Below are 54226 nucleotides of genomic sequence, written 5' to 3' on the forward strand. Positions count from 1 at the left end.
GGGCCACGGGCCACGGGCCACGGGCCACGGGCCTGCGGCCTGGCCCGGCCTCGGCCCGGGCCGCACCCTTGGCTCTACCTCGGTCGGGACCACAATCCCAGCCTGACCATGGCCGGCCCCTAATGGCGGCGGATGACGATGAGCAGTATCTCGCGGGTGGTCTGGTTCTGGTAGTCGGCGTAGCTCGGCGCGACGGCGATCACCCGGTCCCACAGGTCGGCGCGTTCCTGGCTGCGCAGGATCTCGGACGTCGCCGGGTAGGTGTCCGTGCCGATCTCCACCATGAGCCGGGGGTCGGCGACGAGGTTGTGGTATCAGGACGGGTTCGCGGGGGCGCCGCCCGCTGACGCGACCACGACGTGGCGGCCGTCCACCGAGACCCAGCCCACGGGGCTGGTGCGGCGCAGGCCGGTCCAGCCCACGGGGCTAATGCGGCGCCGGCCGGTGCGGGCTCCGGTGGTGGTGATCAGGGCCAGGGTCGCACCCTCGAACATGCCGCCGACCCGGCCGCCGTGGGCTCGGAACTCGTCGATGACGGGCTGGTTGAAGTCCGTCTCCGTGGCGTCGGTTTCCATGGGCATTCCTCTCCCGTTGAACGGTTGAACGGTTGAACGGCTGAAATGCCGAATGGGGCGCGCGAAGAGCCGGAATGCGGAAAAGCGCATGCCAAAAGAATCATTCGCGCAGTGAGAAAATGCGGATACGAAATCAGCGGACCGCACCCAGGCAGCCGGGTTTTCGCAGGAAGAAGCAGGCAGAAACAGGACCCAATCAGCGCATCGCGCGGCTGACGGTGAGACCTCTGGTCAGGTGATATCCATCTGATCGCCCCAGTGGTACGGCGCCTCCATGCCCACGGCGTTCTCCCTGCCGGGTACACGCGGCGCGCCAAAACAACAGCAGTTTCGCCATTAAATGGGCAGCGACGAGTCCGGGCCGGGTTGAGCGCGGCGGCGACTTGCGGGATCATGGCGGGCCGGTGACGACCGCGAGCGGTTGTCGAGATGATCGGGAGTGGCCGACGTGCGTACGGTGCCGGTGTTGTTCGGTGTGGTTCTGCTGGCCCTGGCAGCCGGGTGCACGTCGTCCGCGGATGAGGGTAAGCCGGATGCCAGGCCCGCGGTGACCGCCGGGTCGCCGCCGCCGTGGACCGAGCCGGCCAACTACACCTACACCGTCGAGCGGAAATGCGACGGCAAGGAGTCGCTCGGCGTCTACCGGGTGACGGTTGCCGGAGGCGAGGTGTCAAACATCGAGCGGACCGACGGCAGGACGGCCACCGGCGAGGAGGAGATCGAGCTGCCCACGCTCGGTGGCCTGGTCGACCTGGCCCAGACCGCGGCCGACGACGGCGGCAAGATGACCACCAGCTCCGACCCGGCCGACGGGCACCCGGTCGCGATCGCTTTCGACGTCTCGGACGCCGGCGACAACGAGGACAACACCTGCTTCGTCATCTCGGACTACAAACTCCAGTAGGCAGGGCCGCAGAGCGCGCGGGCCTCAGGGCTGCAGGGCGCGCAGGGCTGCAGGGCGCGCAGGGCTGCAGGGCGCGCAGGCCTCAGGGTTGCAGGGCGCGCAGGGCGGCGGCGATCGCCTGGGTGCGGATGGTGGTGTGCAGGTCGGGGTGGTCGACGAAGAGGATGACCGTGTCCTGGAGGCCACCTAGGGCGACGACGGCGCGCACCCGGTCGGCCGGTTCCGGGCCGGCGAGCAGGGTGTCGAGGCGGGTGCGCCAGCCGATGACGGCGTGGACCAGGTCGAGCTGGTTCATCACCTGGACGTCGCGGAGGAGCCCGAGGAACAGCCGGCGGTGGGTGTAGCAGAGGTCGAAGTAGGCCTCCAACGCACCGCGCGGCTCGGGTGGCAGCTCTTCCAGGAACGCGCCGACGTCTTTGAGCAACGGCTCTAGCAGCGCGTTGAGCAGGTCTTTCTTCGACGCGAAGTGGTAGTAGAGCGCGGCCTTGGTGATGCCGAGGCGCTCTGCGATCTCCCGCAGGCTGGTCTGTTCGAAGCCGTTGTCGGAGAACAGCTCCAGTGCCACCGCCTTGACCTCTTCGCGGGTGTCGGTGTTCAGACGTGGCATGCCCCGAAGCATAGTCGACCCTTGACTACTTACCGGGCGGTCAGTAAGTATCTTGAGTCATGACTACAGCGCTGATCTCCGGGGCGGGCGTCGCCGGCCCCGCCCTCGCCTACTGGCTGCACCGTTACGGCTTCGACGTGACGCTCGTCGAGAGCGCACGCGGCATCCGTACCGGCGGCTATCCGATCGACGTCCGCGGGCCGGCCGTGCAGGTCGCGGAGCGGATGGGAATCCTGCCCGAGCTGCGGGCCGCCCACATCGACACCCGCCGGATCTCGGTGGTCAACGGGACGGGCCGGATCGTCGCCTCACTCAGCCCGGGAGAGCTGGCCGCCGGCAACAAGAACGACATCGAGATCCCGCGCGGCCAGCTCGGCGAGATCCTCTACGGCCTGACCAGGAACCGCATCGAGTACGTCTTCGGCGACTCCGTAGCCACCCTGGAGCAGCACCCCGGCGGCGTGGACGTCACGTTCGAGCACGGCGCGCCGCGCACCTTCGACCACGTGATCGGCGCCGACGGACTGCACTCGACCACGCGCCGCCTCGCGTTCGGGCCGGAGCGCGACTACCACCACTATCTCGGCTACTGCTTCGCCGGCTTCGAGGTCCCGAACACCGGCGGCCTCTCCCACGAGGCCCTGCTGCAGAACACCCCGGGCCGGCTCGCCGCCCTCTACGCGGTGGGTGACGCTCCGGAGAAGATCCATGCCCTGCTGGCGTACGCGACACCGGAGCCCACGCCGCGCGAAAGCGTGACAGCTCGCGTGCGGGAGGTCTTCGCAGGTCTCGGCGGCGAGACACCTCGCCTGCTCGACGCCCTGGAGCAGGCGGACGACCTCTACAGCGACACCGTCAGCCAGATCCGCATGCCCGCGTGGACCACCGGCCGGGTGTCCCTCCTCGGCGACGCCGCCTACGCCCCGTCGTTCCTGACCGGCCAGGGCACCACCCTCGCCCTGGTCGGCGCGTACCTCCTGGCCCGGAACCTCGGCGACAGCAGCGCCTACGAGCAGGCGATGCGCGGCTACGTGACCCGGACCCAGACGCTCGGGCGGGGCGCTGCCATGATCCTGCCCCGCACCGGCACCGAGCTGTGGCTGCGCAACCAGGCCTTCCGCCTCATGCCGCTGCTCTCCCGCTTCAGCCGCCGGAGCACCCCACCCGCCGAAATCACCCTCCCGGAGCCGGTGAAGATGGACGCATGACGGAACTGCGAGCGGTGATCTTCGACTGGCGGGGCACTCTTGTCACCACGCTGACGCCGCAGGAGTGGGCAGGGGCCGCAATGGAGCGGCTGCGAAGGCCGGCCCGGCCCATTCCCGCGCTGGAGGAAGAGCCGCCCGGCGACGACACCGACGCCGAAAGGCACCGCGCCGCCTACTACCGGTACTTCGCCGCCGCCGGCCTGGATGACGATCTTGCCGACGCCCTGTACGCGGTGGAGTCCGACCCCGCCCACAACCTCTTCGCCGTCGACGCGGTGCCGGTGCTGCGAGCCATCGCCGCACACGGGACAAAGATCGCCGTGCTCAGCGACATCCACTTCGACATCCGGCCCGCGTTCACGGTCGCGGGGCTCGGTGATGTCGTGAACGCGTACACATTGTCGTTTGAGCATGGGGTGCAGAAGCCGGACCCGGCGATCTTCCGGCTGGCCCTCGATGCCCTCGGCACTGAGCCGGCGCAGACGCTGATGGTCGGTGACCGCGCGGGGTGGGACGGCGGCGCGCTCGACCTGGGCATTCCCACACTGCTGATCCCGCCGCTCACCGACCCCCGCCAGGAACGCCTCGACCTGGCCGCCCGAGTGCTCGACGTAAAACTCTAAAAAGCGACAACAAAGAGCCGGTCCGGGGTACGCCGCCCGACTCCCCCACCAACCGACACGTTCCGCAATCCGTTGTCCCGCAACAGCCCGGTCAACGACCCGACACTCCACGGCCGCATGGTGAACTGGTATTCCACGACGTCGCCGCCCATCGCATAGGTCTCCCGCACCCGCAGCAACCCGTTGTCCCACGTCGTGCGGCTGGTGAAACCGGACCGCGTCCGAGGCTCCCCATCGGCCCGTTCCCGGGAAGCCTCCGCCTCCCGCACGTCAAGGAACAGCTTCCCGCCCGCGCGCAACGACCGGGCCAGCGAAGCGATCGCCGCCGCCCGCTCACCGTCCGAAACCATGTCGTTGAGAACACCCCGGCACATCACCGCGTCATGATCCGCCGTCGGCAAAAGACAAATATCAATCAGTTGGGTACGCGCGGACGGGCACCTCGCCGCCGCCTGTGCCAGCAACCGCGGCGCGGCATCCGCGAGATCGACGACATGCCCTCGCGCGATCATCTCCGCGGCGTGCCGCCCCGTCCCACAGCCCGCGTCCAGGATGGACGACGAGCGTGCCAGCTGCGCATCAACCGCATCGCACCAGGGCTTGACGGGGTCGTTGATGATGAGGTCGTAGGCCTCGGCATGCAGGTCGTAGAAGGGCCGTTCCCCGCACACTCGCGCCGAGGACGAAGGTGTGTCCATACCAGACCGTACGTCACAGATTTTGGCATTGACGTGGAAAGCGGGCGCGGCGCACAGTCGATCAGGTAACAAGCCGTCATCGGGGGGTGCGTCTTGGACTTCGGAGCACTGACTTTTCCGTTCCATCAACCGGCCGACAATCCGACGCTGCAGCTGCACGAGGATCTGGCGCTGGTGGAACATCTCGACGCGCTGGGCTACGAGGAGTTCTGGTTCGGCGAGCATCATTCGGGCGGCTGGCCGGGCGGTCCGGGGCGGGCATGGTGTCGTTCGGGGCGTCGGCGGCGATCGGGCAGGGCACCGACAATCCGTTGCGTACGGCGGCCGGGATCGCCGAGACCGAGGCGCGGCGGGCCGGTTCGGTTTCGACCGGCGTCGGTGGTCCGCCGGCTGGCCGAACGGCGGGCGTCATGACCAGCAGCGTGCTGTCGCAGGTCCTGCTGAGCCTCGGGCTGATCGTGCTGCTCGAGCGTCGCCGCGGGGTCCGTACCGATATCAAGGAGAACTCATGGACATCCGTGTCGAGGTGACCGTCCTCGGGAGCGGCATCGGTGGCAGCACCGTCGCGGCGATCCTGGCCCGGCAGGGCGTGTCGGTCGCGCTCGTGGACGGCGCGAAACATCCGCGGTTCGCGCTGGGCGAGTCGACGATCGGGGAGACGTCGTTCCTCATGCGGCTGCTTGCTGCCCGCTACGACGTGCCCGAGCTCGCCCAGGTGTCGACGTCCGGGGGAATCCGGCAGCACGCCAGCCACCGGTGCGGCATCAAGACCAACTTCGGCTTCGTCTACCACCGGCCGGAGCAGGAGCACGACCCGTACGAGGTGACGCAGTGCAGTGTCTCCGAGGGCCCGTTCGGCCCGGAGTCGCACCTGATGCGCGCCGACATCGACCAGTACCTGTTCAACGCCGCGGTGAGGTACGGCGCGGTGGCCCGCGAGGGCGTGCGGGTCGCGAACGTCGACATCACCGCCGAGCAGGCGATCGTCGAGCTGGCCAACGGCGAGACCGTGCACAGCGACTACGTCATCGACGCTACCGGGCGCACCTCGGTGCTGGCCGACGCGTACGGCCTGCGCGAGGAGCCGTCCCGCTTCCTGACCGACTCGCGCACGATCTTCACGCACATGCGTGGGGTCCGCCCCTACGACAGCGTCGAGGAGTCGAGCGGGCAGCCCAACCTGTGGCACCAGGGCACCCTGCACCACCTGTTCGACGGCGGCTGGATGTGGGTCATCCCGTTCGACAACACCGATTCCAGCGAGTCCGACCTGGTAAGCGTCGGGCTCAACCTGGACACGAGCCGCTTCCCGAAACGCGACGGGGTCACGCCCGACCAGGAATGGGCCGAGTTCCTCGAGCGCTTCCCGGCGATCGGGCGGCAGTTCGCCGACGCGACCACGGCGTTCCCGTGGATCTCGACGGGCCGCACACAGTTCTCGTCCTCGCGTACGGTCGGGGATCGCTGGGTTCTGATGAGCCACGCAGCCGGGGCGATCGACGCGCTCTTCAGCCGTGGCATGGCCAACACGATGGCGGTCATCGAGGCGTTCGTGCCGACGTTCCTCGCCGCCCGCACCGACGGCGATTTCTCCGCGGCCCGCTTCGAGTATCTCGACGTGCTCAACCAGAGCATCCTTGACAACAACGACAAGCTGATCGCCGGCTCGTACATCGCGTTCCAGGATTTCGACCTGTGGCGGGCCTGGTCGAAGATGTGGTACCTCGCCTGGAACCTGGGCGTCATCCGCGTCGCCGGCTCGTACTACCAGTACCTCGAGAACAGCGACCCAGCCGTGTTCGACCGGCTGCACCAGGGGCCGGTCCCGGGCTCGTTCTGCCCCGAGCTGCCCAGCGCCCAGGTCCAGTTCACCGCGTGCTTCGAGGTGATGCGCCGGGTCCAGCGCGGCGAGCTGACCCCGGCCGACGCGGTGCCGGAGCTGGCCTGGCTGCTCGGCGACGGCGAGGCCTCCCCGTCCCCGCTCAACCTGCACGACGTCCTGCGCCGCTGGCACGACGGCTCGATGGAAGCCCAGAAACTCCTCTACGACTGGGGCCGCACCGCCGCCCCGCTCCCCCTGCGCCCCTACTTCGACTACGACCGCGCCACGATCGCCAAGGCCGCTGCCGAAGTGCTCGCCGCCTGATGATGTAGGGGTTCTGTGCAGGTTGTGTGTGCGGGGCGTTCTCCGGGGCGCCCCGCCCGTACGGTGCGATCATGAGAGCGATCCGGGCCTGGCTGGCCGTCTTCATCATCGGGCTGGTACTCAGCGGGGTGACGGCGTTCCCGCTCGTTGCCGAGGTCAGGCTGCTGGCGTGGCTGCTCGGGCCGACCGGGTTCATCGACCACGTTCGCGACGGCCTCGTGACGACCTCCGAGCAATTTCCCTTCATCGCGTACGGAACGGACTGGCTCGCCTTTGCGCATCTGGTCATCGCGATCGCGTTCGTCGGGCCGTGGCGGGATCCCGTGCGCAACGTCTGGGTGATCGAGTGGGGCATGATCTGCTGCGTGGCGATCGTGCCGCTGGCGCTGATCGCCGGGCCGGTGCGGGAGCTGCCGTTCTGGTGGACGCTGATCGACATCTCGTTCGGGGTCTTCGGGATCGTGCCGCTGCTGTATGTGCGGCGATTGATCAGGCGCCTGCCCACGGAAGTTTGTCCGCCAGTGGCGGCTCGGTGAAGATCAGCACCGATTCGTCGAGCCGGACGAATTTCCAGCCCGCCTCCTCGTCGTAGACCTCGCCGGCGAGCAGGAGCAGCGGCGTGCCGTCGACGGTCAGGTCGACCCGCGCGACCACCCCGGCCTCCACGAACGCCGCGACGTGCTCGATCGGGCCGACCGGGAGCTCCCGCAGCGCGCGGCGGCGGTAGATGCCATTCCAGTTGCCGGTGCCCTCGCGGTGCTCCGGCTCGAGCTCGAGACCCCACACGACGCCGTCCTGGTACGTGGCGATGACGAGGCGCGCGTCGTCCTCGAACGTCAGCTCGACCATCAGCAGTTGCAGGCAGGGCACCGCCGGATCGGTGAACTGCGGTCCGTCGCTGTTCCGCAACGCCATCTCGACACCGGACCAGGCGACAACCCGCCTGCCCTGCAAACCACCGAATTCGAGCACTTTGTCCTGGGCTGACTGCTGTTCGCTCACGCCGCATTATTCCATCGCGCGCGGCCGGAGATTCATTTATGGTCCTCGGCAGCGGTGGGCGGCTCCCCGCGGTGCTTCCTTCTCCACTCTCACTGGCATCTAGCGTCGCGACTCTCCGCCCACCGCTTCGTATGTCTCATGGGGGCGTTTTTCTATGGATCCGCTGGCCGTTGTCCTGCTCCGCCGAACCAGCCGGGTGGCCGTCACCGCTTCCGGCCTTCTCGCCGCGCCGGCAGATGGGGGCGCCTGGGTTGCCGCGCTGGAGGCCGATCTGGCCGGGCGGGGCTGGCTGTTGCGCAACGACCTCCGGCTCGCCGCCGCGCGCCTGCCCGCAACGGTCCGGGTCCAGTGGGCGGACTGGCTGCTCGCCACCGTCGACGAGCTGGTCGGTGCGGACCGTCCGATGCTGCCGCTCTACCGGTCGTTCCCCGACACACCCCGCAACCCCGAAGCGGTGTACGTACGCCGTCTGCTCACCCATCTTTTCGCCGTGCCCGGCGCGCCCTGCGTGCTGTGCGGCCGCCCGGACGAGGGCGCCCCGCTGGACCCGTGCGGACACCTCGTCTGCACCGGCTGTTTCCCGCCGGCCGAGTTCTCCGCGTGCCCGATCTGCGGCCGCCGGGTCGCCGCGGAATCGCACTACCTGCCGATCGAACCGCAGCCGCAGGAACGCCCCCTGCTGCGCCGCGTCCTGCCCCGGCTCCCGCAGGGCCGGTCCACGGCCGCCGACGACGAAGCACTGATCGATGACGACGACGCGCGCCCCCGGCCCGTGGCCCCCGAGCCGGTGCGCATCATCGGACTCGAACCCGCCCCGGACCGCGCCGCCATCGATCTGCGCGACACGATCGTCGGCCGCCCCGGCGCCCTGAGCGAAGCCGACCGTGCCGACCTCAAGATCCTCGTCACCGCCACCGCCCCCGGCGACCTGGGCTGGCTGCCCGAGGTGGTGCCCGCTCGCGAGACGCTGGCGTTGCTCATCGCGTGGGCGCTGCACGCTTCGGCGCTCACCGGCGGCTTCCCGATTGTGCTGGCTGCCGCTCGGGAGCGGTGGGGGACGGCGACGGATGTGGCTCGGGCGCTGTGGGCGTACTCAGGTGGGGATCCGGGGTTGATCCTGCCCAGCGGGCCGTCTCTCGCTTTCGACCTGCCTCCGGTCACCGTGCCGGTCGCGCGGGTGCGGGCGCTGCCCCGGCCGCTGCGCCGTGCCGTGCTGGCACACCTCGACTCCCTCGGCGCCGCCGTCGCGGCGGAGGACATGCGGCGACATCCGACGGTGTGGAAGCGGCTCGGCGAAAAGCTGCACCCCCACGAGAAGATCGCCGCGCACCCCCGGGCCGCGGTCGCCTTCGCCGCGCTGCGAGACACCCGCACCTCCCCGGCCAGCACCCTGGGCACCGCCATCACCGAAGCCTGCGCCCGCGAACCCCGCCACCTGATCCGCACCGAACACCCCGGCGGCACGATCTCCGTCACCTTGCGCACCCACGCATCCCTTGTGGAGCGAGCGTTCACCGACGGCGACATCGAGGCTGCCACCCGGCTGCTCACGGAACGCCCCGGCGACCTGTGGCGCCGCACCGACCAGCTCCTGCGCGGCGACCCCTCCACGCATGCCGCAGTCCTGGCCGCACTGCACAAAACCGCGGCCCGGGTGGCACCCGCTGTCCTCACGGCGACCTCCGCCGAGCTCCACAACCGATCTCTCACGGTACGCGCAACGCCCGCCCAACTCGCCTCAGTCGCCCGAGCCCGAGCCCGAGCCGCCGCACAGGCACTGCGCACCGGTTCCGGTTCCATACCCCGCCCCGCCGCTACAGCCGACACATTCAGCTCACTGGGCGCCGCCCTCCGCGCCGCCGCCGAACGCCTGGGCTACCACCCCGGAACGGCTGCCCCTTCAACCCCTTCAACGCCGACCGCTGACGGGCCGGCACCCCACACGGAATCGGCGCCCCACCCGGATGCGTCGCCGCTTGCCGAAGCGTCGCCCCTTGCCGAAGCGTCGCCCCTCATCGAAGCGTCGCCCCAGACCGAGCAGGCGCTCCCCGACGAGCACGGGCTTCCCGATCAGCCGGCTCTTGCTGCGGTGATGGGCATGCCGCGGCGGATCTTTTTCCCCAGCGGCGGCGTGGTCACGACCTGGACCGAGCCGGAACGCCGCAAACCCCTGCCCGCCGAAGCGATCGACGCCGTCCGCGCACTGGTCGACACCGAGCTGACCCGCCGCGCGGCCCGCGACGGGAACGAACGCTTCGACATCGCCGTCATCGATGCCGCCCTCGCCGAGGTGCCGGCCCCGATGCGCGAGCGCGGCGCCTCGGCCCAGCTCGCGGGCTGGCCGCGCGGCAGTATCCGGCGCCTGCCCACCGGTAATGTGCTGCGGCTCTTCCTGCACTGGCAGGACGCGGGCAAGAACCGGGTCGACCTGGATCTGTCCTGCGCGTTCTTCGACAGCGAGTGGCGGCGGATCGGGCACTGCGACTACACCAACCTGCGCTTCGCCGATGATGCCGCGGTGCACTCCGGCGACCTGACCTCCGCGCCGCCCCCGCTCGGCGCGACCGAGTACCTCGACCTGAACCTGGAGCAGCTGACGGCGAAGGGCGCCCAGTACGCCGTACCCGTCGTCCTCAGCTTCAACGCAGTGCCCTTCGAGGCGCTCGGGGAGGCTTTCGCCGGGCTGATGCTGCCGCTCCCCCGCGGCCGGCAGTTCGACGGCGCCCGCGTCGCGCAACGCTTCGACCTGCAGGGCAACGCCCGGATGCTGATGCCGATGGTCGTCGATCTCACCGACCGCCGGCTGCTCTGGACGGACCTCACCCTCAACGGCATCGGGTACGGCCACAGCGTCGGCCGCCACGGTGACCAGCTCGGCCGGGCCGCCGCGGACCAGTGGGACCATTTCCTGGGCGGCCACCGCACGACCCTGCTCGACCTGACGTCCTGGCACGCGGCCGCCCGCGCCGGCCGGGTCCTGGTGGTGCATCGCGACGGGACCTGCTCCGAGGTGGCTCCCGAGGCCTCCGCCATCCGCGCGGCAGCCGCCGCCGCGACCGGCCCGCTGCCCGGGTTACCCGATCTCACCGGCCTGCGCGCGCTGGCCGGCACGTCCGACGCCGCCGACCTGCACCGCCTGATCCCGCACCGGCCCGGTCCCGGATCGGTGGCGCTGACCGTGACGGGCACGCCGGGTGAAGCATGGACCGCCGTCGGCGCGGGCGATCTGCTGGCCCGGCTGCTGCCCTGACCGGCGTGGCAAGCTAACGTGCGCCGGTGAGCGACACGCCGCTGTCGGATGTCATGGCAGAGTACGCGGACACCAAGGACCCCCAGACCTTCGCCCGTTTCGTGGAGCTTTTCGCCGCCTCCACCATCGGCATCGTGACCCATGGTGAACGACTCGGCGCGGGCATGACCACGTACGGTGACGGCAAGAGCCGCATCCTCTCCTTCGCCGACTCGGACGCGCGCTCCCGATGGGCCGCCGGGCGCTACAACGCGGGCGTGCAGGGCGCGATGCTGCTACGAATGGCGGCCGACAACCCCTGCGAGGGCATCCTCGTCAACTGCGCCACCCGCGAGATCAGCCTCGTCATCGACCGCGACACCGCCCGGGCAGCGCTCAACCCGCCCCCGAAGAAAACTCCGTGGTGGAAGCGCGGCAAGGTCGGCTAGCTTGCGCGGCATGGAACCAATCGGAGAGAAGGAGATCCGGGCCTCCTTCATCAACTGCAGCAAGGGCGAGGCCAGCCGGATCAAGCTGCCGCCCGGCACCGTGGCCTGGGACGACCTGGACTTCCTCGCCTGGACCGACCCGGGCGCCCCGCTGCGGGCACTGTTGGTCGTGCCGGGCGCGGACGGGCCGGTCGGCATGGTCCTGCGGCGCCCGGAGGCACGGCGGGTCACCGCGATGCGGTCCAGCATGTGCCAGGTGTGCCTGACCGACCACGCGGGTTCGGGGGTGGCCCTCTTCGTGGCGCCGCTCGCCGGGGCCTCAGGACGCAACGGCAACACGGTCGGTCAGTACATCTGCGCTGACCTGGCGTGCTCGCTGTACCTGCGCGGCAAACGGCAACCGAAGATGCGCCTGATCCGCCGGGAGGAAACCCTCAGCCTCCAGGAACGCATCGACCGCGCCCTCACCAACCTGGCGGCCTTCACCGACCGGGTCGCGGCCGGCTGATGCCCACCAAAGCCGCCAGACGCAGCCCCACAGCAGCCCGTGTGAGACCGAGCCCCGCCCGATCGGCGGGGCTTCTTCGTCTCCCGGCAGGACCTGCCTTATCTGAACTAGTTCAGATACACTGAGAGGCATGTCGGTGCAAAGTTTCTCGTACAGCGCCTTCCTGCGAGGGCCCTCTCAAATCCTGCCGTCGCTCACCGACGCTGATGTCATCCTCGAGCGCCGGGACGAGGAAAACCTCATCCTCACCCGAGCCGAGCGGTTCGACGCTGCCGCCACCGGGCTCCGCTTCGCGGCACGCTCACTGGCCATCCTCGCCCGCCGCCACCGCGAGCTGGCCGAAGAGGCACTAGCCGAGGAATTGCCCTGGCTGACCTGGCTACCCGCTGAGGAACGTCTCACCTGCGTGCGCGAACTGCTCGCCGACCTCATGGCAGGCGCCGACACCGGCCTCCTCGTCCCCTTCGCCCGCAATCTTGCTTCCTGGCGTTCCACCGCCGAGGCGTGGTCTGACCCACAGCTCGCCCGAGAGCTACAAGGCCCGTTCGACGGCGACGGCCCCGCCATCGAACGCCCGGGGGAGAACCTCGCATGAGCGGACGCGGCGCAGAGCTCCCCCGGCCCAAGCCGTGGACCGTGCGTTGTGGATCACACGGCCCGTGCGGAGGTCAGCTTGTGTGCAGGCGGGAGGAGCCGGCCTCGACCGTGTACGAAGCCGTCGTGGTGACCGGGGCCGTGCGGACCGCGATCGTCTCCACCGTGCGGGCGTCGGTGCGCCAGGTGCCTGCGTCGAGGGAGCAGCGTAAGTAGCCGCGGCGCGAGCCGTCGAAGTAGCGGACGTGCGGGTTCAGGGTCGGGTTGAGGGCCTTGATGGGGGCGTCGTAGGCCGCTGGGAAGTCGGAGCTGATCGACGTGGCGGTGAATTCGACGGCGACCGGGGTGCAGCCGGGGTGGTCGAAGTCGAGGTGGAGTTCGCTGAGCCAGGTGGAGTGGATGTCGCCGGCGAGGACGATGGGGTTGGCGACGCGGGCCTGTTTGAGGTGGGTGAGCAGGCGGGTGCGTTGCGGGGCGTAGCCGTCCCACTGGTCGAGGTTGGCGAGGATCGGTGGGGTGGTGCCGGCCGGGTTGGGGAATTTGACGCGGCTCATCATGACCTGCTGGGCGATGACGTTCCAGGTGGCCGGGGAGTTGTCGAGGCCGCCCTTGAGCCAGTGTTCCTGTTCGGCGCCGGTGAGCGTACCCGTGGAATTCGCCGTGCCCGACTCGAAGAGGCCGAAGTCGCCGGAGAAGCCGCCGGGCTGGTCGGTGCGGTACTGGCGGGTGTCGAGGACGTTGAAGCGGGCCAGCCGGCCGTAGTCGAAGCGGCGGAAGATGCGCAGGTCGGGGCTGCCGGGGCGGAGGTTCGCGCGGATCGGCATGTGCTCGTAGTAGGCCTGGTACGCGGCGGCGCGCTGGCGGGCGAACCGCTGGGCGCTCTGGTGGGCGGCGCCGGTGTCGTCGATCTCGTCGACCAGGCTCGCGTAGTTGTTCTCGGTCTCGTGGTCGTCCCACGTGACGATCCACGGGAACGCCGCGTGCGCGGCCTGCAGGGCGGGGTCGCTCTTGTACTGGGCGTGCCGGGCGCGGTAGTCGTTCAGCGTGACCAGCTGGGAGAGCCCGGGGGTTTCCGGGGTGGTGTGGCGGCGGTCGGCGTAGCGGCTCGACGGGTCGTACTCGTAGATGTAGTCACCCAGGTGCAGGACGACGTCGAGGTTCTCGTCGGCGAGGGCGCGGTAGGCCGGCCAGTATCCGTTCTGGAAGTCCTGGCAGTTGACGATGCCGAAGCTCAGATGACCACGGGCATTTCTGGCAGGGGCCGTCTTGGTACGCCCGACCGGGCTGACCTCGCCGAGCGCACGGAACCGGTAGAAGTATTCACGGCCCGCCTCGAGCCCCCGGGCGTCGACGTGCACGGAGTGCGCCAGCTCCGGCCGGGCCTCGACCCGGCCGGAGCGCACGATGTGCCGGAAGCGTTCGTCCCGCGCGATCTGCCAGCTCACCTGGACGGGGTGCCGCGTCCAGCCGCCGGAGCCGAGCAGCCGGGTCCAGAGGATGACGCCGTCGGGCAGCGGGTCACCACTGGCAACCCCGAGCGTGAACGGGCCGGGCCCGGAGTGCGGTGCGGCGAAGGCCGCCGGGCCGGTCGCGATGATTCCCGCGCTGACCACGGCTCCCGTGAGTACGTGTCGGCGAGTGAGCACAGTGCCTCCCCAAGGCTGGTGAACGCCCAGACCCTAGGTTTCGGAAGCGAACTGCGGGCGACGCGCAGGCATCTACGCTGCGGCCATCTCGCCTTCGCTGCGCAGGATGCAGAACTCGTTGCCCTCGGGGTCGGCGAGGACGACCCAGCCCTTGCCGTCGGGGGTGCGCAGGTCGTTCACCTCGGTGGCGCCGATCTCGAGGAGGCGTGCCAGCTCGGTGTCGCGGTCGCCCTCGACGGGGCGGAGGTCGAAGTGGATGCGGTTCTTGATCTGCTTCTTCTCCGGGACCTCGATGAACAGGACGCGGTGGGTGCCGTCCGGGGAGAAGATCATGCATTCCTCGTGGCCCGGCAGGTTGGGGTCGGCGGGGTCCTCGTTGTAGCCGAGCACCTTGCGCCAGAAGACGGACTGCTCGTAGGCGTTGAGCGAGTCCACCGTGGTGTGGGAGATGTAGGAGGTCATGCGTTCATCGTCGCAGGGAGTGCGGCGACGTACACGGCCACCGAGCGGGGTGGCACGGTCAGCGTGCCGGTTGACGGGTCGGCGGTGGCCGTGCGCAGCAGCGGGTCGGCCGACGCCTCCAACGAAGGGTGCAGCGTGAGCGGGAGCCCGGCGAGCTCGGGCACCTTCTCGACCGCGACCGCGGCAGTGGCGTTGAAGACCGTGACCACGGTGCTCCAGCGGGGGTCGAGGCCGGTGCCGTCGAGACACATGACGATCACGCCGGGGGTCTCGCCGGGGCCGCCGAGCGGGAACGTCAGCCGTCGTTCGACCTCGTCCGCGGTGGGCAGGCCGAAGACCGGCGTGGAGCGGTGGATGCTCAGCAGTTCGGCGAAGCGGGCCGCGGTCGCGTCGATGATGGCGGCGGCGGGGATGAGGGACGGGTCTGCGAGCAACGGTTGCGCCCACGGCCAGCGTTCCTCGTTGTCCGACGCCGGGGGCAGGCCCGTGCCGAAGCCGTTGCCGGTGGTGCTGTCCCAGCGGATCTGGTTGAACCAGTCACCGGAGTTGTAGGAGTTGCGGTCCAGCGACTTGGAGCGCAGCCGCTCGCTGCCGAGGGCGAAGAAGCCGACGCCCTGGCCGAAGATCACCAGGGAGAGGGCGAGCAGCTGCATCCGGGCCCGCTCGTCCATCGGCAGGTCGCTCGGCAGCTTGAACGCCATCGCGTCGTAGAGGATCTCGTTGTCATGGGCGTCCACATAGGTCACGCACTCGGCCGGGCTGGCGGCGTAGCCGCTCGGGGAGCCGTTGTAGTCGATCTGCGATCCGCACTGCGGGGCCCCGGTGTGCGTGACGAAACGGTACGACGCCAGCGCCCCCGACAGCCCGACCTTGATCCGGTCGTGGACGTGCAGCGGGGTGTCCGAGCCGAGCCCGGTCGCGAAGCCGCGGGTGCCGGGGTCGTTGCCGTGCGCGGCGCCGCCCCGGGCCGCGTCACGCAGCCGGTCGTCGAAGGTGCCGACCCCGGTGCCGGCCATGTTGACCTGGGTGGCCTGCGCGAATCTTGCGTCGTACGCGACCTCCCCGAAGTTCCACCCCTCGCCGTACAGATAAACAGAGTCTCCAAGAGCGGCCCGGACGGCCAGGATGTTCGCGCGGGGGTGATGGCCCATCAGATCGAAGCGGAAACCGTCCACTTTGTAGTCGCGGGCCCACGTGACGATCGAGTCGACCACGAGCCGGCCCATCATCATGTGCTCGGGCGCGGTGTTGGAGCAGCACGTGGACTCGGCGACCGTGCCGTCGCCGAGCAGCCGGTGGTAGTAGCCCGGGACGATCCGGTCGAGGACGCTGAGCGGGGCGAGCCCGTCGGCCATCGTGTGGTTGTAGACGACGTCCATGACCACGCGCAGCCCGGCCGCGTTGAGGGCGGCGACCATCCGGCGGAATTCCAGGATCCGGGCGCTGCCATGCGGTTCGCTCGCGAAGCTACCCTCGGGCGCCGTGTAGTGCAGCGGGTCGTAACCCCAGTTGAAACCGTCGGTGTCGGCCACTGCCATCACCGCCGCCTGCTGCTCGGGAGAGTCAGGAGCAAAAGCCGACAGATCACACTGGGGTACGCCCTGAGCTGCCCGGCTGTCCGGAACAGTCGCGAAGTCGAAGGCGGGAAGCAGGTGCAGGTGGGTCAGCCCGGCGTCGGCGAGCATCCGCAGATGCCGCATGCCCGCGGTGTCCTCGTCGGTGAAGGCGAGGAACGTGCCGCGGTGCTCCTCGGGAACCGTGGTGTCAGAGATGGAGAAGTCGCGGACGTGCGCCTCGGCGATCAGGGCCCGGGCCGGGGCGACCGGGGCGGGCTTGACCAGGGTGTCCCAGCCGGGAGGCTTGAGCGCGGGGTCGTCCAGGTCGACGAGCTGGCTGTGCGTCGAGTCGACGGAGAGCGACAACGAATACGGGTCGGTGACCAGCGTCGTGACGATCCGCTGTGCGGCGGGGTGCCAGACCTCGACGCGGTAGCGGTAGTAGCGGCCGAGCCATTTCTGCTTCGCGTCGATCGACCAGATGCCGGTGGCGGCGTCGCGTTCCATCGGCAGGATCCGGAATTCGTCGCTGCCGGGGACGCGGGTCAGCTCCAGCGCGACCGACTTCGCGGTCGGCGCCCACACCCGCAACGGGCCGAGGCCGGCGTCGAAGGCGTCCGCGTACAGGTCGTCGAGGACGCCGGGCAGCTGCACGGCGGTCAGGGCGACGACCCGGCCGTCGTGGTCGCGGCCGGTCACGAGGAGCTGGCCGCGCAGCACGTGACCGAGGCCGGCGTCGGCGAGCTCGGGCACCGCGAACGCCCTGTATGCGCGCAGGTGCGGAAACTTGCGGCTCTGAGCCTGGAACAGCCCGCCGGGACGCGGGACGAGCGGCAGCGTCTCGTGCTCGCCGGTCAGCTCGTCGCCGTCGCGGCGCAGGCTGCCGTCGGCTGACGCGACCAGGGTGAACGACGCCGCGAGGCCTGCCAGCGCGGCGGGCAGGGCGATCGTGGTGCGGTCGACGAAGACCGCCAGCGCGCGGGCCGGGTCGAGCTCGGGGCCGAGGGTTCCCAGGTCGGGACGCACGGGCGCGGGCTCACCGGAGAGCAGCCACACCTCGCGGCTCACGGTCAGGTCGAGGCGCTGGTCGTCCGGCAGGTCCTTGCGGTCACCGTGGTGAAGCACGAAACGTACGCCGACCGCATCGTCGCGCACCGGGATCTCGAAGACGGCGCCGAAGCTGTCGAAACGGGCCGGCGCTGTGGGCGTACCCCACCGGGGCTTGGCAGGGGTGCCCTCCCAGGCGTGCGCGCCCCACCCTGCGTAATCACCGTCGGGGCGGCGGAAGTGAATGACGGCGTAGCCGGCGGCGGTGTCCTCCTCGTGCTCCTGGGTGAGCGCGATGTCCGGGTCGCCGGCCCGCAGCCAGATCTCGGGCGTGACGCCGGGGTCCACGAACCGGTCCTCGGCGATGTCCTTGGTGCCGTCGCGATGCGCGACCAGAAAGCCGACCTCGCGGGCGTCCTCGGCGAGCCGCACCCAGGCGAACCGGCCGTAGGCGTCCTCCCCCGCGAACGAGTGCCCGTCCGGGAAACCGGTGACAGCACCCGGGTCGATGTCACCCCAGGCGTGCAGTGACCAGTCCGCGTAGGCAGAGTCGTCGCGCTGATAGTGCACAAGAAGCCATTGCGGGGAGGTCACCTGCACATGATGGCACTGGGATCAACTCGCTGGCGTCAGCGCGCTGCGATCACCGTGGTGATCCGGGGGCCGTCGGCGTCCGAGCGGATCAGATAGCGGTAGCGCTCGCCGGGGACCGCGTTGCCGAAGCTGTCGAGGTATTCCCACTCGACCTCGACCATGGCGAGCGCCGCGCTCAGTCGTTGAACATCCCGCAGCTGGGCGTGGGCGGCGACGATCTGCTGGTCGCTGTAGGCCGGGGCGGCTCCCAGGAACGACAGCGCGACGGCGGCCGGCGAGGTGAACGTGAAGCTGTACGAGTCGGCGACCACCATGCCCGGCATCGCGTAGCAACCCGCGATCCCGGAGACGTCGCCCCTGGTCAGGGCCGAGCCGTAGCGGTCGAAGAAGTCTGTGAGGTGCTCCAGATCCGTGGGTGCCTGCACGGTGTCTGCATTACCCCTTGGGGCTCCGCGCGAAACCAGCGGGGCGGGTTGCGCGGCCTAGCAAGACGGACGTACGGTTTACACGACGATGTGAACGCTGAGTTAGGTATGCCTAACCGGCGAGCTGCGGTCGCCGGTGCGCAAGACTGCTGAGGACTACTCACGGTCGCTGGGTGAGAGGGAGTTTGACGTGGCCAGCCTGGACACCTTTGGTGCGAAGAACGAGCTACGCGTCGATGACGCGAGCTACGAGATTTTCACGATCGACAAGGTGGAGGGCTCTGCACGACTGCCCTACTCCCTGAAGATCCTGCTGGAGAACCTGCTGCGCACGGAGGACGGCGCGAACATCACCGCCGATCACATCCGCGCGCTCGGCGGATGGGACTCCAGCGCCGACCCGAGCGTGGAGATCCAGTTCACCCCCGCGCGGGTACTGATGCAGGACTTCACCGGCGTGCCCTGCGTGGTCGACCTGGCCACCATGCGCGAGGCCGTCAAGGAGCTGGGCGGGGACCCGACCAAGGTCAACCCGCTCGCCCCTGCCGAGCTGGTCATCGACCACTCGGTCATCGCCGACCTGTTCGGCCGCGAGGACGCGTTCGCGCGCAACGTCGAGCTGGAATACCAGCGCAACCGCGAGCGCTACCAGTTCCTGCGCTGGGGCCAGACCGCGTTCAACGAGTTCAAGGTCGTGCCGCCCGGCACCGGCATCGTGCACCAGGTCAACATCGAATACCTGGCTCGTACGATCATGGAGCGCAACGGACAGGCCTACCCGGACACCGTTGTGGGCACCGACTCGCACACCACCATGGTCAACGGTCTGGGCGTGCTGGGCTGGGGCGTCGGTGGCATCGAGGCCGAGGCCGCCATGCTGGGCCAGCCGGTCAGCATGCTGATCCCGCGGGTCGTCGGCTTCAAGCTCTACGGCGAGATGCCGGCCGGCACCACCGCCACCGACCTGGTGCTGACCATCACCGAGATGCTCCGCCAGCACGGCGTGGTCAGCAAGTTCGTCGAGTTCTACGGCCCTGGCGTCACCGCCGTGCCGCTCGCGAACCGGGCCACGATCGGCAACATGTCGCCGGAGTACGGCTCCACGGCCGCGATCTTCCCGATCGACGACGAGACCATCAAGTACCTGCGTCTCACCGGCCGATCCGACGCGCAGGTGGCGCTCGTCGAGGCGTACGCGAAGCGCCAGGGCCTGTGGCTCGACCCGGCCGCCGAGCCGGACTACTCGGAGCGGCTCGAGCTCGACCTGTCGACGATCGTGCCGTCGCTCGCGGGCCCGAAGCGTCCCCAGGACCGTGTGCCGCTGTCCAACTCCAAGGAGATGTTCCGCGAGGCGCTGACCAACTACGTCCAGGGCATCGGCCCGGCTGACGAGGCGAGCGAGGAGTCTTTCCCCGCCAGCGACGCGCCGGCTAATCACGCCGACTCAGATGCAGACAAACCGCACGTCTTCTCCGCAGCGACCGGTTCCGCCGGCCGCCCGTCGAAGCCCACCCGGGTCGTCGGCGCGGACGGTGTCGAGTACGAGCTGGACCACGGCTTCGTCGGCATCGCCGCCATCACGTCCTGCACCAACACGTCGAACCCGCAGGTCATGATCGGCGCGGCACTGCTCGCCCGCAACGCCGTCGACCGGGGCCTGACCAGCAAGCCGTGGGTCAAGACGACGCTGGCGCCGGGCTCCAAGGTGGTCATGGACTACTACGAGCGGGCGGGCCTCACGCCGTACCTCGACAAGCTCGGTTTCAATCTCGTCGGCTACGGCTGCACCACCTGCATCGGCAACTCCGGCCCGCTGCCCGAGGAGATCTCCGCCGCGGTCAACGAGGCCGACCTCACCGCGGTCAGCGTGCTCTCCGGCAACCGCAACTTCGAGGGCCGGATCAACCCGGACATCAAGATGAACTACCTGGCGTCGCCGCCGCTCGTGGTGGCCTACGCCCTCGCCGGCACGATGGACCTCGACATCACCACCGAGCCGCTCGGCACCGGCTCCGACGGCAAGCCCGTCTTCCTCGCCGACATCTGGCCCAGCGCCAAGGAGATCGACGACACCATCGCGGGTGCGATCGGCGCTTCCGGGTTCGCCACGGCGTACCAGGACGTCTTCGCGGGCGACGAGCAGTGGCAGTCGCTGCCGACCCCGGCGGGCCAGACCTTCGAGTGGGCTTCGGATTCCACCTACGTGCGGAAGCCTCCGTACTTCGAGGGCATGTCGCCGACGCCGTCGGACGTCGTGGACATCTCGGGCGCCCGGGTGCTGGCGAAGCTGGGCGACTCGGTCACCACGGACCACATCTCCCCGGCCAGCTCCATCAAGGCCGACTCCCCCGCCGGCAAGTACCTCGCCGAGCACGGCGTACCCCGCCACGAGTTCAACTCGTACGGCTCCCGCCGCGGCAACCACGAGGTCATGATCCGCGGCACGTTCGCCAACATCCGGCTGCGCAACCAGCTCGTCCCCGGCGTCGAGGGCGGCTTCACGGTCAACCACCTCACCGGCGACCAGTCGAGCATCTACGACGCCTCGGTCGCCTACAAGGAAGCCGGCATCCCGCTGGTCATCCTCGCCGGCAAGGAATACGGCTCCGGCTCCTCCCGCGACTGGGCCGCCAAGGGCACCATGCTGCTGGGCGTCCGCGCCGTCATCGCCGAGTCCTACGAGCGCATCCACCGCTCCAACCTCATCGGCATGGGCGTCCTCCCCCTGCAGTTCCCGCCCAAGACCAACGCCGAATCCCTCGGCCTCACCGGCACCGAAACCTTCACCATCACCGGAGTCACCGCCCTCAACGACGGCGGCATCCCCTCCACGGTCAAGGTCCGCACAGACACCGGCGTCGAATTCGACGCCGACGTCCGCATCGACACCCCCGGCGAAGCCGACTACTACCGCCACGGCGGCATCCTCCAGTACGTCCTCCGCAAAATGCTCAACAGCTGAACCCCATATGAGTACGCACTGAGCGCGCCCTGCCGTCCCTCCTGGACAGCGGGGCGCGCTCTGTCATATGTGCTAAAACACGTTGCTGATTCCTGATCGATCTACTTGGATTTTCTTGAACGCCGGGCGCGGGCCCGGCGCGCGGGGGAAGAGAGTCCACAGTGGTTCGTAACCGGTTCCGGGGCGTTTTCGCCGCCGGGCTTGCCGTGACACTCGGCGTCACCGGCATCGCAGTTCTCGTCACCGGCAGCGCCGCGACCGCCGCGCCGCACTACACCGACCCGCCATCGATCCAGACCGGCTGGTCCGACTCGGCAACGCCGGGCCAGGCCTACGACGACACCAACGACAACCGGACCAACCTGCCGCTCGGCACCTATGTCGACGCCGCCGGCAAGCCCCACACCTCGCGGGTCTATGCAACGTTCGATCTGACCCAGTTCGCCGGCAAGAAGCCGTACGCCGGCACGGTCTACGTCCGGGAGTCCGACGCGGCCGACTGCGGCAAACGGGCCATCGAGATCTGGCGCACCAAGCCGGTCAGCAGCACACCGGCCTGGCACGCGGCACCCAGGCCGCTGGCGAAGCTCGACGAGATCCTGACCCCGGAATACTGCCCGACCGCGACGATCTCGTTCGACGTCGGGGCCGCCGTGCTGGACGCGGTCGCGCACCGGCAGAAGAAAGTCACGTTCGAGCTCCGGGTGCCGGAGGCACACGAGCAGGATCCCACCTACGCCCGGCACCTGTACTGGTACAGCGACGTGCGGCTCTCGGTCCAGTACAACTCGCTGCCGGCCATCGACAACAGCCGTCTCTACAACGGCGGCAAATCCTGCTCACCGACGCAGCCGGGCCCCACGCTGGGCGCCTACGCGAGGTATCTGGAGGCGTTGCCCAACGACCCGGACAACGAGGACAGCTACTCGATGGACACCGAGTGGGCGCTGTGGCCCGTTGACGATCCGTCCGCCCGTACCGTCCTGACCCGCCAGGACGCCTGGGCCGGGCGGATGACCGGCGCCACCTTGGCCACCGGCACGCTGACAGATGCGACGGCATATGCCTGGCAGGTCCGGGTCAGCGACGGCACCGACACCTCGGCGTGGTCCACCACCTGCTACTTCACGTATGACGGCGCACGGCCCTCAGCACCCGCGGTCACCTCCGCGAATTTCCCCGCCGGGGAGTACAACGAGGGACCCAACGGTGAGCTCATGGAGTTCACCTTCGACGGCCACGGCGACCGGGACACCGCGGGCTTCGTCTACTCCTGGTCCGATTACGGCCTGCCCACCTGCGGCGAAGGTGACCTCGGCCAGATCGACTGCCCCGATCCGTTCAGCCGGGACAACACTGTCCGGGCCGACGTCCCCGGTGGTACCGCCACCGTCAAGCTGAACCCACCGCACTACGGAGCTGCGACACTGACCGTCCGTGCAATCGACGCCGCCGGCAACACCACCGTGGCGGGGAGCGGATACACGACACGGGTTCCGTGGTCCAGGCCGACAGTGACGCCTTCGTCCTACGAAGTGTCCTGGGGTGACAACGTGGTCCTCAAGCTCAGCCCCGCACCCGGCGTCGCCGGGGTCACCTCCTACGAGGTCGTCTTCAACCGCGGGGAGCCGCAAACCGTCACCGCAGCGGCGGACGGCACGGCCACCTTCGCCTTCACGACAACCGACACCAGCGGCGACCAGATCGCCGTCACCAGTCACAGCTCCAACGGCTTCGTGTCGCAGACCTACAGCGATTCGTACTCGTACGACCCGGCGCCGGGCGTGACCTCCGCCATCTACACACAACCGCTCGACGGCAGCGCGGTCGGCGGGGCCGGCGTCGAGGGCACCTTCACGTTCTCACCGCCGCCGGACCTGCCCGACGTGACCGCGTACCGCTACTGGTTCGACGAGAACTACGACAACCGGATCGAGATCCCGGCCGGCCCCGGCGGCCGGGCCACCATCACCTGGGCACCCACAACGCCGGGTTACACGACGATGCTCGTCCTCGCCGTGCAGCCGGACGGCGAGGAGCACTGGCCCGCCAACCTCCACGCATTCACGGTCGCAGGATGACCTCCGGCCGTTCGCAGCAACGACTCCAGCGCTGAACAGCACAGCCCCGCCGGTCCCCCACCTGCCAGCAGGCGGTGGGGGACACTCGGCCCGGCGTCGGCACCTGCTCCACACCGTCAGCCGACCTCACCGGTGATCTCGTGGCCGGTGTCGAAGAAGCTGGTCACGTACGCGTGCGGGTCGAGGTCGCTCCGACGGATCAGGGAGAACACCTCGGTGCCGTGCCGGGGTGGCTCGACGAGCAGGTACGCCTGGGCGAGACCCAGGTAGTCGGCGCCCTCGCCGTACTCCCCGGCCTCGGCCTCGGCCAGCGCGATGGCCGCCTCGAACGAATCGGCGTGCCAGACGGTGACCCGCTCCTCGTACGCGTTCCGGACCGCATCGTGGTAGACGCACCTCACGCCGAACCATCGGGCTGCCGCCCCGGGGTCCTCGCCGTCTTTCGAGGTCATGATCCGAGTCTCTGCTCCGGCGCCCCGGCTGTCAGGGGTTCGCACGTCACAGGGCGGACGGCTTGGTTCCGGCCTGGAGCTCTGGCATCATCGTGATGAAACGGAACCACGCTCCGTGTTCACGAGGTAAGGAGGGGCGAGTGATGACCGCAGACGAGACGGGCCGCGCCCCTCAGCGCAAGCGGGCCGACGCCGTGCGCAACGAGAAGACGCTGCTGGACGCCGCCGCCGCGATCTTCGTGACCTCGGGCGTCGAAGCCCCGGTGCGCGACATCGCCGCCAAGGCCGGCGTCGGCACGGGCACGATCTACCGCCACTTCCCCACCCGCGCGGACCTCATCATCGCGGTCTACCGGCACCAGATCGAGGCCTGCGCCCAGGCCGGCCCGGCCCTGCTGGAGAGCAGCGCCAGCCCCTACCTCGCGCTGAGGGAATGGATCGGCCTCTTCGTCGACTTCCTGGTCACCAAGCACGGCCTCGCCGTCGCCTTCCAGGCCGACAACACCGGCTTCGACGCGATGCACCACTACTTCCTCGACCGTCTCCTCCCCGTCGCGGGCCGGCTGATCGACGCCGCGGTCGCGGCCGGCGAGATCCAGCCCGGCATCACACCCCTCGAACTCATGCGCGCCGTCGGCAACCTCTGCATCGGCGACGACCCCACCTACAACGCCCGCCGCATGGTCGCCCTACTCATCGCCGGCCTCCTCCAGAAGCCGCCCGCCTAACCAGGCCCGCCATCCTGACCCGGCCGCCCACCTGACCAGGCCCGCCATCCTGACCGGCCGCCCACCTGGCCCCGCTGCCCGCCTGACCCGCCCGCCTGGGTTCACACCACGGAGAAACCGGTCGGCAGGGTCGCGCGGCCGGTGAGGGCCCGCAGGAGAAAGGCGGCTTCCGGACCGGTCGCGGCCGTCTTCGCGGCCTGCAGGGTGACGTCAGTGACAACCTGACCGGCAAATTCGACGGGTACGTTCGCCGCCGCCGCCACATCCAACCCGTGCACCACCAACTCGAATGTCCGGGTCGGAATCCAGTCCCGCACCCGCATACCGCCACCCGGGCTCGCGATCACATCGGCGTCCCCGGCCGCGGACAGCGCCTGCGTGGCCTTCCGGGCGAAGTCGATCACCGCAGCGCCCGGGTCATCCCCGAGAGCCTCCCCCGCCTTCCGAGCATCCTCCGACGACGCGACGCTGTAGGCCGCATAAACCTCGGGCGGGACCGAGCGGGCAAACCCCCAGAAAGCCTCAGCCGAATCGAGCACAACCGACGGCGCGGGAGACGCAAGCACCCCGGGAACCTGATGCAACGCCGAACTCACCGTATGCCCAACCAGATCCCGCAGACTCCACTCCCCCAGCCCCGCCCCATCCCACCGATCTCCAGGAATCCGAATAACAAGATCGGTAAAAACGGTGACAGCCGATTTGTACGCCCAGCGAAAGTCCATACCCCAATACTGCCCGCTGGTCATCCAAGGTCCGACAGCCCTGCTGTCCGCCGCAACGCCCCCGGGCTGCGCGCTGCGAGGACGCCGACGTAGGCCGGACCGGGACAAGTCGGCAGACGCACCGCAAACCCGCTGTGCCCGGCGGCCGGGAGATTGATACCTTCCTCCGCGTGCATGATCAAACTCCGCCTCAGCCCGCTCCGGCCGAGGACGTCACCGATATCGCAAAGCCTGACACCGCAACGCCTCCAGCACCCGCCGATCCACCCACGACACCCACCCCGAGCACCCCCACCCCCGCCCCGCTCCCCCCGACCCCGACCCCGGGACCGGGACCGGGACCGGGACCGGGACCGGGACCGGGACCGGCACCGGCACCGCCCGCCGCAACAGAGGCAGCAGCTACACCCGCACCCAACGCAGCGCCACCAGCACAGCCCGACCCAGTGTCACCGGCACCGGGCGTCGCAACGTCCACGCCGCCCGCGGCAACACCCCCGGCACCCGACGCAGCGCCCGCACCCAGCGCAGCACCCGCACCCGACCCAGCACCGGTACCGGCACCCGCACCCGACCCAGCACCCGCACCTGACGCCGGGCCGGCACCCGACGCAGCTTCGGCACCTGGCGCCGGGCCGGCCGACGGGATTCCGTATAGGGGTCACGGGTACCAGGGGTACGTACCGATGGAGCCGGTTCCTCCCGCGCCGGCCAGGACCAACAACCTGGCTGTGGTGTCGCTGGCGTTGTCGTTGGCGGGGGTGGGGCTTGTCGGGTTCGTGGTGGGGATTTTCGCGCTGCGGCAGATCAAGGAGCGTGGGGAGCGCGGCCGCGGGCTGGCCATCGCAGGGGTGGTGATTCCGTGTGTTCTGGTGGTGGCGGCCAGCGTGGTGGGAGCCGTCGGGGTGGTGCTGGCGGCGCGGAAGCCGGCGCAGGCCGATGTTGCCGTTGCCGCGCCGTTCGCGCGGCCTTCGCTGGGGGTCGGGGATTGTGTCCGGGAGCTCGGGGCTTCCTTCGATCCCAACAACATGCCGGTGGTCGACTGCGGCGAGTCGCACACCGCCGAGGTGTACACGATCTTCAGTTTCCCGCCCGGTGAGTATCCCGGTGAGGCGGCGATCGAGGCCGAGGCGGATGAGCACTGCAGCCAGGCGTTCGAACCGTACGCCGCCAAGGATGGCAACGAGGGCATGGACATCTACTACACGTACCCGTCGAAGGATTCCTGGCTTGCCGACCGTGCCGTGACCTGTGTCGCGGCGGATCCAGCGGGCACCCGGACCACGTCGCTGATGGATTGAGCTCACATCGCAGTGGTCGCAAGCTCCTGATCTTGACTTTGATCTAGGCTTCGCGGCATGGATGACAAAGAGGTGCTGGGCCGGATCCACGGTCTGGTCGACGAGGAGCACAAGCTGCGTACGCAGCTGGCCGACGGCAAGCTGAGCGCCACCGAGGAGCACGCCCGGTTGCAGGAGCTCGAAGTGGCGCTGGACCAGTGCTGGGACCTGTTGCGCCGGCGGCGGGCTGCGCGGGAGTTCGGTAACAACCCGGACTCCGAGCAGGCGCACGGCGCCGGTGAGGTCGAGGGTTACCTGCAGTGACGGCTGACCCGGCCCGCCTGGTGACACGGCGGGCCGGGACCGGCGGTTCAGCGCAGGCCGGCTTCGTACTGCAGGCGTTCGACCAGTTCGTCGACGTCGGGTTGCAGGCCGCGGGCGGTGAACCAGGCTGCCACGTTGCGGACGTCGCGGGTGAGGAAGTCGGCGCCCTGGGGGTTGGCGATCAGGTCGACCACCTGGGGCAGGTCGATGATGACCAGGCGGCCGTCGTGGACCAGGGTGTTGTAGGGCGACAGGTCGCCGTGGGCGATCTGGGCGCGGGCGAGGACGCTGAGGGCGTCGACCATCTGGCGCCAGAGGTCGGCGAGACCGTCGGGATCCGGGCGGACCTGGGCGAGCCGGGGTGCCGCCTCGCCGGTTTCCCAGTCGCCGATGAATTCCAGCATGAGTTCCGTGCCGATCAGCTGCACGGGGTACGGCACCGAGATCGTGCCGCCCTCCTGGCCGACCCGCCACAGCCGGGACAGCGCGTCGAATTCGGCGGCTGCCCACTGGCCGGCGATCAGTTCCTTGCCGAACGCCGTGCGGTTGGTCATGGCCCGCATCTCCCGGGAGCGGCGGACCCGGCGGCCTTCGAGGTAGCCGGCGTCGCGGTGGAAGAGGCGGTGGTCGCCGTCGCGGTATCGCTTGGCGGCCAGCATGCTGCTCTGCCCGGTGCCGGGTAGCTCGCGGCGGACCAGGAAGACGTCGGCTTCCTTGCCGGTCTTGAGCATGCCGAGCTCGGTGTCGGTCGCCCCGTGCTCGGTGCGCACCCAGTCGGGGTGCGGCTCCGGGCCGGTCAGGGCGGAATCCCAGGTCGACCAGCGATCGCCGGTCTCGGGTAGGTCGGGGTCCTCGGTTAAACGCGGCTCGCGTTTTACGGAACGAGGCTCGTCATCGTCGAACTTGCGGCGGCCGCGGCGCATGGTTGCCGGGCCGAAAGCGTCGTGCTCTCGCACTGGAGGTTCTCCTCAGAGATGAAGCAAGGGTTTGTCTGGGCACGGCACAGCGAGAAGACAGCCATGGGTCCCACCTCCTTCATCTCCGGGTCGACACGATGGGTCGACGCGATCAAGTTAGCGAGCCGCCCGATCGGCGCGCAACCGATTTAATTCAGCGCGGGATCATGATCGCGGAGAGGCCCTGGATCACGTTGCCGACCACGCGTGTGGGGGCGAAGCGCTTGTCGATCCAGTCCCTGCCTCGGTGCAGCCAGACGCTGGGCAGGCCCATGGCCGCGGCGCCGCCGATGTCGGCCTCGGGGCTGTCGCCGACGATCCAGGCGCCGCCGAGGCGCATCCGGACCCGCTGGGCGGCCAGGGCGAAGATCCGCGGGTTGGGTTTGCTGACGCCGGCCTGCTCAGAAATCACCCAGTCGGCGACATAGCGGTCCAGCCCGGTGCGCCGGATCCGGCCCTCCTGCTGCTCGTGCGGGCCGTTGGTGACCACGACGGGCACCCAGCCGGCATCGCCCGCGATCTGCAGGGCACAGGCAACGAGCGGATCGAGCCGCTCGTACGCCGCGGGGCCCTCGTGCAGCTCGTCCAGCAGGTCGATCGAGGGGATGTCCAGCTGGTAGCGGTCGCGGATCGAGTCGGCGAGGTCCCAGCGGGAGGTGAGGCCGTCGGCGTCGACGGAGAGGAGCCAGTCGAGGTCGGCGTGCGGGGCGCCGATCTCGTCGAGGAAGCCTTTCGCCCACAGTTTGAACGCACCGCTGCGGTCGAGCAGGGTGTCATCCAGTGCGAGGAAGACGAGAGGCACCCGCGCACTGTACGTGAGTGAATACGGCAGCGAACAGCCCGTGAGTGTTAACAACGCCAGGCCGACAAGGCACTTTTCGCACGATGTGACGCGGCTGCGGCCCCGATGTGACGCGGATGCCAAGCCGTACGTACGGATTGCAAGCGCCGTCACCGGCGTGACACCATCGGACGCGTGCCCAGGGTAAGCCAGGACCAGCTAGAGGCCCGCCGCCACGAGATCCTCGGGGCGGCCCGTGGCTGCTTCGCGCGCTACGGCTACGAGGGGGCGACCGTGCGCCGTCTCGAAGAGGCTACCGGTCTCTCCCGCGGCGCAATTTTCCACCATTTTCGTGACAAGGATTCCCTCTTCCTCGCGGTGGCCGAGGACGACGCCGCCGCGATGGTCGAGACGGTCGCCCGCAACGGCCTGGTCCAGGTCATGAGGGATCTTCTCGATCGCGCCGGGGCGAGCGGTGACACCGCCGGCTGGCTCGGCAGCCAGCTCGAGGTCTCCCGCCGGTTGCGCACCGACCCCGAGTTCGCCAAACGCTGGGCCGAACGCTCCGCCGCCATCGCCTCCGCCACCCGCGAACGCCTGGAACGCCAGCGTGACGCCGGTGTGCTGCGCGACGACGTACCCGTCGAGGTCCTGACCCAATTCCTGGAGCTCGCGTACGACGGCCTCGTCCTGCACCTCGCCACCGGCCGCCCGGCCGGCGAGCTGAGCCGCGTCCTGGACGTCGTGGAGGAAGCTGTCAGGCGCTCGTGACCTCACTGTTGCGTTGACCTGCACAATGGGGCCATGGACACGTGGGGGATCTCTGGTCCGACCTTCCTGCTCTGGTACGTCGTGGCCCTCGTCGCCGTGGGCGTTCTCGCGGCCGTGCACCGCAAGGCCCTCTTCGGGGGCAAGCGGCACACCTCCGTGGCCGCGCTCGGACCGCAGCAGGTCGCCTATCTCAACGGCGGCCGGCGGCTCGCGCTCTACTCCTCGCTCGCGGGCCTGCGCGGGGCGGGTGTGCTCGGCACCTCGCCCGACAAGACGCTGGCGCAGACGCAGCGGCTCCCGGCCGGGGTGACCCCGCTCGACACCGCCGTCTGGAACGCCGCCGGGCATCGCCTGCGCGCCCGTGACCTGGACAAGGACCAGTGGGTCGCCTCGGCGCTCGACCAGCTGCAGTCCGGTCTGGAACAGAGCGGGCACGCGGTCAGCCCGGCCAAGGTGAAGGCCGCCCGGCTGTGGGTGTTCGCACCGGTCGCGCTGGTCGTGATCGGTGTCGCCCGGCTCATCGCAGGCGAGATCAACCACAAGCCGACGGCGTTCCTGTTCGTCCTGGTCTTCGCCGCGACCGCGCTCGCCCTGACCATGCGCAAGAAGAACCGCTGGGCCACCGAGGCGGCCATCAAAGACATGATCAAGCTGCGCGGTCAGCACAGCTACCTCAACCCCGGGCAGAAGCCGTCGTACGCGACATACGGCGCGACAGGCGCAGCGATGGGTGTAGCCCTGTTCGGGGCGGCGTCCCTCTACGACATGGACCCGTCGTTCGCCGCGGAGGCCGAGGTGCAGCGGCAGTCCGTGCTGGGGATCGGCTCCTCGGGAAGCGGCAGCAACTTCACCTCCGACAACTCCGGTTCCAGCTGCAGCTCCGGTTCCAGTTCCTGCGGCGGTGGTGGCGGCGGCTGTGGTGGTGGCGGGTGCGGCGGATGACAACAGTTGAGTACGGAGTCGGCATCGGCTGGCGGCCCGAGATCGCCGGCTACGTGGAGCAGCTCCCGGGCCTGCGCTTCGTGGAAGTGGTCGCCGAATCGGTCCACGACGTCCTGCCCGTGGGCCTGGAAGCCCTGCTCGCCCGCGGGGTGACCGTGGTGCCGCACGGCATCCGGCTGTCCCTCGGCGGCGCCGAGCCGGTCGACCCCGCCCGCGTGGAACACCTGTCTGCAGCGGCCGCCCTGCTCGGCGCGCCACTGGTCAGCGAACACATCGCCTTCGTCCGGGCCGGCGGCGTCGAAGCCGGCCACCTCCTGCCGATCCCCCGCACCCGCGAATCGGTCGACGCGGTGGTCGCCAACGTGAAACGTACGCAAGCCGCACTCGACGTCCCCCTCGCCCTCGAACCGATCGCGGCCCTCTTCGACTGGCCCGACGACGACCTCGACGAAGGCGCCTTCCTCACCGAAATCCTGACGCGGACCGACGCGCTGCTGCTGCTCGACGTGGCGAACGTCTACGCGAACGCCCTCAACCGGGGCACGGACCCGCTCGCGCTGTTCTCGCAGATCCCGCTGGAGCGAATCGCCTACTGCCACGTGGCGGGCGGCGCACTGCACGACGGCGTCTACCACGACACGCACACTGCGGCCGTACCCCGAGAAGTATTGGACCTTGTCGCTTCGCTCTGCTCCCTGCACCGTCCTCCCGCCCTGATGCTGGAACGCGACGGCGACTACCCACCGGCCGCTGAACTCACCGCGGAGCTGGACGCCATCGCCGCCGCTTCGGGCTATCCGGCCGTCACCCGGTGAGTTCGCTCGCCGACCGGCAGGCCGCGCTGGTGGCGGCCCTGACGTCCGGGGCACCCGTACCCGCCGGATTTGACGGCCGGATGGTGGAGATCGCGCGGGTCGCCCTGCTGCGCAAACGCGGCGGCGAGGTCGCGCGGCAATGGCCTGCCCTGCACGCCGCCCTCGGGGCCGGCTGGCTGCGGGAATGGTCGGCGTGGGCCGCGGCCCGGCCCACCAACGGCTCGCTGCGGGACGGCTGGGACTTCGCACGGGATCTGGTCTCGCGGGATGCGTTGCCGCGCGAGGCCGGGGCCGAGCTGGCCTCCCGCGAGGCAGCTATGCGATACGACGGGCAAACCTCGCCGCAGACCCGTCGCCTACCGGCCATTCGGACCGCGGCGGGCACAGTCGCTGTGCAAATCCTGGGCCGGGTACGCGTCTTGCACCGCAACTGACAACACCCGGCCCCATGCCGTTTCTCAGCACGACGTCGGGCTCCCGCGAGAAAAATATCCAGCTACTGATGCGGGTATTGCGGAGGCGCGGGAGGTGCCGGAGGCAGAGCCTGCATCGGCTGCGGCGGGTACGGCTGTGGCGGGTACGGCTGTGGCGGGTACGGCTGAGATTGGTACGGCTGAGATTGGTACGGCTGAGATTGGTACGGCTGAGATTGGTACTGCGGTGACGGATATGGCTGCGGCGCGTACTGCTGGGGCGGATACGGGGCAGCAAACGGCGGCTGGCCCGTCGTATAAGTCGTCACGACGTCTTTCGAATTCGCGTTGACGATCGCCAGGATCAGCCACACCGGCGCCCAGAACCCGCAAGTCACCAGGGTCAGGAGCAGATGTAGGACATGATTCGTCTTTTTCGGCATATAGGACTGTTGGTAAGCCACCGGCACACTCTGCATTGGACACAGCCGTAAAACAACTCGCACACGACTGAATTGCTCTCACCTCAATAGCCACCGCAGCCAGTCGAATAGCCACACACCAAGTGCCGAACGGACAAGCCCGGCACACACGTCCGTGCCGAACGATCACGGTCGTGCCGGCCGGATTTTGTCAGAGGGTGCGACTAGCGTCGGGGGTATGTCCTATCCCGAAGCGCAGTATCTCGGCGACGGTGGCGAGGTGTCGGCGACGGTCCGGCTGGCTGGGGCCGCGCCTGAACTCGATCAGAAGACCACTACCGCAAGCTATCTGGCCACCGGTGCGAGCACCGGCGGAAAATTCGGCCTCTACCGGTGGGATTTCAAGGGGCCCAGGAGCGGGCCCGACCCGCACTTCCACCGGTCCCTCTCGGAGTCGTTCTTCGTGATCTCCGGGTCGGTCCGGCTCTACGACGGCAAACGCTGGATCGACGGCAACCCGGGAGATTTTCTGTACGTGCCGGAGGGCGGGCTCCACGGCTTCCGCAACGAGTCCGGTGAGCCCGCGTCGATGCTCATCCTGTTCTCGCCGGGCGCCCCGCGTGAGGACTACTTCGAACGCGTGGCGACCACTCCGCAGATGTCCGACGAGGAACGCACCGAGTTCTTCCTGCGCCACGACACGTTCTGGGTCTAGCTCTCGCCGCCGAGGTCCTGGACGAGCCAGCCCGGGGTGTCGAGCCGGGTGGTGGTGTCGCCGAGCAGCTGGCGCAGGGTGCGTTCCAGCTGCTCGACCGCGCCGGCTCCCACCTGCGTCTCCCACTGTTGGCGCAGGTCGTCGAAGATCGCGGCGCCTTCGCGCAGCATCGTGTGGCCGCGGTCGGTGACCTCGATGTGCATGCGGCGGCGGTCGGTCGGGTCGGGGCGGCGTTCGACGTAGCCGCGGCTTTCCAGAACGGCGATGGTCTTGGCGGCCGACTGCTTGGTGACCGACATGCGGCGGCCCAGCTCGGAGGCGTTGTCGGCGCCGGTGAGGATCGCCTGGAGGGCGAAGTCATGGACCGGGCGGATGTCCTCGTAGCCGCGGGCGGCGAGCTCGACGGTCGCGCGGTCGGCGAGGGTTCGGAAGCCGCCGAGGAGGAGCAGGGCCAGGTCGGCGCCGGATCGGGACATGTGATCAGCCTATAAGCCTTGACATGGACAACCTAACTGTCTAAATTTTGGACAGCCAGGTTGTCTATTTGAGGAGTTACCGATGCCCGACGTCACCCACCACACGGCCGATGTGAACGGCACCCGGTTGCACTACGTCGCTGCCGGGACGACCGGGTCGCCGATCCTGCTCGTCCATGGCTGGCCGGAGACCTGGTGGGCGTTCCGCAAGCTGATCCCGCTGCTGGCCGCCGCCCACCGGGTCTTCGCCGTGGACCTGCGCGGGTTCGGCGACTCGAGCCACGCCGGCGACGACTTCTCGGCGGCCACGCTCGCCGAGGACCTGCACCACCTGGTCGCGCATCTCGGCGCCGGCCCGGTGCATGTGCTGTGCCAGGACGCGAGCGGGCCACCGGTCTTTCAATTTGCCGCGACCCACCCCGGTGACGTGCTCAGCTTCACCGGCGTCGAGACCACCCTCACGGGGTACGGGCTGGAGCTGCTCGCCGACGTCAACCACGGTGGCTCGTGGCACGTCGGCTTCCTCGGTGCTCCCGGCATCCCGCAGTTGCTGCTGTCCGGGCACGAACGGGACCTGATCGCCGGCTGGGCGTACCCGATGATGTGTGCGACCGAGGGCGCCGTCACCGAGGCCGACCTCGACGAGTTCGTGCGATCGTACGCGGGGCCGGACGGGTGGGCCGGCACCTCGGGGCTCTACCGGTCGATCTTCACCGACGGCGGCGCGACCAGGGCGATCGCGGAGGCGCACCCGCTGACCGTCCCGGTCCTCGCCGTCGACGGCGTCAACGCGGGCTTCACCGCGCAGACCCTTCGCCAGGTGACCAGGGGCGACGTCACCGCCGTCCAGCTCGACGGCGTCGGGCACCTCGTCGCCCAGGAAGCACCGGAAGCCCTCGCCGCCGCCCTCCTGCAGTTCGTGGACGCCGTGTAGCCAAGCCCCGCCGGAAGCTCGGCCCGGTTAGCCCGGGACTTTGTCCAGGAAGCCGAGCACCGTGACGATGCGGCCGTCGGGGCCGAGTTCGATGACGTCGAAGCCGGTGGCGACGGGCTCGGCGGACGGGTCGGCGGACGGGGTGAGGTGCCAGGTGAAGCGGGCCTGGTCGTGGTGGTGGTCCGGCGGGTCGCCGGGGGTGAAGGCCAGGCCGGGGAACTGCTGCTGGGCGGCGCCGATCAGCGTGTTCAGAGCGTCGTGGCCGGTGACCGACGCCAGCGGATCCGTGTAGCGGATCCCGGGGCTGAACAGGTCGGCGATCAGCGTGCCGCGGGTTGCCGGGTCGGGTTCGTTCCAGAGGGACAGGTACTGCTTGACCGTGGTCGCGATGTCTGTCATGGAATGACCTTCCCCCGCAGTGGTAGGGGTGGCGATTACCTCGCAGGTAATCGGGACGGCCCTACGATCGGGGGCATGGCTGAGGTGGGCGGGCTGCTGCGGGAGTGGCGGGGCAGCAGGCGGTTGAGTCAGCTCCAGCTGTCCCACCGGGCGGGGGTTTCGGCGCGGCATCTGTCGTTTCTGGAGACCGGGCGGTCCAGGCCGACGCGGGAGATGATCCTGCGGCTGGCGGAGGAGCTGAACGTGCCGTTGCGGGCGCGGAACGCGTTGCTGCTCGCGGGCGGGTTCGCTCCCGAATACGCCGAGGGCGGCCCCGACATCGCCGTCATGCTGGCCGGGCTGCGCGATGTGCTGGCGGGGCACGAGCCGTACCCGGCGATCCTGGTCGACCGGCACTGGACGCTGGTCGACGCGAACCGGGCCGCGGGGCTGCTCACGCAGGGGGCGAAGGCGGAGCTGCTGGAGCCACCCGTCAACGTGCTGCGGTTGTCGCTGCACCCCGACGGCGTGGCGGGGCGGATCGTGAACTTCGCTCAGTGGCGTACCCATGTATTGCATCGGCTGGACCACCAGGCAGGCGTGACCGGCGATCCGGTCTTGAGGGACCTGCACGCGGAATTGTCCAAATTGCCCGGAGGGAAGGTCCACACCGCGACCGGGCCGGTGGTGCCGCTGCGGATCCGGGTGGGTGACCGGGAGCTGGAGTTCTTCAGCGTCACGTCGGTGCTCGGGACGCCGCTCGATGTCACCCTCGCGGAGCTGGCGGTCGAGTCGTTCCTTCCGGCGAATGATGCGACGACGCGTTACCTGCGGCGCGAAACGGGCGAGTAGTGGCAGGATCAGGCCTATGGATCTTGGTCTGGCCGAACGTGTCTATATCCTGACCGGCGCCTCCAAGGGGCTCGGGCTCGCCACCGCGGAGGCGCTCGTGGCCGACGGCGCACGGGTGGTGATCTCCTCGCGGTCGCAGACGAGTGTCGACGCCGCCGTGGAGCAGCTGGGTGCCAACGCCGTCGGGGTCGCCGCCGACCTGACCGATCCCGCCACGCCGGAGCTGCTGCTGCGGACGGCGAAGGAGACGTTCGGGCGGCTGGACGGGGCGCTGATCTCGGTCGGCGGGCCCCACCTCGGGACAGCGCTGGAGCAGCACGACGATCACTGGCGGGAGGCCTTCGAAACGATCTTCCTGGGCTCGGTGCGGGCGGCGCGCACGTTCGCCGCGGTGCTGGAGGAGGGCGGCGCGATCGCGTTCGTGCTGTCCACGTCGACCCGGGTGCCGCTGCCGGGGCTGGGACTGTCGAACGGGCTGCGCCCGGGGCTGGCCGGCGTCGCCAAGGACATGGCCGACGAGCTGGGGCCGCGCGGGATCCGGGTGGTGAGCCTGCTGCCGGGCCGGATCCTCACCGACCGCAACCGGCAGCTGTTCGCGGCGAGTGACGACCCGGCGAAGGCCGAGGCCACGTCGACCGCCGCCGTGCCGCTGAAGCGCATGGGGCAGCCCGAGGAGTTCGGCAAGGTCGCGGCGTTCGTGCTCTCCCCCGCCGCCGGGTTCCTGACCGGCATCCAGATTCCGATCGACGGTGGCTCCACGCGCATGATCTGAGGTATGGAATTCCAGAGGCCCACGCCGGACGAGGTAGCCGCGGCGCGGAACAGGACGATCCCCGATCTGGTCGGGCCGGGGCTGAAGGTGCTGTTCTCCGGGATCAACCCGAGCCTCTACTCGGCGGCGACCGGGCATCACTTCGCACGCCCGGGCAACAGGTTCTGGCCGGCTCTGCACCTCGCCGGGTTCACCCCGCGCGTGCTGCACCCCTCGGAGCAGGGATTGCTGCCGGCAATGGGGCTCGGCATCACCAACGTGGTCGCGAGGGCCACGGCCCGCGCGGACGAACTCGACGCCGCCGAGCTCAAAGCCGGCGGGGAAATTCTCGCCGGGCTCGTCGAGCGGTGGCGGCCGGAATGCCTGGCGGTGCTGGGCGTCACGGCGTACCGATCAGCGTTTGACCGGCCGAAAGCGAGAACCGGACCGCAGAGCGACACCATCGGCGGGGTCAAGGTCTGGGTCCTGCCCAACCCGAGCGGTCTCAACGCCCATTACACCCAGCAGACCCTTGGCTCCGCGTACGCCGAACTGCGATCTGTGTTTACATAGATGCTCGCCGATTTCCTTCTCCGGAAGAGGCAGCATGAACGTCACCCGTATCGGAGCATTCGCGGTCGCGTTGCTCCTGCCCGTCCTCGGCGCGGCCACCCCGGCGCGGGCGGCGGGCAACCTGGCACCGCTCAGCCCCGCCGGCCTGACGATCGGTGACCGGGCGGAACCGCTGGGCGTCGAGGGCGCGCCGCTGTTCGGCTGGCGGCCCCGGGACCTCGACGCCGGTGAGCGCCAGAGCGCGTACCAGATCAAGGTCTTCGCGGCCGGCGAGGTCTGGGACAGCGGCAAGGTCGCGTCGCGCGAGAGCTCTTTTGTTCCGTACGCGGGCCCGGCGCTGATCAACGGCACCACCTACCACTGGCGCGTGCGCACCTGGGACCGCGCCGGCGCCGCTTCTCCCTGGTCGGCGTCCACGTTCGACACCGGGATCGGGGACGCCGACTGGCAGGCGAGCTGGATCCGGCGTACGACGACCGAAAAGGACGATTACACACAGGCGCGCACAGAGTTCACTGTCGGTGCGGGGCGGGTTGTCCGGGCGCGACTCTACGTGTCTGCGTCACAGCAGTATCAGGCGTTCGTGAACGGGGCGATGGTCGACCGCGGTCAGGCGTACGCGTACCCGGGTGAGGGGTATTACCAGGTCACCGATGTCACGTCGCGGCTACGGCCCGGCACCGACGCGGCGCTCGGCGTGCTCTACCACTGGTACGGGCCGGGGCAGGGACGACCGGCGGGTGAGCCCGGGCTGCAGGCACGCCTGGTGATCGACCACGCCGACGGTTCACGGCAGGTGGTGCTCTCCGACGGCACCTGGAAGGTGACCCGCGGCCCGTGGCTGGCAGCGGCGTACCGCAACGGCGACGGCCGCGACTACATCGAGAACGCGCTCCCCCAGTCCGCGGCCTGGACCAGGGCGGGCTTCGACGACTCGGCGTGGCAGGCTCCGGCCATCGCGGCGTCACCGCATCTGCAGGCGCAGCAGACCCGCCTGAGCTACCAGACCGTCAAGCCGGTGAGCGTGACCACGCTGCCGTCCGGTGCGGTGGTCGCCGACTTCGGCAAGGTCATCCCCGCGATGCCCCGCGTGCGGTTCCGCGACGGCGTCGCCGGCACAACGGTGTCCATGGTGGCCGGTTATCTGCTCAACGCGGACGGCTCAGTCTCCAATTCAAGCCAGGACAACCAGAGCACAGACCTTTCCTATACGTACGCCCAGAGCGCCGGCGATCAGACCTACGAGGCCTTCACCTACGAGGGGTTCCGCTACCTCCAGGTCTCCACACCCGCGGACATCGCCGCCGTCGTGCAGCACACCTCGATCTCCCACTCTGCGACTTTCAGCAGCTCGGACCCCACGCTGGACGACGTGTTCACGCTGATGCAGCGGTCGGCGCTCTACTCCGCGCAGGAGCAGTTCCTCGACACCCCGACCCGCGAGAAGGGGCAGTTCCTCGCCGACTCGGTGAACATCTCCCGCGCGCTGATGGGCGGCTCCGGCGACTACGCGATGACCGCCAAGGCCATCCGCGAGTTCATCGCCTCCCAGCAACGCTACTGGCCGGACGGCAGGCTCAACGCCGTTTACCCCAACGGCGACGGCAAGCGCGACATCCCCGACTTCACCGAGATGTTCCCCGGCTGGACCTGGGACTACTACCTGGCATCGGGCGACCGTACGCTGCTGACCCAGGCCTACCCGGTGAACCTCGCGATCGCCGACTACGTCCGCCGCTACATCGACCCGGCGACCGGCCTCGTCACGAACCTCGCCGGCGGGAGCGGCGCATACCTCTACGGCATCATCGACTGGCCCAACCGCTACGGCTACGACACGACCCCGGCGGCCCGCACGACGGTCAACATCCTCGCCGTCGACGTCCTGCGCAGCACCGCCCAGCAGGCAGCCGCCCTCGGCCTCCCCTCGGCGGACCTGCTCGCCGACGCCGACCGCCTGACGAACGCCATCACCACGCAGCTGCGCCGCCCGGACGGCATCTACGTCGACGGTCCGGGCTCCACGCACGCTTCCCAGATCGCCAACGCCTACGCCCTGGCGTTCCTTGGCGCCGGTGCTGAGGTCGCCGACTACGTCGCCTCATTGAAGCTCCAGATGAGCCCGATGACGGCGGACCTGCTGCTCGCCGCCCTGCACCGCGCGGGCCGCGACGACGAGGTGCTCGCCCGCCTCACCGACCCCACATCCCTGGGCTGGGCCAACGTGCTCGCCCGCGGCGGCACGTTCACCTGGGAATCCTGGGAAGCCCCGGAACGAGGCGACAGCATGTCCCACGGCTGGGGCGCCACCGCCCTCGTCGAACTCCAGCAGGACCTCCTCGGCGTAACGGTCACCAGCCCGGCCGCTCACACCGTACGCATATCGCCACCCACCGGAACCACCCTCACCCACGCCGAAGGCACCACCTGGACCCCGTCAGGCACCCTCGGTCTCCACTGGCGAACAGTCCGGGGCGGCACAGCCATCGTGGCGAGCATCCCCACCAACGTCACCGCCGAGATCCACGTCCCGATCACGGGCACCCACCGGCCTCTCGCCACGGGCGCGGTGACTTTCACCGGCATCCGCAACGGCTTCGCCACCTACACCGCCGGCTCCGGGACCAGCACCTTCACCCCGCTTCCCTGAGCGGTGGGTCAGCGCAGGTCGACGTCGACGCCGTGCTCGGCGAACATCCCGAGGAGGTAGCCGAGGGTGACCGCGGGGCCGTGTCGGTGCCGGTCGTACCCGGCGACCAGGTGCTCGCGGGCCACCGCCGAGTCGTGCCACCGCAGGCGGAACGGCGGCCGGGCGCCCCAGCCGCCGCGCAGGCAGTCCTCGAGAGCGTCGAGGTTCCAGCCGAAGTAGCCGCCCGGGCCGTTGACCGCCTCGCCGAGCGCGCAGTAGAAGCCCTCGACATCGGTGACGAACCGGCCGTCCAGATCGAACGGCTCCGCACTCGTGGAGCCGGCATGGTTGGCCAGCGCCACACCTGCCCACTCATCGCGCAGGGCCCGGTCGTAGCCGGCCCACAGGTTGCGCTCGGTGGGCCGGCCGGCACGCCAGATGTCCACGATGTCCCGCAGACCGGTCGGGCTGGGCTCGCGGCTGTCGCTGTCGACGGTGACGTCCACGAGCCCGTCACCGTACGCGGACGGCACGCTTGCCACGACCGTGCCGGTGACCCAGCTGTCGATCATGCGAACCACCGCGCCGTCAGCCGCGATCGCCCCCACTCCCGCGACGATGCGGCGGGGCTCGCCGGGGTTGAACAGCTGCTGGAACACGGGCTCGAGCCGGCAGCCGATCAGTGTCACCCGGGGGATCGGGGGCGCCGCCCGCTCCCGGAAGACGCCGGTGACGTCGGCGCAGGTTCCCCACGGCCCGCCGTCGGGGCCCTGCAGCGCCAGGCCGGTCAGTCCGTCGGGACGGTCCACACCGTCGGTGCGGTCGTAGACGCTGACCAGGCCTTCCAGATCGACGTCGACCCGGCCCGGCGAACCCGCCGACGGCCGATGCCCGAGCACGGTGGTGTCGAGCAGCTGCTCCCCGGCCCAGCCGCCAGGCTCTCCCGCATCGCCCGACCACATGGTGCCCAGCCACATGGTGCCCAGCCAGGCTCGCGTGTCCAGTGCCTCGGCGAGGGCGCCGGCCGGCTCGCAGCCCAGCAGGGTGACATGTTCCCGGGGCCGGGGTGGCAGGTCGGCGAAGAGCCCGTCGATGTCGATGCACACGGCCAGCGGGTCTTCGCCGGGCTCCTCGGGCGATCCGGTGTGGCCGGCCAGCGACCAGCGGGGCAGCGTCACGCCCCGACCGTACCGGCTGCGTGGGTCGTCTCCGCCAGGTGCTTCAGGTTGAGCAGCTGACGGCGGGCCATGACGAGGTCGCCGACGGACACGCCGAGGGCGACCCAGCGGTTCGCACGCATGACAACCTTGAGGAGCAGGCGCGTCGTGTCATCCGGCTGGGCGACCAGGGCATACGACATGTAGGCGCCCATGATCGAGCCGGTGAGCTGATGCCCCGGACCGACCGCGACGATCCTGCCGAGGCTGCGGCCGCCCGTGGCGGTGAACGTCTCGCCGGCCTGGGGTTCGGGCAGCCCCGCCAGCTCCCGGGGGGACCGGCGGCCGAGGTTGTCGACCCAGTCGTAGGAATACGGCGCCAGCCTGATCTGCGTCACCCACGGCCACACCGCGCCGACCGGCGCGTCGATCCCCACGCCCCGCCACGCCTGCAGAGCGGGCGAGTCGACCAGATCATCACAGGGATAGGCCCGCGCAACCTCGTCATCGGTCACGCCCCACCGGTCACCGAGCATGCCCCGATCCTGCCACCATCAGCCGGCCGCTGCGGCCCCTCACCCTGCCATCATCGGCCGGCCGCTGTGACCCCTCACACCCCTACCATCGGCCGGCCACTGTTACCCCTCACACCCCCGTCATCGGCCGGCCTTTGTGACCCCCCACCCCCGTCATCGGCCGGCCGTTGCGGATCCCGCACCACCGGCAGCGGCCAGGGCTTCGGCCAGAACCAGCGGGTTCAGATAGTCGCGATAGGAGACGACAAGGCCTGCCCTGATCCGCAGCACGGCGATGATGGTCTGGTGCAGCGGTGCGCCGGTGGGGATCACGGTGCCGTGCGCCTCGTACTCGACGATCACGACCTCCGGATCGGTGGTCTCGTGGATCACCGTGTTGCGGTACTCCTCGAACTTGACGAGCCCCTTGGCCTGCGCGGTCATGAACTCGCGAAGCTGCTCGCGACCCTCGACGCGAGCCGGGATACCCGCCGGGAGGTACGGCCATTCGACGTAGCCGTCCGCCGCGAACAGCTCGACAAAAGTCTCGGTGTCCTGCGCGAGACCCGCAGCCAGCACCTGCTCAACCACTTCGCGTGCCGTGGCGGTCATGATGATTCCCTTTCGTTGAACGCTTGTTGATTGAACGAGCGTAGAACGAAATAGCCGCATCAGTCAACAGCCGTAGAATGAACGCGTGACTGAACCAACGGCCCGCCCGACCCGGGCGCAGCAGCGCCGCCAGACCGAGGACCGCATCCTCACCGCGGCCCGGCAGCTCTTCGCCGAACGTGGCTACGACCGGACCACGATCCGTGCCGTGGCGTCGTCCGCCGGCGTCGACGCCGGCCTGGTCATGCACTACTTCGGCAGCAAGGACCTGCTGTTCGCCCGGGTCACCGAGACAGCCCCGGCCCCCGACGTGTTCCAGGCCGCGACCGGCGGCGGGGCTGGCGCCGAGGCCGGCGAGCTGTACGGCGGCACCCCGGACGAAGCAACCGAGGCGCTGCTCACGTCGCTGGGCCGTCGCCTGACCGACGAGCCGGAGTCCTCCCTGGCGGTACTGCGCTCGATGCTCACGAACGCCGACGCCGCCGACCGCTACCGGACCGCCGCACAACCCCAGCTCGACCAGCTCACCGAGGCGATCCCCGCACCCGACGCCGACCTGCGCGCGAGCCTGCTCAGCGCAATCATCCACGGCGTGATCGCCGAGCGTTACCTGCTGCGCCTCACCAACCTCGCGGACGCCTCACCCGAACAGATCATCACCCTGCTCCGCCCCTGCTTCGAAAGCCTGACCACCGCCCCGGCAGACGACGCAGCGGACGGCCAGGGCTAAGTGCTTCAGTTCGTAAGTCCTTCGGGGGTTGACGGTTCGGGGCTTTGCTGTGGTCGGTCGGTGATGGGGCTGACGAGGACGTCGCAGACGAAGTCGAGGGCTTCTTCGGTGGTGCCGCCGAACCAGTACTGGTCCTCGTAGCTGTTGTTGCTGGCACGGTAGGTCGCCAAGCTCCAGCGGTGGGCGGAGCCGCTGTAACGCAGTCGCATCACCGGCAGCTGCTCACCGCCGGTCAACTCGACGGTGACGTAGGCGAACTGGCCGTGGTAACGCACCTGGACCGCGGCCAGCTGCGGCCAGTTCGCCGTGGCCCGGGCACGCAGCCGTTGCGGCAGAGACGTCTTGGTGGAAACAGGAATGACCGGCATGGGTTCACATCCTGCCCCTGCGGCGTGTCCTGCCGACTTCCGGCACGCTTGACCGGCATCCTCGTCCGGCCTTCAACACATTCGCTTTCGATGGAAGCTGGCCGGCGCCTGTCCCTCACGCACCCCCTCATCACGCTGACCGCCACCGAACGACGGCAGTTGACCATGCTCGCCTACTCACACCGCCGGCTATCAGAGCGGCGGAAGCAGATCACGGCGCGGGCCAGGCGCAGAAATCTGAGAAAGTGGGAAGGCTTGCGTTCGTAGCGGCGGACCAGCCGCCGGAAGCGGGTGGTCCATGCCAAGCAGCGTTCGATGACGTAGCGGTGCCGGCCGAGCCGCTTGGAGCCGGCCTTGCCCCGGTCGATCGGGCTGGGTCCGGTCAGGTCCCCCTTTCACCGGCCCGCCGGCTCAACGGATGACCTCGCAGTCCGACAACCCCACATGACACGCGGGTTAAGGCTCGATCTTCTCCGGGACCGCGAGGACGATCGGCTCCACATCGGACGGCACCAGCGGCGTGCTGTCGGCGAACTGGGTGCGGTAGAGCTCCGCATACAGCCCGCCCGCGGCGACCAGGTCATGGTGGCGGCCTCGTTCGACGATGCGGCCGTGGTCGAGGACGAGGATGAGGTCGGCGGCGCGGACCGTGGAGAGGCGGTGGGCGATCACGAGGGCGGTGCGGCCCTGCAGGGCGACCGAGAGGGCTCGCTGGACGGCGGCTTCGGACTCGCTGTCGAGGTGGGCCGTGGCCTCGTCGAGGATGACGATCGAGGGGTGTTTGAGCAGGATGCGGGCGATGGCGATGCGCTGCTTCTCACCGCCGGAGAACCGGTAGCCGCGCTCGCCCACGACGGTGTCCAGGCCGGTGGGCAGCGAGCGGACCAGATCGGCGACCTGAGCCGCCCGTAGCGCCTCCCACATCTCCTCCTCGGTGGCCTCGGGGCGGGCGTAGCGGAGGTTTTCCGCGATGGTCTCGTGGAAGAGGTGGGAATCCTGGGTGACGACGCCGATGGTGTCGCGCAGGGAGTCGAGGGTCGCGTCGCGGACGTCGACGCCGCCGATCTTCACGGCGCCCTCGGTCACGTCGTAGACGCGGGCGACGAGCATGGAGGTGGTCGACTTGCCCGCGCCGGACGGGCCGACCAGGGCGACCATCTGGCCCGGCTCGACGGTGAAGTCGACGCCGCGCAGGACCGGGGCGTTCTCGGTGCGGTCGAGGGCCACGACATCCTCGAGGGTGGCCAGGGAGACCTCGTCGGCGCTGGGGTATCGGAAGTGCACGTCGCGGAACTCGATGCGGCCGGCGCCGGGGGCGATCGCGACCGCGCCGGGCTTCTCCTCGATGCCGGGCTTGAGGTCGAGGACCTCGAAGACGCGGTCGAAGGAGACCAGGGCGCTCATCACGTCGACGCGGACGTTGCTGAGCGCGGTGAGCGGACCGTAGAGCCGGGTGAGCAGCAGCGCCAGGGTGACGACCGTGCCGGCGGTGACGCTGCCCGTGACGGCGAGCCAGCCGCCGAGGCCGTAGGTGAGAGCCTGGGCCAGCGAGGCGACCAGCAGCATCGCGACGAAGAACGTGCGGGAGAACATGGCCTGCTGCACGCCGATGTCGCGGACCCGGCCGGCCCGCTCGCCGAAGCGCCCGGCCTCGACGTCGGGGCGGCCGAAGAGCTTGACGAGCAGAGCGCCGGAGACGTTGAAGCGCTCGGTCATCGTCGCGTTCATCTGGGCGTCGAGGTTGTAGGACTCCCGGGTGATCTCGGCGAGGCGCTTGCCGACCCGGCGCGCCGGGATGATGAACAGTGGCAGCAGCACCAGCGACAGCACGGTGATCTGCCAGGACAGGCTGAACATCACCGCCGCGGTGAGCACGAGCTGGATGACGTTGCTGACCACACCGGACAGTGTCGAGGTGAACGCGCGTTGCGCACCCGTCACGTCGTTGTTGAGCCGGCTGACCAGCGCCCCCGTCTGGGTGCGGGTGAAGAACTGCAGCGGCATCCGCTGCACGTGGTCGAACACGCGGGTGCGCAGGTCGAGGATGATGCCCTCGCCGATGCGGGCGGAATACCACCGCTGGGCCAGGGAGAGCAGCGCGTCGACGACGGCGAGCACGGCGATGGTCAGCGCGAGCCGGACGATCGTGGCGGCGGCGTCCGGCCCGCCCGCGGTGATGGTGTTGATGACGTGCCCGGCGAGCACCGGGGTGGCCACGCCGATCCCGGCGGCGACGACCACGGTGATCAGGAAGACCGTGATGTCACGCCGGTAGGGCTCGGCGAAGCGCAGGATCCGCCGGGTGGTGCCCTTGGGGACCTCGTGCTTGTTCACCCGCTCGGAGTTCTGGATCGAGCGCAGCATCATCCAGTTGGAGCTGCTGGACATGGGTCCCACCTCGTTCACCTCCGGGGGTGTCGTAACCGGCAGGCACAGTCTGCCTGCCGGGTATGACAACTTCCGGAGCCGCCCGGCTGTTCCTACTCCAGGCCGGCCAGATCTCGCAGACGTCTGGTCTGCGCTTCCCGCTCGGCCCGGTCCTGATCGTCGTAGGAGCGGGTGACGGCGCCCGCGAGCAGCGCCTTGATCTCGGCGACGGCCCCGGCGGGTGCGGCCAGGACAGCGGCGGTCAGGTCGCGCACCGTGGCATCCAGCTCGTCGCGGGGCACGACGGTGGTGGCCAGGCCGAGCCGGTCCGCCTCGTCCGCCGGCAACCGGCGGCCGGTGACGCAGATCTCCAGGGCCCGCGACGGCCCGACCAGCTCGGTGAGGCGTTTGGTGCCACCGAGATCCGGCACCAGCCCGAGGGTCACCTCGGCCATCGAGAACCGCGCGTCATCCGCGAGCACTCGCATGTCGCAGTTCAGTGCGAGCTGGAATCCGGCGCCGATGGCATGACCCTGGACCGCCGCGATGGTGATGAGAGAGGGACGTCGTAACCAGGTAAATGCATCCTGGAACCCGGCAATCCGATCCGCACTCTCTTCCGGTGACAAGCGAGCCAACTCGGCGAGCGAGGAATCGCCCTCACCGCGCGCCACCGACAAGTCGAGTCCGGCGGAAAAAGCGCGCCCCTCACCGCGGACAATGACGACTCGCACGTCACCCGGTAATTTCCGCGAAATGTTGCCCAGCTCGGCCCACATGGCCGGTGTCTGCGCATTGAGGACATCGGGCCGGTCAAGCGTCACTGACGCCACCGGCCCGTCCTGTGCGTAGCGAATTCCGGCCTCGTAGGAGGAGGCTGCGCTGGTCGTCACGCCTTCTTACGGCGGCGGGCGCCGCCCCGCTGACGCAGCTGCACGCCGGACTCCGTGAGCACCCGGTGCACGAATCCGTAGGAGCGGCCGGTCGAGGCCGCCAGCGCACGAATGCTCTCTCCGGAGGTGTAACGCTTCACCAGGTCCTTGGCGAGAGTCTGCCGCTCGCTGCCGACGATTCGACGACCCTTCTCAGTGCTGGTGGCTGTGCCGGTGGCTGCCATGTTGAATCCTCACGTCCCAGACTGTGCGGTTCGATACGGTCCCACCTATTAGACCGCCTCCAACGATCATGCGCTAGGCATCTCGGCTTAGTGAACGTGCCCATTTATCAGTGTCAGGAACCCGACGATGACCATGCTCATCAATGTCAGACAGATGAGGTGCGAGCCCGTTCGGTCGTGTTTAGTTCCGCGTGTGAGCCTTTCCGCGGAGCACGTATAGCGACGGCGGACGGCTCTGTTCGACTTCGATCAAGCCAGGATGACCTGCACAAACATCATCTTGTCGGCGGTCCGACAACGATGTCACTCAGAGTGGACCAAACCCTCACTTTGGGGCTCGATCCACTGCCCGAACGGGCACCCTGCCACGTAGGCAGGGCGCCCGGATGCGGTTGCGCTGTGACCAGTGCCGGGCACATGTCGCACTGTCTGTGTGGGCACCTGTTGACAACTGACGATGCCGATGATTCTGGATCTACCCAGCCGGAATTACTCAGCCGAATGGGCAATAGGGCCTACTCAGGGCCTACTCAGGCGAGTTCGACGAGCTCCAGCAGATCGTCGCTCCACGCGTCCTCGTCGCCGTCGGGCAGCAGAATCGCGCGGTCCGGCTTCAATGCCTGTACGGCACCGGCATCGTGGGTGACGAGCACGATCGCGCCCGGGTAATTGGCGATCGCGTCGAGGACCTGCTCGCGGCTCACCGGGTCGAGGTTGTTCGTGGGCTCGTCGAGCAGCAGCACGTTGGCGCCCGAGCACACCAGGGTCGCCAGCGCGAGCCGGGTCTTCTCGCCGCCGGAGAGCACACCCGCGGGCTTGTCGACGTCGTCACCGGAGAACAGGAACGCGCCGAGGATCTTGCGCAGCTCGGTGTCGGTCTGCTCCGACGCGGCGCTGCGCATGTGGTCGAGGATCGAGCGGTCGACGTCGAGGGTCTCGTGCTCCTGGGCGTAGTAGCCGAGCCGCAGACCGTGCCCCGGGCGTACCTCACCGGTGTCCGATTGAAGATGGCCACCCAGGATGCGCAACAGAGTCGTCTTGCCGGCGCCGTTGAGGCCCAGGATCGCGACCCGCGAGCCCCGGTCGACCGCCACGTCGACGTCGGTGAAGATCTCCAGCGAGCCGTAGGACTTCGACAGCCCCTGCGCGGTCAGCGGGGTCTTGCCGCACGGCGCCGGGCTCGGGAAGCGGACCTTCGCCACCTTGTCGGAGCTGCGGACCTCCTCGAGACCACCGAGCAGCTTCTCCGCGCGCTTCGCCATGTTCTGCGCGGCGACGGTCTTGGTGGCCTTCGCGCGCATCTTGTCGGCCTGCGCCATCAGGGCACCGGCCTTCTTCTCGGCGTTGGCCCGCTCACGGCGGCGGCGGCGCTCGTCGGTCTCGCGCGACTCGAGGTAGGCCTTCCAGCCCAGGTTGTACATGTCGACCACGGACCGGTTGGCGTCGAGATACCAGACCCGGTTGACCACGGCGTCGAGCAGCTCGACGTCGTGGCTGATCACGATCAGACCGCCCTTGTGGTTGGCGATGTAGCCGCGCAGCCAGGTGATGGAGTCGTGGTCGAGGTGGTTGGTGGGTTCGTCGAGCAGCAGGATGCCCTTGCCGTTCTGCCCCGAATTCTGGAAGAGGATCCGGGCCAGCTCGATCCGGCGCCGCTGACCGCCGGAGAGGGTGCCGATCGTCTGGGCCAGCGCGCGGTCGGGCAGCCCGAGGTTGGAGCAGATCCGGGCGGCCTCGGCCTCGGCGGCGTACCCGCCGAGGCTGGAGAACTGGTCCTCCAGCACGCCGTAGCGGCGGATCAGCTTCTCGTCGGCGCTCTCCTCGAGCTCGACCTCGAGCTTCTGCATCTCCGCGAGGATCGTGTCGAGCCCGCGCGCCGACAGCACCCGGTCGCGGGCGGTGACGCTCAGGTCACCGGTGCGCGGGTCCTGCGGCAGGTAGCCGACCTCGCTCGTGCGGGTGACCTCACCGGCGTAGGGCGAGCCCTCGCCGGCCAGGACCTTGAGCGTCGTCGTCTTCCCGGCGCCGTTCCGGCCGACCAGGCCGATCCGGTCACCGGCCTGCACCCGCAGCGTCGTCGGGGAGATCAGGATCCGGGACCCGGCACGCAGTTCGAGTCCAGTGGCGGTAATCATGGGGAAGGCTCTCGCTCTCGGGAAGAAGGCTGGCTCAGGCACACGAACGCGCCGAACGTCGGAAAGATTCCGGTCTGAATCAGTTCGGTTCGGGCGCGGGGCAGGTCAGCCTTCGCAGAGCAGCACCCGACGATTGTACCGGGCACCCCCCGCGAGCTCCCAACCGATTAGCCGGGAACATCACCGGGTACAGACGCCACCACACGCCCGGGAGGACTGGATGGAACTCAACGAGAACGCCCGCATCGACACGAGCCAGATCGACGACGAGCGTTCCTCGGGCGGCGGCGGTGGCGGCGGACTAGGCGGCCTGCCGATCGGCGGCGGAGGCCTCGTCGGCATCGTCGTGACCGTTCTGATCGCTCTGGTCGGCGGCTACTTCGGCATCAACAACCTCGGCGGCGGCAGCAGTTCGAGCGCCCCCGCCGACAACACCGCGCTGTCCGAGAAATGCTCCCAGTCGGACGCCATCAAGCAACTCGAATGCCGCAACGTGCTCTACGTCAACTCGATCCAGGACTACTGGACCGACGCGTACCCGCAATACTTCAACGGCAAGTACGAGCCGTCGAAAACCGATTTCTTCTCCGGCCAGGTCCAGACCAAATGCGGCGCCGCAGACTCGGGCGTCGGCCCGTTCTACTGCCCCGCCGACGACAAGGTCTACATCGACCTGACGTTCTACGAGGTCCTGTCGCAGCAGCTGGGAGCGCCCGGCGAGTTCGCGCAGCCGTACGTTCTGGCGCACGAGTACGGCCACCACATCCAGGATCTCGCAGGCCAGGAAACCGGCGGCAGCAACGCCGGATCGGTCAAACTCGAACTCCAGGCCGACTGCTACGCCGGCGTCTGGGCCAAGAACGCCACCGGCACCGACGACGGCAGCGGCCAGAAAATCTTCAAGAGCATCACCGCCGACGACATCAAGCAGGGAATCGACACTGCCGGCCAGATCGGCGACGACACCCTCCAGAAAAAGAGCGGCGGCACGGTCAACCCCGCCGAATTCACCCACGGCACCAGCGCCCAGCGCCAGAAATGGTTCAGCGAGGGCTACAACAGCGGCACCCCCAAGAACTGCGACACCTTCAAAGCGGGCGCCGTCTAAAAAATAGGAATCAAGATGTCGTAGCTCGGTGGTGGGTGACGGACCGTCGCTCCCGCCGAGGCCGGGCCCGAGGATCCAGGAGCTGGCGCTCCAAAGCGGATCCCCGGGCCCTTCATTCTGAGTGAGTGGCCAACCTCACCCCGAAAAGCCCCAAAACGCCCCCGATCCGGCCCGCCGCCCGCCGCCCGCCGCCCGCCGCCCGCCGAGCCAGCTCGCTGCCCGCCGCCCGCCACTCCGTCGAGTCGGCCCGGAAATCGGTGGCGGCACATTGTCGCGACAACTCATGCTGTCGGCGTGATCACCACGGCGTCACCCAGAGCCATCGCCCGCACCGCCTGCACCTGTCCCGCGCCGGGTTGGGCGGCTCTGGTGGGTTGGGCTGAGCTGGGCAGGGTTTCGTGGAAGCAGCGTGGCGACGGCGGCCGGGCGGTGTGCGTACCCGTGTCATGATCGGGTCTTTGTGGTCCGGGATTGTTGCTGGTTATGGCGTGGCTGTGCCGGTCGGAGCCATCGGAATCCTGATCGCCGGTCTCAGCGCCCGCACATCCTTCAAGGTCGGAGCCGGAGCGGGGCTCGGCGCCGCCACCGCCGACGCCATCTACGCAGCCCTGGCAGTCCTGGGTGGCGCGGCACTCGCCGGCGCGATAGCCCCGATCGCCACTCACCTGCGCTGGCTCGCCGCCGCCGTCCTGCTCGCCCTGGCCGCCCATACCGCCTGGTCCGCCCTGCGCCCCGGCACGGCCGTCCGCGAGACGCGGCAGACCACGGCGCTCGGGGCGTACCTCGCGATCCTCGCCCTGACCCTGCTCAACCCGATGACAATCGTGTACTTCGCCGCCCTGGTCCTCGGCCGCGGCGGCGAGGGCGGCGGCATCTGGTTCGTCCTGGGCGCACTGCTCGCGTCAGCCAGCTGGCAACTCCTCATCGCCGCAAGTGGCGCACTGGCCGGCAAGTTCCTCACCACCCCCCGAGCCCGCCGGCTCACCGCCCTCGCCTCCAGCACCGTCATCGCCGCCCTTGCGGTCACCCTGCTGCTCTGACCTCTTGCGGGCAACGCGACGGACCTGCCAGCGGCACCGATCGCTCAAGTGCAGCGACTCACACCCGAACAGACAAGCGCGTGGACACCCACCCCCTCCCGCTTAAGGGATATTGGGAGCTCTAGCCGCTGACGGCGACCCGGTCGCTACGGGTGCCGGAGGCGAGGTAGGTGGTTCGGGTAGAGATGGCTTTCCATACTCCCGAGCGAGACTGACGGAACTTACCCTTGGCCTCCCATGTCGCCGCGTCTCCATCACCGCAGTATGAGATGCATCGAGGGCGCAAACTGCCGCGCCGGGTCCAGGTGGTGGAGTTGTCAGCCTTGAAGTAGATCGCGATCGGGTGGGTGTCCACGTACTCCCAGCCGTCACTGACCCATCCGGTCAGCGTGACCCAGCTACCGCGGTGTACGGGCTCGGGGGCGGCGTTGAAGCTTACGAGCCCCTGATAGCGCAACCGGAAGCTGCGTTCGACCGATACGACTCCGCCCGCGTATCGCACCATGAGCGTCCAGGTGAAACGACCGACGTAATCAGCCGCATACTTGGCGTCGAGCCCGCACAGCCGTACCCGGTCGCTGACCGCGGTGATGCTGCCCGATTCCTTGCGACGCAGTCCCAGAGTCGGCTTCAAGCCCCCGGTCTCGTCGCGAACTGTCGTGGTCACCGAAGTCACTTCCGCGTCGGTCGTCGCGATGCGGCCGGTGAGGGCTATCTGGGTGCATCTTCCCGGGCCGGTCACCGGGTTGGCGTCGGTCAGCCCGACCGAACGGAGTTCCGGTGCCGACACCCGCGCAGTTGCCACAGCAGCGGTGCCAGCACCCTCCGCTGAGAAGGAAGCCACCAGGCATACCGCGAGAAGCATTGCGCGACGAAGCATCACCCGAGTCTTGCCGGGACCCATGCTGCTGTCTGGGCAACGGGAAATCGCGATCTGAAAGAGCGTTGCAGGTTTTGCCGTCGCCTCCTACGCTGGATCTGAAATGCTCTTTCAGATTGTAGGGAGCCGCTGTGCAGGAACGTCGTCCGAAGCTCACCGACCCCGCGGTCCTCGACGCGCTCGCGCACCCGGTGCGGCTCGACGTCCTGCGATACCTCATGTCGACCGGCCCGGCGACCGCGTCGCAGTGTGCACGCGCGGTCGGGGACACCCCGTCGAACTGCAGCTATCACCTTCGGGTGCTCGGGGCGCACGGGCTGGTGGAGCCGGATGAGTCCGGGGACGGGCGGTCGCGGCCGTGGCGGGCGACGATCACGGGGTTCACGATCGATGCAGGCGACCCGGCGGGCGTTGTTCACATGCGCGAGGCGGCCGTGGAGCTGGATCATCATCTGGCCCGCGAGTACCTGCGGGGGCGTGATGCGGTGCCGGAGCCGTGGCGGGAGGCCGACACGCATTCGTCCTACGGTCTCGCGCTGTCGCCCGGCGAGCTGGCCGAGATCGTGCGCCGGATCGATGACGTGATCCGGCCCTATCTCCAGGCGACGCGGGCGGACGCTCCGGCCGACGCCGAGCATGTGCACCTGACCGTCAGCGCGTTTCCGCGGGCCGGGTACGGACGGGAGCGGTGAGTGCCGGCCCGGCGCTGAAGGAAGGCACCGCGATGGGCGTGCCGGCGTTCCGGCGGCTCTGGGGAGCGGGGCTCATCTCGGATGCCGGCGACTGGCTGATGTTCATCGCGCTGCCCCTGGTGGTGCTGCAACTCACCGGGTCCGCCGTCGGCACCTCGCTGGCGTTCCTGCTCGAACTGATCCCGCCGGTCCTGCTCGCGCCGGTCGTCGCCCGCGTGGTGGACCGGCTGCCGCACCGTCGCGTCATGCTCGTGGCGATGCTCGCCCAGGCGGTGACCCTGCTCCCGCTGCTCACGGTGCACGACCGGTCCGACCTGCACGTCGTCTACGGGGTCATCGTCGCTCAGGCGGTCTTCGCCGCGTTCTTCGAGCCGGCGAAGAGCTCCCTGCTCCCCACGCTGGTCGGCCCGGAGCGGGTCACGTCAGCCAACGCGCTGGTCGGGCTCAACAACAACGTGGGACGCATCATCGGCGGCCCGCTCGGCGGAGTCCTGCTCGCCATGGGAGGTATCAGCGTCGTCGCGCTCGCCGACATCGGCACCTATCTGGTCGCGGCCGCACTCGTCCTGAGCCTGCCCCGGCGGGAGGCCGCGCCCGCGGAGCGTCTGAGCCTCACGCGGCAGGAGGGCACGCCCCGGCGGAAGGCCGCGCCCGGGCCACTGCATCAGGGCGGCGGGACGCGCGGCATCCTGGGTGCCCTGGCCGATCCGGCGACCCGCGCGCTCATCGTGGTCGATGTCGCCGCCTCGATCGCGCAGGGCCTGTTCGTCGTGTTGTTCGTCTTCTTCGTGACCGATGTCATCAACGGGACCGCCGCCGACGTGGGGCTGCTCCGCGGGGTGCAGGCGGTCGGCGCCATCCTCGCCGGCACCGTCCTGGGTGTGCTCGGCGCGCGGCTGAACCTTCTGCGTCTCACGCTGGCCGGCGTGGTCACCTTCACCGTCGTCACCGCCATCACGTGGAATCTGTCGTTCGTGACCCACGCGGTTCCGGTGTACGCGGTGCTGTTCGCCGCGATGGGTGTGCCGGCGGTGTTCATGGGCGCCGGGCTGACCAGCCTCATCCAGCGGGCCGCGGCCGGCACCCGGCGCGGCAGCGCGTTCGCCGCGCTCGGGCTCGGGCAAGCCGTCGGCCAGGCGATCGGGTTGCTCGCCGCCGGCCTGCTGCACGACAGCGTGGGCACCCTGCCACTGCTGGAGGTCCAGGCCGGCGCCTACGCCGCAGCGGCCGTCCTCGCCGTCGTGCTGCTTCCCCGCACTACTCGACCGGCAGATGGTCAACCGTGTTGTAGTGATCGAGCACCAACGCCCCCGAGCCCCCGTCGAAGCGGGTGATCGAGGCGTTGCGGACGTGGCCGGTGGCGGCCACCGCGGCGATGGCGGGCCAGTCCAGTCCCTCGATGACGTAACGCATCATCAGGACCACCGAGTCATGGGCCACGACGACGACCCGCTCCCCCGCGTGCTCCCGGTTGACGTCGCTCAGGAACGACCCGAGCCGGACGGCGATGTCCCCGAAGGACTCGCCGTTCGGGGGCTTGTACTGGTATTCGCCGGCGGCTTCGAAGCGGCCCGGTTCGTCGGGGAAGCGCTGGGCGACCGCGGCGCGGGTGAGCATTTCCAGGTCCCCGAGCAGCCGGTCGACCAGGCGGTCGTCGGTCGTGGGGGCGGGCAGTTCGAGGCCCGAGGTCGACGCGGCGATACGCCAGGTTTCCCGGGCCCGCAGGTAGGGCGAGGTGATCGCCACCTCGGGGACCTGGCCGGCGGGGAGACCGGCGAGCCAGTGTCCGACGGCTTCGGCCTGGCGGACTCCGAACGGGGTCAGTTCCACGTCGGTGTCACGGCCGGTCAGACCTGATTCGAGGAGGCCGGCGGCGTCGGCTTTGGGGAACGCCACGTTCGAGGCGCTCTGCCCGTGACGGATAAGGATCAGCTCGGCGACAACACCCATGATCGAACCCTACCCACAGCAGGGCCGCCGACACCCCGGGGCCAGACCGGCAGATCGAGTCCGGCCCGCCAGGTCAGGGCCGGGCCGACAGACCGGGCCGGGCCTGGGATGGGGATGGGGATGGGGGTCAGGGTTCGCGGATGAGAATGAGGATGGCGCGGGCCTGGGCGATGGCGTCTTCGAGGACGGTTTTTCGGGGTTCGGGGACGTCGAGGAAGCGGTCGTGGCGTAGCGGTTTCAGGGCGGCGAGCTGAGGGACGGCGAGCACCGCGTCGACGGCTGTGCGGTCGCCGCCGGTGACCAGGGCGGTCAGGGTGCGGGC

55 protein-coding genes and 1 pseudogene (1 of these 56 cut by a window edge) are annotated in these 54226 nt (G+C 69.4%); 30 read left to right on the forward strand and 26 right to left on the reverse strand.

Annotated features, from left to right (window positions below; all coding sequences use genetic code 11):
• Nucleotides 1–119: 119 nt before the first annotated feature.
• Nucleotides 120–665, reverse strand: a pseudogene (locus Ahu01nite_RS01420) (nitroreductase/quinone reductase family protein).
• 349 nt (nucleotides 666–1014) lie between these two features.
• Here Ahu01nite_RS01420 and Ahu01nite_RS01425 point away from each other — a divergent pair.
• Nucleotides 1015–1479, forward strand: a complete 465-nt coding sequence (locus Ahu01nite_RS01425; RefSeq protein ID WP_203834499.1) for a DUF6174 domain-containing protein — start codon at nucleotides 1015–1017, stop codon at nucleotides 1477–1479.
• A gap of 82 nt (nucleotides 1480–1561) precedes the next feature.
• Here Ahu01nite_RS01425 and Ahu01nite_RS01430 read toward each other — a convergent pair whose 3' ends face one another.
• Nucleotides 1562–2086: a TetR/AcrR family transcriptional regulator gene (locus tag Ahu01nite_RS01430; protein WP_203834500.1), complete on the reverse strand. Its 525-nt coding sequence runs from the start codon at nucleotides 2084–2086 to the stop codon at nucleotides 1562–1564.
• Nucleotides 2087–2145: 59 nt separating this feature from the next.
• Here Ahu01nite_RS01430 and Ahu01nite_RS01435 point away from each other — a divergent pair, with 59 nt between their 5' ends.
• Nucleotides 2146–3294 (forward strand): FAD-dependent monooxygenase, encoded by a 1149-nt coding sequence (locus tag Ahu01nite_RS01435; protein ID WP_203834501.1) that lies wholly within the window; start codon nucleotides 2146–2148, stop codon nucleotides 3292–3294.
• A complete protein-coding gene (locus Ahu01nite_RS01440) occupies nucleotides 3291–3917 on the forward strand; it encodes an HAD family hydrolase (protein ID WP_203834502.1) in 627 nt (208 codons plus the stop codon). Before Ahu01nite_RS01435 ends, Ahu01nite_RS01440 begins: the two co-directional genes overlap by 4 nt.
• Here Ahu01nite_RS01440 and Ahu01nite_RS01445 read toward each other — a convergent pair.
• The gene (locus tag Ahu01nite_RS01445; RefSeq protein ID WP_203834503.1) at nucleotides 3914–4843 is read right to left on the reverse strand and encodes a class I SAM-dependent DNA methyltransferase; all 930 of its coding nucleotides are present in this window, start codon (nucleotides 4841–4843) and stop codon (nucleotides 3914–3916) included. The genes Ahu01nite_RS01440 and Ahu01nite_RS01445 overlap by 4 nt on opposite strands.
• A 32-nt stretch (nucleotides 4844–4875) precedes the next feature.
• Between Ahu01nite_RS01445 and Ahu01nite_RS01450 the strand changes: the two genes are divergently transcribed.
• The 3 genes from Ahu01nite_RS01450 (at nucleotide 4876) to Ahu01nite_RS01460 (ending at nucleotide 7297) form a co-directional block, all read left to right on the forward strand.
• Nucleotides 4876–5145, forward strand: coding sequence for a hypothetical protein (locus Ahu01nite_RS01450; protein ID WP_203834504.1), 270 nt, complete (start codon nucleotides 4876–4878; stop codon nucleotides 5143–5145).
• On the forward strand, nucleotides 5124–6761 hold the full coding sequence (locus tag Ahu01nite_RS01455) for an NAD(P)/FAD-dependent oxidoreductase (protein ID WP_203834505.1): 1638 nt from the start codon (nucleotides 5124–5126) through the stop codon (nucleotides 6759–6761). The genes Ahu01nite_RS01450 and Ahu01nite_RS01455 overlap by 22 nt, the downstream gene beginning before the upstream one ends.
• Nucleotides 6762–6832: 71 nt before the next feature.
• Nucleotides 6833–7297, forward strand: a complete 465-nt coding sequence (locus Ahu01nite_RS01460; RefSeq protein ID WP_203834506.1) for a hypothetical protein — start codon at nucleotides 6833–6835, stop codon at nucleotides 7295–7297.
• On the opposite strand, the gene Ahu01nite_RS01465 is transcribed toward Ahu01nite_RS01460, so the two are convergent.
• Nucleotides 7251–7763: a hypothetical protein gene (locus tag Ahu01nite_RS01465; protein ID WP_203834507.1), complete on the reverse strand. Its 513-nt coding sequence runs from the start codon at nucleotides 7761–7763 to the stop codon at nucleotides 7251–7253. The two genes, Ahu01nite_RS01460 and Ahu01nite_RS01465, sit on opposite strands and share 47 nt — an antisense overlap.
• A 154-nt stretch (nucleotides 7764–7917) precedes the next feature.
• Here Ahu01nite_RS01465 and Ahu01nite_RS01470 point away from each other — a divergent pair, with 154 nt between their 5' ends.
• From Ahu01nite_RS01470 to Ahu01nite_RS01485, 4 genes are all read left to right on the forward strand, one after another.
• The gene (locus Ahu01nite_RS01470; RefSeq protein WP_203834508.1) at nucleotides 7918–11013 is read left to right on the forward strand and encodes an MXAN_6230/SCO0854 family RING domain-containing protein; all 3096 of its coding nucleotides are present in this window, start codon (nucleotides 7918–7920) and stop codon (nucleotides 11011–11013) included.
• Nucleotides 11014–11039: 26 nt separating this feature from the next.
• On the forward strand, nucleotides 11040–11441 hold the full coding sequence (locus Ahu01nite_RS01475; RefSeq protein WP_203834509.1) for a hypothetical protein: 402 nt from the start codon (nucleotides 11040–11042) through the stop codon (nucleotides 11439–11441).
• Between the two features lie 10 nt (nucleotides 11442–11451).
• Nucleotides 11452–11949, forward strand: a complete 498-nt coding sequence (locus tag Ahu01nite_RS01480) for an FBP domain-containing protein (protein ID WP_203834510.1) — start codon at nucleotides 11452–11454, stop codon at nucleotides 11947–11949.
• 130 nt (nucleotides 11950–12079) lie between these two features.
• Entirely contained in the window at nucleotides 12080–12544 is a 465-nt protein-coding gene (locus Ahu01nite_RS01485) for a hypothetical protein (protein ID WP_203834511.1), read from the forward strand.
• 73 nt (nucleotides 12545–12617) lie between these two features.
• Here the strand turns inward: Ahu01nite_RS01485 and Ahu01nite_RS01490 are convergent, their stop codons facing one another.
• The 4 genes from Ahu01nite_RS01490 to Ahu01nite_RS01505 all read right to left on the reverse strand — a co-directional run bounded on the left by Ahu01nite_RS01490 (nucleotide 12618) and on the right by Ahu01nite_RS01505 (nucleotide 18273).
• Entirely contained in the window at nucleotides 12618–14189 is a 1572-nt protein-coding gene (locus tag Ahu01nite_RS01490; RefSeq protein WP_239158549.1) for an alkaline phosphatase D family protein, read from the reverse strand.
• Between the two features lie 72 nt (nucleotides 14190–14261).
• Nucleotides 14262–14651: a VOC family protein gene (locus Ahu01nite_RS01495; protein ID WP_203834512.1), complete on the reverse strand. Its 390-nt coding sequence runs from the start codon at nucleotides 14649–14651 to the stop codon at nucleotides 14262–14264.
• Complete coding sequence (gene pulA / locus Ahu01nite_RS01500) at nucleotides 14648–17848, reverse strand: pullulanase-type alpha-1,6-glucosidase (RefSeq protein ID WP_239158550.1); 3201 nt, start codon at nucleotides 17846–17848, stop codon at nucleotides 14648–14650. The genes Ahu01nite_RS01495 and pulA overlap by 4 nt, the downstream gene beginning before the upstream one ends.
• Before the next feature lie 35 nt (nucleotides 17849–17883).
• Entirely contained in the window at nucleotides 17884–18273 is a 390-nt protein-coding gene (locus Ahu01nite_RS01505; RefSeq protein WP_203834514.1) for a DUF6841 family protein, read from the reverse strand.
• 190 nt (nucleotides 18274–18463) lie between these two features.
• Here Ahu01nite_RS01505 and acnA point away from each other — a divergent pair, with 190 nt between their 5' ends.
• Together acnA and Ahu01nite_RS01515 are read left to right on the forward strand one after the other, a co-directional pair.
• Nucleotides 18464–21235, forward strand: a complete 2772-nt coding sequence (acnA, locus tag Ahu01nite_RS01510) for an aconitate hydratase AcnA (RefSeq protein WP_203834515.1) — start codon at nucleotides 18464–18466, stop codon at nucleotides 21233–21235.
• Between the two features lie 161 nt (nucleotides 21236–21396).
• Complete coding sequence (locus Ahu01nite_RS01515) at nucleotides 21397–23316, forward strand: hypothetical protein (RefSeq protein WP_203834516.1); 1920 nt, start codon at nucleotides 21397–21399, stop codon at nucleotides 23314–23316.
• Between the two features lie 116 nt (nucleotides 23317–23432).
• Here Ahu01nite_RS01515 and Ahu01nite_RS01520 read toward each other — a convergent pair whose 3' ends face one another.
• A complete protein-coding gene (locus Ahu01nite_RS01520) occupies nucleotides 23433–23768 on the reverse strand; it encodes a hypothetical protein (protein ID WP_203834517.1) in 336 nt (111 codons plus the stop codon).
• Nucleotides 23769–23911: 143 nt separating this feature from the next.
• Here Ahu01nite_RS01520 and Ahu01nite_RS01525 point away from each other — a divergent pair, with 143 nt between their 5' ends.
• On the forward strand, nucleotides 23912–24496 hold the full coding sequence (locus Ahu01nite_RS01525) for a TetR/AcrR family transcriptional regulator (protein ID WP_203834518.1): 585 nt from the start codon (nucleotides 23912–23914) through the stop codon (nucleotides 24494–24496).
• Nucleotides 24497–24597: 101 nt separating this feature from the next.
• Here the strand turns inward: Ahu01nite_RS01525 and Ahu01nite_RS01530 are convergent, their stop codons facing one another.
• Nucleotides 24598–25245, reverse strand: a complete 648-nt coding sequence (locus tag Ahu01nite_RS01530; RefSeq protein ID WP_239158551.1) for a maleylpyruvate isomerase N-terminal domain-containing protein — start codon at nucleotides 25243–25245, stop codon at nucleotides 24598–24600.
• A 662-nt stretch (nucleotides 25246–25907) separates the two neighbouring features.
• On the opposite strand from Ahu01nite_RS01530, the gene Ahu01nite_RS01535 reads away from it, so the two are divergent.
• Together Ahu01nite_RS01535 and Ahu01nite_RS01540 are read left to right on the forward strand one after the other, a co-directional pair.
• Nucleotides 25908–26522, forward strand: a complete 615-nt coding sequence (locus Ahu01nite_RS01535) for a DUF4190 domain-containing protein (RefSeq protein ID WP_203834519.1) — start codon at nucleotides 25908–25910, stop codon at nucleotides 26520–26522.
• Nucleotides 26523–26579: 57 nt separating this feature from the next.
• On the forward strand, nucleotides 26580–26825 hold the full coding sequence (locus tag Ahu01nite_RS01540; protein WP_203834520.1) for a DUF2630 family protein: 246 nt from the start codon (nucleotides 26580–26582) through the stop codon (nucleotides 26823–26825).
• A gap of 47 nt (nucleotides 26826–26872) precedes the next feature.
• Here Ahu01nite_RS01540 and Ahu01nite_RS01545 read toward each other — a convergent pair whose 3' ends face one another.
• Both Ahu01nite_RS01545 and Ahu01nite_RS01550 read right to left on the reverse strand, forming a co-directional pair.
• Complete coding sequence (locus Ahu01nite_RS01545) at nucleotides 26873–27781, reverse strand: serine protein kinase RIO (RefSeq protein ID WP_438874748.1); 909 nt, start codon at nucleotides 27779–27781, stop codon at nucleotides 26873–26875.
• Nucleotides 27782–27935: 154 nt separating this feature from the next.
• Entirely contained in the window at nucleotides 27936–28583 is a 648-nt protein-coding gene (locus Ahu01nite_RS01550; protein WP_203834521.1) for an HAD family hydrolase, read from the reverse strand.
• A 174-nt stretch (nucleotides 28584–28757) separates the two neighbouring features.
• Here Ahu01nite_RS01550 and Ahu01nite_RS01555 point away from each other — a divergent pair, with 174 nt between their 5' ends.
• The 4 genes from Ahu01nite_RS01555 to Ahu01nite_RS01570 are packed head-to-tail and all read left to right on the forward strand — an operon-like array spanning nucleotide 28758 to nucleotide 31524.
• Nucleotides 28758–29333, forward strand: coding sequence for a TetR/AcrR family transcriptional regulator (locus tag Ahu01nite_RS01555; protein ID WP_203834522.1), 576 nt, complete (start codon nucleotides 28758–28760; stop codon nucleotides 29331–29333).
• Nucleotides 29334–29366: 33 nt separating this feature from the next.
• Nucleotides 29367–30275, forward strand: coding sequence for a TIGR04222 domain-containing membrane protein (locus tag Ahu01nite_RS01560; protein WP_203834523.1), 909 nt, complete (start codon nucleotides 29367–29369; stop codon nucleotides 30273–30275).
• Nucleotides 30272–31090: an MbnB/TglH/ChrH family RiPP precursor modification enzyme gene (locus tag Ahu01nite_RS01565; RefSeq protein ID WP_203834524.1), complete on the forward strand. Its 819-nt coding sequence runs from the start codon at nucleotides 30272–30274 to the stop codon at nucleotides 31088–31090. Before Ahu01nite_RS01560 ends, Ahu01nite_RS01565 begins: the two co-directional genes overlap by 4 nt.
• Nucleotides 31087–31524, forward strand: a complete 438-nt coding sequence (locus tag Ahu01nite_RS01570) for an SCO6045 C-terminal-like domain-containing protein (protein WP_203834525.1) — start codon at nucleotides 31087–31089, stop codon at nucleotides 31522–31524. The genes Ahu01nite_RS01565 and Ahu01nite_RS01570 overlap by 4 nt, the downstream gene beginning before the upstream one ends.
• On the opposite strand, the gene Ahu01nite_RS51755 is transcribed toward Ahu01nite_RS01570, so the two are convergent.
• Entirely contained in the window at nucleotides 31406–31801 is a 396-nt protein-coding gene (locus Ahu01nite_RS51755) for a pentapeptide repeat-containing protein (protein WP_203834526.1), read from the reverse strand. The genes Ahu01nite_RS01570 and Ahu01nite_RS51755 overlap by 119 nt on opposite strands.
• Nucleotides 31802–32163: 362 nt before the next feature.
• On the opposite strand from Ahu01nite_RS51755, the gene Ahu01nite_RS01580 reads away from it, so the two are divergent.
• Nucleotides 32164–32640 carry a cupin domain-containing protein gene (locus Ahu01nite_RS01580; protein ID WP_203834527.1) on the forward strand — a complete coding sequence of 159 codons (477 nt, stop codon included), beginning with the start codon at nucleotides 32164–32166 and terminating at the stop codon, nucleotides 32638–32640.
• Here Ahu01nite_RS01580 and Ahu01nite_RS01585 read toward each other — a convergent pair.
• Entirely contained in the window at nucleotides 32637–33116 is a 480-nt protein-coding gene (locus Ahu01nite_RS01585; protein WP_203834528.1) for a MarR family transcriptional regulator, read from the reverse strand. The genes Ahu01nite_RS01580 and Ahu01nite_RS01585 overlap by 4 nt on opposite strands.
• Before the next feature lie 82 nt (nucleotides 33117–33198).
• Here Ahu01nite_RS01585 and Ahu01nite_RS01590 point away from each other — a divergent pair, with 82 nt between their 5' ends.
• Nucleotides 33199–34050: an alpha/beta hydrolase gene (locus Ahu01nite_RS01590; RefSeq protein WP_203834529.1), complete on the forward strand. Its 852-nt coding sequence runs from the start codon at nucleotides 33199–33201 to the stop codon at nucleotides 34048–34050.
• Nucleotides 34051–34077: 27 nt separating this feature from the next.
• Here Ahu01nite_RS01590 and Ahu01nite_RS01595 read toward each other — a convergent pair whose 3' ends face one another.
• Nucleotides 34078–34449 carry a nuclear transport factor 2 family protein gene (locus Ahu01nite_RS01595; RefSeq protein WP_203834530.1) on the reverse strand — a complete coding sequence of 124 codons (372 nt, stop codon included), beginning with the start codon at nucleotides 34447–34449 and terminating at the stop codon, nucleotides 34078–34080.
• 75 nt (nucleotides 34450–34524) lie between these two features.
• On the opposite strand from Ahu01nite_RS01595, the gene Ahu01nite_RS01600 reads away from it, so the two are divergent.
• Genes Ahu01nite_RS01600 through Ahu01nite_RS01615 form a run of 4 tightly spaced genes read left to right on the forward strand, consistent with a single transcriptional unit; the run spans nucleotide 34525 to nucleotide 39254 of the window.
• Nucleotides 34525–35280 carry a helix-turn-helix domain-containing protein gene (locus tag Ahu01nite_RS01600; protein ID WP_203834531.1) on the forward strand — a complete coding sequence of 252 codons (756 nt, stop codon included), beginning with the start codon at nucleotides 34525–34527 and terminating at the stop codon, nucleotides 35278–35280.
• A 16-nt stretch (nucleotides 35281–35296) separates the two neighbouring features.
• Nucleotides 35297–36052 (forward strand): SDR family oxidoreductase, encoded by a 756-nt coding sequence (locus tag Ahu01nite_RS01605; protein WP_203834532.1) that lies wholly within the window; start codon nucleotides 35297–35299, stop codon nucleotides 36050–36052.
• Between the two features lie 3 nt (nucleotides 36053–36055).
• Nucleotides 36056–36604 carry a G/U mismatch-specific DNA glycosylase gene (gene mug, locus Ahu01nite_RS01610; RefSeq protein WP_203834533.1) on the forward strand — a complete coding sequence of 183 codons (549 nt, stop codon included), beginning with the start codon at nucleotides 36056–36058 and terminating at the stop codon, nucleotides 36602–36604.
• A 34-nt stretch (nucleotides 36605–36638) separates the two neighbouring features.
• Nucleotides 36639–39254 (forward strand): family 78 glycoside hydrolase catalytic domain, encoded by a 2616-nt coding sequence (locus Ahu01nite_RS01615; RefSeq protein WP_203834534.1) that lies wholly within the window; start codon nucleotides 36639–36641, stop codon nucleotides 39252–39254.
• An 8-nt stretch (nucleotides 39255–39262) separates the two neighbouring features.
• Here Ahu01nite_RS01615 and Ahu01nite_RS01620 read toward each other — a convergent pair whose 3' ends face one another.
• The 3 genes from Ahu01nite_RS01620 to Ahu01nite_RS01630 all read right to left on the reverse strand — a co-directional run bounded on the left by Ahu01nite_RS01620 (nucleotide 39263) and on the right by Ahu01nite_RS01630 (nucleotide 41517).
• Nucleotides 39263–40411: a barstar family protein gene (locus Ahu01nite_RS01620; protein ID WP_239158552.1), complete on the reverse strand. Its 1149-nt coding sequence runs from the start codon at nucleotides 40409–40411 to the stop codon at nucleotides 39263–39265.
• Nucleotides 40408–40926 (reverse strand): polyketide cyclase, encoded by a 519-nt coding sequence (locus Ahu01nite_RS01625; protein WP_203834535.1) that lies wholly within the window; start codon nucleotides 40924–40926, stop codon nucleotides 40408–40410. The genes Ahu01nite_RS01620 and Ahu01nite_RS01625 overlap by 4 nt, the downstream gene beginning before the upstream one ends.
• Before the next feature lie 153 nt (nucleotides 40927–41079).
• A complete protein-coding gene (locus tag Ahu01nite_RS01630) occupies nucleotides 41080–41517 on the reverse strand; it encodes a nuclear transport factor 2 family protein (RefSeq protein ID WP_203834536.1) in 438 nt (145 codons plus the stop codon).
• Nucleotides 41518–41602: 85 nt separating this feature from the next.
• Here Ahu01nite_RS01630 and Ahu01nite_RS01635 point away from each other — a divergent pair, with 85 nt between their 5' ends.
• Nucleotides 41603–42247 carry a TetR/AcrR family transcriptional regulator gene (locus Ahu01nite_RS01635; RefSeq protein ID WP_203834537.1) on the forward strand — a complete coding sequence of 215 codons (645 nt, stop codon included), beginning with the start codon at nucleotides 41603–41605 and terminating at the stop codon, nucleotides 42245–42247.
• A 5-nt stretch (nucleotides 42248–42252) separates the two neighbouring features.
• Here the strand turns inward: Ahu01nite_RS01635 and Ahu01nite_RS01640 are convergent, their stop codons facing one another.
• From Ahu01nite_RS01640 to Ahu01nite_RS01665, 5 genes are all read right to left on the reverse strand, one after another.
• Nucleotides 42253–42615 carry a hypothetical protein gene (locus Ahu01nite_RS01640; protein ID WP_203834538.1) on the reverse strand — a complete coding sequence of 121 codons (363 nt, stop codon included), beginning with the start codon at nucleotides 42613–42615 and terminating at the stop codon, nucleotides 42253–42255.
• A 456-nt stretch (nucleotides 42616–43071) separates the two neighbouring features.
• Entirely contained in the window at nucleotides 43072–45003 is a 1932-nt protein-coding gene (locus tag Ahu01nite_RS01650; RefSeq protein ID WP_203834540.1) for an ABC transporter ATP-binding protein, read from the reverse strand.
• A gap of 92 nt (nucleotides 45004–45095) precedes the next feature.
• A complete protein-coding gene (locus Ahu01nite_RS01655) occupies nucleotides 45096–45875 on the reverse strand; it encodes an enoyl-CoA hydratase/isomerase family protein (protein ID WP_203834541.1) in 780 nt (259 codons plus the stop codon).
• Nucleotides 45872–46099 carry a helix-turn-helix domain-containing protein gene (locus Ahu01nite_RS01660; protein ID WP_015620263.1) on the reverse strand — a complete coding sequence of 76 codons (228 nt, stop codon included), beginning with the start codon at nucleotides 46097–46099 and terminating at the stop codon, nucleotides 45872–45874. Before Ahu01nite_RS01660 ends, Ahu01nite_RS01655 begins: the two co-directional genes overlap by 4 nt.
• Before the next feature lie 530 nt (nucleotides 46100–46629).
• A complete protein-coding gene (locus Ahu01nite_RS01665) occupies nucleotides 46630–48234 on the reverse strand; it encodes an ABC-F family ATP-binding cassette domain-containing protein (protein ID WP_203834542.1) in 1605 nt (534 codons plus the stop codon).
• 220 nt (nucleotides 48235–48454) lie between these two features.
• On the opposite strand from Ahu01nite_RS01665, the gene ypfJ reads away from it, so the two are divergent.
• Together ypfJ and Ahu01nite_RS01675 are read left to right on the forward strand one after the other, a co-directional pair.
• Nucleotides 48455–49342 (forward strand): KPN_02809 family neutral zinc metallopeptidase, encoded by an 888-nt coding sequence (gene ypfJ, locus Ahu01nite_RS01670; protein ID WP_203834543.1) that lies wholly within the window; start codon nucleotides 48455–48457, stop codon nucleotides 49340–49342.
• A gap of 446 nt (nucleotides 49343–49788) precedes the next feature.
• Nucleotides 49789–50382 (forward strand): LysE family transporter, encoded by a 594-nt coding sequence (locus Ahu01nite_RS01675; protein WP_203834544.1) that lies wholly within the window; start codon nucleotides 49789–49791, stop codon nucleotides 50380–50382.
• 121 nt (nucleotides 50383–50503) lie between these two features.
• Here Ahu01nite_RS01675 and Ahu01nite_RS01680 read toward each other — a convergent pair whose 3' ends face one another.
• Nucleotides 50504–51247 (reverse strand): hypothetical protein, encoded by a 744-nt coding sequence (locus Ahu01nite_RS01680; protein WP_203834545.1) that lies wholly within the window; start codon nucleotides 51245–51247, stop codon nucleotides 50504–50506.
• A 146-nt stretch (nucleotides 51248–51393) separates the two neighbouring features.
• Here Ahu01nite_RS01680 and Ahu01nite_RS01685 point away from each other — a divergent pair, with 146 nt between their 5' ends.
• Nucleotides 51394–51954 carry a helix-turn-helix domain-containing protein gene (locus Ahu01nite_RS01685; RefSeq protein ID WP_203834546.1) on the forward strand — a complete coding sequence of 187 codons (561 nt, stop codon included), beginning with the start codon at nucleotides 51394–51396 and terminating at the stop codon, nucleotides 51952–51954.
• Complete coding sequence (locus Ahu01nite_RS01690) at nucleotides 51951–53288, forward strand: MFS transporter (RefSeq protein ID WP_203834547.1); 1338 nt, start codon at nucleotides 51951–51953, stop codon at nucleotides 53286–53288. The genes Ahu01nite_RS01685 and Ahu01nite_RS01690 overlap by 4 nt, the downstream gene beginning before the upstream one ends.
• On the opposite strand, the gene Ahu01nite_RS01695 is transcribed toward Ahu01nite_RS01690, so the two are convergent.
• Together Ahu01nite_RS01695 and Ahu01nite_RS01700 are read right to left on the reverse strand one after the other, a co-directional pair.
• A complete protein-coding gene (locus Ahu01nite_RS01695; protein ID WP_203834548.1) occupies nucleotides 53212–53904 on the reverse strand; it encodes a histidine phosphatase family protein in 693 nt (230 codons plus the stop codon). The genes Ahu01nite_RS01690 and Ahu01nite_RS01695 overlap by 77 nt on opposite strands.
• Before the next feature lie 127 nt (nucleotides 53905–54031).
• Nucleotides 54032–54226: the final stretch of an acVLRF1 family peptidyl-tRNA hydrolase gene (locus Ahu01nite_RS01700; RefSeq protein WP_203834549.1), read on the reverse strand. 438 nt of this gene lie beyond the right edge of the window; the window shows 195 of its 633 coding nt (coding positions 439–633); the start codon falls outside the window, past its right edge — the gene reads right to left on this strand; its stop codon occupies nucleotides 54032–54034.

Source organism: Winogradskya humida (genome assembly GCF_016862215.1).
GTDB lineage: Bacteria > Actinomycetota > Actinomycetes > Mycobacteriales > Micromonosporaceae > Actinoplanes > Actinoplanes humidus.

What these genes read in the sequence shown, in the direction of transcription:
- Ahu01nite_RS01430 (WP_203834500.1), bottom strand. Translation starts at nt 2,086, where the DNA reads ATGCCACGTCTGAACACCGACACCCGCGAAGAGGTCAAGGCGGTGGCA.
- Ahu01nite_RS01435 (WP_203834501.1), top strand. Translation starts at nt 2,146, where the DNA reads ATGACTACAGCGCTGATCTCCGGGGCGGGCGTCGCCGGCCCCGCCCTC.
- Ahu01nite_RS01440 (WP_203834502.1), top strand. Translation starts at nt 3,291, where the DNA reads ATGACGGAACTGCGAGCGGTGATCTTCGACTGGCGGGGCACTCTTGTC.
- Ahu01nite_RS01445 (WP_203834503.1), bottom strand. Translation starts at nt 4,843, where the DNA reads ATGATGCTCGCCGAACCAGAACTCCTCGTAGCCCAGCGCGTCGAGATG.
- Ahu01nite_RS01450 (WP_203834504.1), top strand. Translation starts at nt 4,876, where the DNA reads ATGGTGTCGTTCGGGGCGTCGGCGGCGATCGGGCAGGGCACCGACAAT.
- Ahu01nite_RS01455 (WP_203834505.1), top strand. Translation starts at nt 5,124, where the DNA reads ATGGACATCCGTGTCGAGGTGACCGTCCTCGGGAGCGGCATCGGTGGC.
- Ahu01nite_RS01460 (WP_203834506.1), top strand. Translation starts at nt 6,833, where the DNA reads ATGAGAGCGATCCGGGCCTGGCTGGCCGTCTTCATCATCGGGCTGGTA.
- Ahu01nite_RS01470 (WP_203834508.1), top strand. Translation starts at nt 7,918, where the DNA reads ATGGATCCGCTGGCCGTTGTCCTGCTCCGCCGAACCAGCCGGGTGGCC.
- Ahu01nite_RS01480 (WP_203834510.1), top strand. Translation starts at nt 11,452, where the DNA reads ATGGAACCAATCGGAGAGAAGGAGATCCGGGCCTCCTTCATCAACTGC.
- Ahu01nite_RS01485 (WP_203834511.1), top strand. Translation starts at nt 12,080, where the DNA reads ATGTCGGTGCAAAGTTTCTCGTACAGCGCCTTCCTGCGAGGGCCCTCT.
- Ahu01nite_RS01495 (WP_203834512.1), bottom strand. Translation starts at nt 14,651, where the DNA reads ATGACCTCCTACATCTCCCACACCACGGTGGACTCGCTCAACGCCTAC.
- Ahu01nite_RS01520 (WP_203834517.1), bottom strand. Translation starts at nt 23,768, where the DNA reads ATGACCTCGAAAGACGGCGAGGACCCCGGGGCGGCAGCCCGATGGTTC.
- Ahu01nite_RS01525 (WP_203834518.1), top strand. Translation starts at nt 23,912, where the DNA reads ATGACCGCAGACGAGACGGGCCGCGCCCCTCAGCGCAAGCGGGCCGAC.
- Ahu01nite_RS01530 (WP_239158551.1), bottom strand. Translation starts at nt 25,245, where the DNA reads ATGACCAGCGGGCAGTATTGGGGTATGGACTTTCGCTGGGCGTACAAA.
- Ahu01nite_RS01535 (WP_203834519.1), top strand. Translation starts at nt 25,908, where the DNA reads ATGGAGCCGGTTCCTCCCGCGCCGGCCAGGACCAACAACCTGGCTGTG.
- Ahu01nite_RS01540 (WP_203834520.1), top strand. Translation starts at nt 26,580, where the DNA reads ATGGATGACAAAGAGGTGCTGGGCCGGATCCACGGTCTGGTCGACGAG.
- Ahu01nite_RS01560 (WP_203834523.1), top strand. Translation starts at nt 29,367, where the DNA reads ATGGACACGTGGGGGATCTCTGGTCCGACCTTCCTGCTCTGGTACGTC.
- Ahu01nite_RS01565 (WP_203834524.1), top strand. Translation starts at nt 30,272, where the DNA reads ATGACAACAGTTGAGTACGGAGTCGGCATCGGCTGGCGGCCCGAGATC.
- Ahu01nite_RS01580 (WP_203834527.1), top strand. Translation starts at nt 32,164, where the DNA reads ATGTCCTATCCCGAAGCGCAGTATCTCGGCGACGGTGGCGAGGTGTCG.
- Ahu01nite_RS01585 (WP_203834528.1), bottom strand. Translation starts at nt 33,116, where the DNA reads ATGTCCCGATCCGGCGCCGACCTGGCCCTGCTCCTCCTCGGCGGCTTC.
- Ahu01nite_RS01590 (WP_203834529.1), top strand. Translation starts at nt 33,199, where the DNA reads ATGCCCGACGTCACCCACCACACGGCCGATGTGAACGGCACCCGGTTG.
- Ahu01nite_RS01595 (WP_203834530.1), bottom strand. Translation starts at nt 34,449, where the DNA reads ATGACAGACATCGCGACCACGGTCAAGCAGTACCTGTCCCTCTGGAAC.
- Ahu01nite_RS01600 (WP_203834531.1), top strand. Translation starts at nt 34,525, where the DNA reads ATGGCTGAGGTGGGCGGGCTGCTGCGGGAGTGGCGGGGCAGCAGGCGG.
- Ahu01nite_RS01605 (WP_203834532.1), top strand. Translation starts at nt 35,297, where the DNA reads ATGGATCTTGGTCTGGCCGAACGTGTCTATATCCTGACCGGCGCCTCC.
- mug (WP_203834533.1), top strand. Translation starts at nt 36,056, where the DNA reads ATGGAATTCCAGAGGCCCACGCCGGACGAGGTAGCCGCGGCGCGGAAC.
- Ahu01nite_RS01615 (WP_203834534.1), top strand. Translation starts at nt 36,639, where the DNA reads ATGAACGTCACCCGTATCGGAGCATTCGCGGTCGCGTTGCTCCTGCCC.
- Ahu01nite_RS01625 (WP_203834535.1), bottom strand. Translation starts at nt 40,926, where the DNA reads ATGCTCGGTGACCGGTGGGGCGTGACCGATGACGAGGTTGCGCGGGCC.
- Ahu01nite_RS01630 (WP_203834536.1), bottom strand. Translation starts at nt 41,517, where the DNA reads ATGACCGCCACGGCACGCGAAGTGGTTGAGCAGGTGCTGGCTGCGGGT.
- Ahu01nite_RS01640 (WP_203834538.1), bottom strand. Translation starts at nt 42,615, where the DNA reads ATGCCGGTCATTCCTGTTTCCACCAAGACGTCTCTGCCGCAACGGCTG.
- Ahu01nite_RS01650 (WP_203834540.1), bottom strand. Translation starts at nt 45,003, where the DNA reads ATGTCCAGCAGCTCCAACTGGATGATGCTGCGCTCGATCCAGAACTCC.
- Ahu01nite_RS01660 (WP_015620263.1), bottom strand. Translation starts at nt 46,099, where the DNA reads ATGGCAGCCACCGGCACAGCCACCAGCACTGAGAAGGGTCGTCGAATC.
- Ahu01nite_RS01665 (WP_203834542.1), bottom strand. Translation starts at nt 48,234, where the DNA reads ATGATTACCGCCACTGGACTCGAACTGCGTGCCGGGTCCCGGATCCTG.
- ypfJ (WP_203834543.1), top strand. Translation starts at nt 48,455, where the DNA reads ATGGAACTCAACGAGAACGCCCGCATCGACACGAGCCAGATCGACGAC.
- Ahu01nite_RS01675 (WP_203834544.1), top strand. Translation starts at nt 49,789, where the DNA reads ATGATCGGGTCTTTGTGGTCCGGGATTGTTGCTGGTTATGGCGTGGCT.
- Ahu01nite_RS01680 (WP_203834545.1), bottom strand. Translation starts at nt 51,247, where the DNA reads ATGCTTCTCGCGGTATGCCTGGTGGCTTCCTTCTCAGCGGAGGGTGCT.
- Ahu01nite_RS01695 (WP_203834548.1), bottom strand. Translation starts at nt 53,904, where the DNA reads ATGGGTGTTGTCGCCGAGCTGATCCTTATCCGTCACGGGCAGAGCGCC.